Genomic DNA, 57,671 nt, shown 5'->3' on the forward strand with positions numbered 1-57,671 from the left:
CGTCGAGGACATCAACCGCAAATAATCAAATATCACATATATAGTGCGCAATCACGCCCGGAGAGGCAGTTCACCGCGCACAATATGTTCGACAACAGATAGAAGGTCAGGCTTATAACGAACGATAGAGACAACTCATGCGTGACAGTGACAAACGATGACCGGAACTAGGGAGTGGACGAATCCGAGACGTACCGAGAGCCCGGAACCGAGAAGCGATCCGCTCGGCTCCGGACTGGAGACGCCCACACGGGTGGCCGAACAGTGCCGACTGTCTGTAATGGGGTGATCGAGAATGGCACAATCAGATCAGAAGGGGCCGTTCGGACAGTTCGTTGACGAGCTTGATACGCCGGTGTTCGCGGTCGGCTTCGTCGCCGCGGTAGTCGCGGTGCTCGCGTTCCTCGTCAGTCCGGATACCACGACGGGGTACATGACCGGCGTGAACGACTTCCTGTGGACTGTGGCGGGCTGGTGGTACCTGGTCGCGATGTTCCTGCTCGTCGCTTTCGTTGGGTTCCTGATATTCGGTCCCTGGGGGAACATCAAGCTCGGCGCCCCGGACGAGAAGCCGGAGTTCTCGTTCCCCGCGTACTTCGCGATGCTGTATTCCGCCGGGATCGCCGCCGGGATCGTGTTCTGGGGACCGGCTGAGGCGATCTTCCATTACGACGCCGTCTCGCCGTTCGTCGGCGCGGAGGCCCAGTCGTCGGGAGCGGCCGTCAGCGCGATCCAGTACACGTTCTTCCACTGGGGACTCTCCGCATGGACCGCCTACGTCGTTATGGCGCTGCCGATCGCGTACTTCGCGTACAGATACGATGCACCGATGCGTATTTCGACAGTGATCGCTCCGTGGGTCGGGTTCGACAACCTTGATAGTCCGATCGCGAAAGTCATCGACATTCTCGCGGTGTTCGCGACGATTGGCGGCGTCGCAACGACGCTGGGGCTGGTCGGGAGCCAGTTCCTCGTCGGCGTCGAGTGGATGACCGGCGTGAACGTCGGCGACTTCGGAACGGTGATCGTGATCACCGGCCTAACCGTCGCGTTCACGATTTCGGTCGCACTCGGCATCAAGAAGGGCATCCGTCGGCTTTCGTACTTCAACATGGTCCTATTCGGCGTGGTGACCGTCGCGACGTTCGTCCTCGGCCCGACGGCGTACATCATGTCGGTCGGGACCGAAGCGCTCGGCGCGTACGCGAACCAGTTCGTCACGATGAGCTTCTACACCGGCGCCGAGACTACCATGGGCGGCGGCGTCGCCGAGTGGGTCGGCAGCTGGACCGTCTTCTACTGGGCATGGTGGTTCTCCTGGACGCCGTTCGTCGGCCTGTTCATCGCCCGCATCTCCCGCGGCCGGACGGTTAGACAGGTCGCTGTCACGGGCGTGATCGCCTCGACCGGCATCACGATTCCCTGGTTCGCGACGATGGGCGGCACCGCCATCTTCCTTCAGGAGAACGGCCGAGCCGACATTCTCTCCGTCATCAATGAACTCGGCGAGGCCGGGTCCGGCTACCCGCTGTTCGAGGCGCTTCCGCTCGGGGGCCTGCTGACGGTGCTGTTCCTCGTCCTCGTGACGACGTTCCTCGTCACGTCAGCCGACTCCTCGACGCTGGCGCTGGGCATGTTGACAACCGGCGGCGCCGAGAGCCCGTCGACGATCAACCGCGTCATTTGGGGTTTCCTCATCGGCGCGCTCGCGTCGCTACTGATGGTCACCGGCGGCGTCGACGCGCTCCAGCAGGCCGCGATCATCACCGGCGGTCCGTTCTCGATCATCGCCATCCTGGCCGTCGTCGCGATGATCGTCTCCTTCGGCGATCGCCGGCCGCTGTTCCTCCGCGAGGAGGACGATGTCTCTCTCCCGAACCCCGAACTCAAGCCGACCGAGCAGGAGGGCGCTGATCCATCCGACGACTGACCGTTTCCGCGGTCTCGGTCACTGTCGCCCGCGTAGTCGGCTCCGGATGCGGTTCGGAGCACCCGCCTCGAGACGTCAGTAGCCGTCCGAGCCGAACCGGCGGAACGGTCGAACCGTAGATTGGAAACTTCTGGCAGGGTCGTCAACACACGATGAGACGCCCTCGGCGACCACGCCGGACGACGGCGCGTCGAGCACGTCGACGATGCGCTCGGTGACGGTTTCCATTTCGGCCTCCCTGAGGTCGCGAGTCGCGGGCACGGGGGTGCCCACGCGGATCTTCACAAAATATAATTCTGCTAACTAGACGTGGAACGGAACCGACATTTAAGAGACCCGAACTGGTACCCTATTGTGATGCGAACCGTTAGCACCGACGACGCACCGGCAGCCGTTGGCGCGTACAGTCAGGCGACCAGAACCGACGACGTCCTCATCACCGCTGGCCAGCTCCCGCTGACCGCGGACGGCGACCTGCTGGACGACGAATCGGTCGGCGACCAGACGAGACAGTGCCTGGAAAACGTCGCGGCGATCCTCGAGGCGGAAGGCCTGTCGATGGACGACGTCCTCAAGACGACGGTCTTCCTCGACGACATCGACGACTTCGAGGAGTTCAACGAGGTCTACAGCGAGTTCTTCAGCGAGGAGCCGCCCGCTCGGAGCGCGGTCGAAGTCGGCCGCGTCCCGAAGGGTGCGGCGATCGAGATCGAAGCGACCGCGGCTGTCGAATAGGCGACCGCGGCGAGCACCGGTCCGAAATCGATCCGTCTGTCCCTCCGTTTCGTTCCGTCGATCACGATCAGCGAAGCGAGAACGAAGAATACGACCGCTCGAGATGTCAGTTGCCGGTGGGATCGTTCGCCGGGGCTTCCCCGTCTGCCGACTGTCGAGTCCTCACGGACGCCAGTACGATTCCTCGATAGAACGAACCGCTACGCGAAGCACACGCCGCATCATGTTCGAGACTTCATAACGTTGTCAGTGGTATCGGTTGTCCGTCGAGCGCGTCTCGAGGCCCGAGGTCAGTTGCCGTCGAGACAGTATCCGACGGCGGTTCGTCTCGGTTACACCGATCGGGTCGCGCCGCTCACTCGAGTTCGAGGGAATCGAAGAGAACGCTATCGCGGGAGGAAACCCATCAGTCGTCGGCGACGGCCGTTGTGTCACCGTCTTCAGCGGAGAGTTCCTCGCGGCTGTCGACCGGCTCGCTGGGATTCACCCGATCCAGTTCCGTCGGGGCACCGAGCTGGGCGTCGGTCGCGTTCGGATCGACGACTCTCGTCTGTCCGCCCTCGACCGCGATCTCGTCCTCGAGGTGCAACTGAATCGCCTCCACGAGAGCGTCCGCCTCGAGCGGCTGGCCGCGGTCCTTGAGGTCCGCTTCGGTCGCGTCAGCGGGGACGTTGAACGCCCGTTGGGCGATGATCGGTCCCTGATCGAGGTCCGTGGTCACGTAGTGAGCAGTGACGCCGGCAATCCGGACGCCCTCTTCGAGGGCCTGCCGGTAGGCGGCTGCCCCGGGGAACGCCGGCAGCAGCGAGGGGTGGACGTTGATGATGCGGTCTTCGTACCGGAAGACGACCTCCGGTGAGAGGATCCGAATGTAGCGGGCCAGCGCGATGAGATCGGTCTCGTACTCCGCGAGGAGGTCGACGAGCTCGTTCTCGTCCGGCGTTCCGTTCTCGTCACCGACGTCGTGGAAGGGGACGTCGTACTCCTCCGCGAGTGGGCGGAGCGTGCCGTGATTTCCGATGACGACCCCGATGTCGGCGCCGAGTTCGTCGTTCGCCCAGCGCTCGAGGAGGGCCTCCAGGCAGTGGCTCTCCTTGGTGACGAGCACGGCGATGGACTGATCCTCGCAACTGGACGGGAATCGAACTTGGACATCGACGCCGAACTCGTCGCCGAGCGCGTCGAGGTCCGTCCGGAGTCGTTCCTGCGAGACTGGCATCTCGGACGCGTCGACTTGCATGGTCATCCGAAACGTGCCGTCCCGAACGGCCTGATCCAGGTCGACGATGTCCACGTCGCGTTCGAACAGCAGCGACGTCACGTCGGCGATTATCTCCGAGTTGTCGTCGCCGACGATCGTGATCTCGGTCCGCTCACGAGTCATCGCTCCCACCTCCGGGACCCGTCCTCGGTCGCGGCGGTCGGCTTCGCTCGGCCGATCCGGTGGCGCGTGCTGATCGGTCTACTCGGTCTGTCGCCGCGGCGAACGGCGCATTCTGTGCTAGTGGCATTCATTCTCCTGTTCCAGATCGCCGTTAAAGAAGCTTGGCTCTCCTGATATCGGGAGGATAGGACGTGTTTGCCGACCGGCTCTTCCATTCGAAATACCGACACTATGAAAAGCAGCGTTCGGGTCGGTCGGCGATCGTCTCCGATCGGGCCGAGAGAACTCAGGCCTCCGTTCGGAGGTAATCGACGACGGCGGTCGGCTCGTCTTCGAGACCGCCGCCCTGTGCGAACGTCGGTCCGCCACCGCCACCGCCGCCGAACGTCGCCGTGACGTCGTCGACGAGTTCGCTGGCATCCGTCTCACCGGTCGTGCCGACGACCACGAACGCGCTTCCGTTCACGCCAGTCAGCGCGATCACGTCGCCGATATCGCCCGCGAGCGAGCGCACGCGCTCCGACACGTCGTTGGGGCCGATACCGTCGATATCGAGTTCGCCGACCACCCACTCCTCGCCGCCCTTCGAGACGGTGTCGTCGCCCAGCGACTCGAGGCGGTTCTCGAGAAGGCGATCGCGCAGGGCGTCGACCTCCGCCTCGAGGGCTGTGTCCTCTTCGACGATGCTGGCCGCTCGCTCCGGGAGTCCCTCGACGCTCGTCTCCAGCGTTCGGGCGGCTCGGGTCGCGGCCCGCATCTCCTCGAGCCGTGCGCGAACGGCGGCCGGGCCGACCGCGTACTCGACGCGCACGAGACCCGATCCCGGATTCGACACCTCGAGGATCTCTACGGCCCCAATCTCGACGGTGTTTTCGACGTGTGTTCCGCCGCAGGCAGCAACGTCCCAGCCGTCGATCTCGACGACGCGGACGGTCTCGGTCGTCTCGGCCGCGCCGGTCTCGTTGAAGACGATTTTGTCGCGATCTCGGGCCTGAGCCGCGTCCATCTCCCGCCAAGAGACGTCTCTCGACTCCCAGACGACCTCGTTGACCATCCGCTGGAGGGTGAGCGCGTTCACCTCGTCCGGGTCGCGGTCGATCTCGAAGTCGATACGGCCCTTCTCCGCGTCGATGTCGAACCCGCCGTAGCCGTGGTCGTCGAACAGTTCGCGAGCGGCGCCATACAGCACGTGACTGGCGGTGTGCGCCCGCATACAGTAGGTCCGGAACTCGTTGTCGATCGAGCCGATCACGTCGTCGCCCGCCTCGAAGTCGGGCATCGTCGCCAGTGTGTGAACGGTCTCGCCGTCGCGCGTCTGTACGTCGACGACGTCGATCTCGTCCAACGTCCCGCGATCGGCCGGTTGGCCACCACCTTCGGCGTAGAAGTACGTCTCCTCAAGCCGAACATCGGTCTCGTCGACGGACCGCACCGTCGCCTCGAACTCCGTCACGTACGGCTCGCCCGGTGCGCGATTGTCTCTCGATTCGGAAGCCATCGTGCTGACTGACAGCACACACCGTTATAAACCATGTGGAGGTCCCGGTTCGGCGACACATTAATGAAGTCGCCGGTGGCACCTGTGGTATGGAGTATCACGAGTCGGTCGACTACCTCGAGTCGCTACAGCGGCGTCGACCCAAGCTCGGAACGGAAACGACCGCCGCGTTGCTCACGCATCTCGACCGGCCCCAAGCAGACCTCGACTGCGTCCAGATCGCCGGGTCGAACGGGAAGGGGAGCACCGCATGTATGCTCGAACGGATTCTTCGCGACGCCGGACTCGACGTCGGCCTCTATACGTCGCCTGATCTAAACGATCTGCGCGAACGAGTCCAGATCAACGGCCGGAAAATTCCGAAACAGCGGGTCCGCGAGTTTGTCGCCGAAATCGACGACCGTGTCGAACGGCTCCGCGAGGCAGACGATACGCCGACCTACTTCGAGGTTCTCACGGCGCTTGCGCTCCACCACTTCGCAACTGAGAACGTTGACGTCGCCGTCCTTGAGGTCGGCATCGGCGGCCGATACGACGCGACGAGCGCCGTCGATCCCGTCGCGAGCGCCGTGACCAGCGTCTCGCTGGAGCACACTGACATCCTCGGCGACACGATCGAGGAAATCGCCCGCGACAAGGCACAGGTCGCGCCAGCCGATGCGCCGCTGGTGACCGGCGCGTCGGGAGCGGCCCTCGAGGCGATTCGTTCGGAGACGGACGCGATTACCGTCGGAAGCGACGTCGCTGACGTGGTCGCCCGCGAGCACGGGCTGGCATCGCCGATCGAGAGCGAGATTTCGATCGCGGGACCGAAGTGGTCGCTCGAGACGAGGCTGCCGCTCGTTGGCCCCCATCAGGCGACCAACGCCGGCGTCGCGGCGACGCTGGCCGATCAGGTCGCCGGCGTCGATCCGGGGTCGATCGAACGCGGTCTTCGCGACGCCCACTGGCCGGGTCGGTTCGAAGTCATGTCGACTGCGCCGCTCGCGATCCTCGACGGCGCGCACAATCCGGGTGCCTGCGAGACGCTCGCCTCGCTCGTCGACCGATACTCGTTCGACGATCTTCACCTCGTCTTCGGTGCGATGCGGGAGAAGGATCACCGAGGAATGGCGACGGCGTTGCCGTCCCCCGACGGGCTCTATCTTTGTGAGCCGGACGTGCCCCGAGCCGAGAACGCGGCCGCCCTGGCGGCCGCGTTCGACGATCGCACGGCGACGATCGACTGCGCCGAGTCCGTTCTCGAGGCGACCGAGCGGGCGCTATCGGCGGCCGACGAAGACGATTGCGTCCTCGTCACCGGCTCGCTGTACGCGGTCGCCGAAGCGCGCGACCGGTGGACGCGGCTCCAGATCCCGAAGCGGACGGACACCGCGGAGCAGGCGCGGGACGTGCTCACGAGCGCGGCCGTCAGCGCGGAGACCGCCGAGTCCGTCGCGGACGAGACCGTCCACCGAACGATAAAGACCTATCTGCGCGGTCCGCAGGCCGAGCGAGTCGAACGGGTATTCGAGGCGATCGGCGGAACGTGCGTCCGTTCGGACGCCGAGACAGCCGATCGCCGCGTCGCGACGGTCCTCTCCGGGACGTCGTCGCAGTTCCGAGAGCTGCTCACGAAACTGTCAGACTCCGACCACGGTCTCGCACACGTCGCCGCCCAACTCCGGCGAGTGATAGACGACGACCGCGTCGACGACCGAGCTGATCGCGATCGGTATCCGTGGGATCGAACCCCTGCGGTCATGGGCATCCTGAACGTGACGCCAGACAGTTTTCACGACGGGGGCGAGTACGATCGCGTGCCGGAGGCGGTCCGCCGAGCCCGCGAGATGGCCGGCAACGGCGCGGATATCATCGACGTTGGCGGCGAGAGCACACGTCCCGGCGCCGAGCCGGTTTCGATTGCCGAGGAGATCGACCGCGTCATCCCGGTCATCGAACGCGTCGCGGATCTGGGCCTAGACGTCCCGATCTCGGTCGACACGCGGAAAGCGGCGGTCGCCGACGCCGCCCTCGAGGCGGGCGCCGACATCGTCAACGACGTCTCCGGACTCGAGGACCCGGAGATGCGCTTCGTCGCGGCCGACCACGACGCGTCGCTCGTCGTCATGCACAGCCTCGAGACGCCCGTCGATCCCGATCGGACCGCCACCTACGATGACGTCGTCGAAGACGTCCTTCACGAACTCACGGAGACGGTGTTGCTCGCGGAACGCGCGGGACTCGATCGGGAGCAGATCGTCGTCGACCCCGGGCTCGGCTTTGGAAAGGACCCTGCCGAAAGCCTGGAACTGGCTGCCAGGATCGACGAGTTGCGCGCGTTGGGGTGTCCCGTCATGATTGGCCATTCTCAGAAGTCGATGTTCAATCGCGTCGGCTGTGAACCCGAGAAGCGATTACCGCCGACGCTCGCTGTGACGACTATGGCGGCCGAACGCGGCGCCGACGTCATCAGAGTTCACGACGTCCCGGAAAACGCCGCTGCGGTTCGGACGGTCCGCACGGCGGACAGACGATACTGACCCCCTACGTCGGGAACCAGAACGAAGCGACCACGGTCACGAACGGGCGGCGAACGAAGCGGTCGATACCGTTGGATACGTCTCCTCGAGTTCCCTCGACTCCTCGGGGAGGACGGCGACGACGTACTCGGTGTGATCCTCGAAGTAGTCCAGCAGACCGCGAATCCGGTCCGCCTCGAGCATTTCGACTGCATCAATGACGAGACCGTTCACCTCCCGCTCGCTCTCGCTCAGGCTGTCGACCGTGTCCTCGGACGCGGACGCCGCTCTCGCTCGAGCGAACGACGTGTAGCTCGAAGCCGGTCGTCGACAGTGTGTCGCCGACTCCGATGAACCTTTCGACCCAGACGCGTTCGACGTTCTCATAGTCCAACACGTCGAGAACGCTGCATCGATTCGTTGAACTTCGAGGAGTCGCTGATCGAAGTCGTCGAGTTCTCGCTCTCGGACGATCCGATCGATCTTACAGCCCCCGGATCTGTTCGCCATCGTATACATAGTGTGTGGTCCACCATTTATTTTTCCCGCTGTGTCGCCGCCGCTAACCGTGACCCGACTGACTCGAGCATACTCTTATGATGTTCCCAAAGCAACGAGAGAGTACAGTGAAGACGAACGATACACGATCGACGAGCCGATATCGAACCGACGATCGAGGCCGCTCAGTAACCAAGACGAAGCCACTGTCGAAGAGATGCCTATCACCGTAAAAGCCTACGCCGAACACGATAAACTCGCTCTGGTCCCGACGTTACAGAGCGTAGATGGTATCGAGATCGAAGTGATAACGCAGGCGAACACCGATCCGGATTCGGACGTTTTTCCGTTTCTCATCAAGTACGATGATCGCGACAAGTTAGAGCGTCACCTCAATTCCGATCCGACAGTTGATAGTTACGAACTCGTCGACGCGAACGACGATATGTTCATCTACTATATCGAACATCCGGACGAGACCATATTACTGAGTCGGATCCTCACGGAAGTGAACGGATTCATGTTACGTACGGAAACCAGGCGTCGCGGATGGTTCGTCCAGTTACAGCTCCCGGACCGAGAGGCGCTCAATACGATCTGGGAGTACGCCGAGGGGTGCGAGATGAAATTCGAACTCATCGAAGTACACGGGAGTACGGGAGCCAAAGAGGACATCTCGTTCGGACTGACGGACGAACAGATCGAAGCACTGCAAGCAGCATACAGGTGCGGGTACTTCAACGAACCTCGAGACACAGCTCTCAGCGGAGTTGCCGACGAGGTCGGCGTCTCCTCGACCGCGATGAGCGGTCGGCTTCGACGCGGGATGAGAAACTTGATCTCTGCGGCGTTGATGGACATAGATTCCGACTGACGGCCCGCTACCATTCATGTGTTATCAACTCACTATAGACGGGTTTTGATATATAATAAATATAATGGGATTTATTTAGTGAAAGGAAGAGGAAGGAGCTCAGAAATGGGCCAAATAGACTGGACTACTATCTTATAAAACACATATATGATTTCTGGCTCCCGTGTCGACTAACACGATGATCAGCGGACAGCATATGATATTAAGTATATTTGACTGATTCGGGCACTGTCTAGTTTAGTACCTCGGCTGGCGTTTGTCTGTTGAGTGATTGATGCGGTCGTTGTGTGTTATAATAGTGTACGAACTGTTCAAGCTAGTCTCTGACGCTCGCCCGACTGCCCACCCACGAGTTATGGAAGCGGTCAACTCGCGTCTTAAACGTCTGAAACCATTTTCCGAGCAGGTTTCGATTAACGTAGTCGAGCTGATCGCTCCATACTAACCGAGAGAGGGCAGTCAGATAGCCGTAGCCATCGACGAGAAACACAGTGTTATCGAGATCGTGGTTTTCGGCCAATCGATGCAGGAATACAGCGGTAGGATCGGTGCCTCGTCGTCCGTACACTGCGACATCGAGAATCAGTCGTGAGTCTAGGTATATTGTATTGTATAACCAAGGCCAACTGCCGTTGATCTTGACAGCTGTTAAATCAATGGCGACCCGCGACGGCGAAGCCGTCCTCAGAACCCATCGCGTTCTGATGGGCCGCACGAGAGCTTTACTCTCGTGGACGTCGGCGGGTCTGGCACGCTGTCAGCCAGTCGATGTACCCCGTACCAGATCGCATGATGAGAGCGTTCTACGCCGATCAAGTGAAGAATCGCTTGTGTCTCTCGAAGCGAACACCCGGTCGCGTGGAGCCGGACGGCGAACACCCTGACGCAATCGCTGTCTGCTCACGCTCCCAAGCTTCATCAAATTCCGCCGCGTAGCACTCGCTGAACAGGTCTACGTGTGTCATTCTAAACTAACTCTCCGACCTGCTCGCTTCTCAAACCGCACTAACTAGACAGTGCCTGTTTCTCGCAGAGTCTAACCAGGAACGCAGTCGCCGGATCGGTGCCATGCGATCCAAACAATGCAACGTCGAGGATCAGCTTCGTATCGATATCTATTGTAGCATATAACCAAGACCAGTCGCCGTTTTAATCTCTTCCCGATATCGAGCCGTGAGTTCTATAGGCTGAATAGGCGAGTGCATCAGGACTTCCCCGCGGGTATCTAAAACCGCATTCTGAGACCTCAATAAATACCGCCAGCGTCCGAAGTCAAGAACTAACTGCGACGACTCCTGGGCGAGTGTTATTATGCAACTACGCGGAGAAGGCTGAATGGTGAACCAGACCATGAACGATCGCTGGGAGTATGAGACACTTCGAGTACCCCGCGGAGAAACCAAAAAGGAGGCGACGGATCCAAAGGCAGAGTTGAATGAGCTCGCTGCTCAGGGATGGCGACTCGTCGAGACAATCGACTACACTGGCGGTGGGACCAAGTACCTCGTATTCGAGCGGTCAGCTCAGTCTTCTGTCGACAATACGGAGAACTCGTCATGAGTTCTGGCTCTATCGATGGCGATTCAAATCCGAATGTTGACACAGATATTGATGTCAGCACCGCTAATACGATGCGAGAGCGCGCCGGAGAGAGCCACATCAAGATCTGGTTGCTGCTCGCTGCGAACCGCTGGTACGTTACTGTTGTGTTAGCATTCGGCGTATTTGTTCTCTTTGTGGCACTCGTGACGGTTCTTCCACCAGCACTGGTTCCACAGCTTGAGACGGGTGACACCATCGAGACAATGTTCTCGACCATGATCGGCGCTATCATTACCGGCGTCACACTCGTTGTAACAATCGGTCAGCTGGTTCTCTCACAAGAGAACGGTCCGCTTGGCGAGCAACGCGAGCGAATGGAGAACTCGATGGACTTCCGTGACTACACCGAAGAACTCATCGGGGCGCCGAGTCCAGCCGACCCATCAGCGTTTCTCCGTGATCTTGTCGACGTGGCAGAGCAGCGCGCGGAGGCAGTGCGGGACGGTCTGAGCGATATCGATAGCGACCAACTGCAGTGGGAAGTCGACGAGTTCACCGAGAGCCTTATCGGTAACTCCGAGAAGGTCCGCGAACAACTTGACAGCGCAAACTTCGGTAGCTTTGATGTACTCTTTGCAGCACTCAACTACAACTACGGCTGGAAAATTTACCAAGTCGAGCGTATCGCACACGACCACGCGGAGGACCTTGGGGAACCGGAGAATACCCTCCTCAACGAATTGAAGACGGCACTCTCCCTGTTCGGTCCGGCCAGAGAGCATGTGAAGACGCTGTACTTCGAGTGGGCACTGGTTACCCTCTCGCAGATGATTCTGTACGCAGCGATTCCGGCACTGGTTGTTGCCGGTGTTATGCTCACCGTCGTCGAGGGGGCGACGCTCCCTGGGAGTACGTTCGGGATCGCACACATAACAGTGCTAATTGGGGCCACATTCACGATAACGCTCGTTCCGTTCCTGCTGTTTACCTCATACGTACTACGAATCGTCACGATCGCGAAGCGAACCTTGGCAATCGAGCCACTGATCCTCCGCGATTCGCAGCGATAGCAGGTGGTGTCTGACTGAGTAGTAGTATATAACCTCGAGAACTGTAGCTTTCTATTGGTCTTTTCAGCCACCAATGAGATTAATCATGACGGAGTAGCCGTATTTACCGTAGTTTCAGCCTCATTCGAGATGGTGGCTGTCTCATTACGATTGAAAAGATCATATAAAACACAGACTCCTGAACGAATCCAGAGATTGCCGGATACGTGTGGCCAACTCTTGACTGGGGAACCTACGTTGAGTGGTGGCACTCGCACCACTGTTAGAACACATACTCTAGAAGACTAGTTCTAGTTCAACAATTTTTGAACGGCTCTTGAGTTATCTTTTGGACCAATATTTCACAGCAAAAGTGATAACCCCGAGAATACCAGTGAGGGTGCAGCCGGCGTAGACGGGAATGAATTTCACCCCATCTACGAAAAACGGATTCCAGGCAAGTGGAAAGAGTGGACGGGTGTCAGTATACAGTATCGAATCAAGAATCACGTGTGAGTAAATCCCAAGTACACTTCCAGCGAAAATCGCACGACGGGAAACACTATCAGTCAGTCGTCCAAATCCAAGCCAGTGATTGATAGAGTCGGGTAGTGAAGAGACAACAGTTGTGAGTAGAATAGCGATTAAGGTTCCGCCAACAAATGTGGTTAGGATTCCGTGGGCTGGTGGTCCGAGCGGCCCATATACAACGAGCGCGGCGCGTATGTCGATGATGATACTGCTTACGAGAAGTGTTGGGAGATCCACCCATCGGTAGAGGAGGACTCCAAGCAGAAGTACGGGACCAAGGTGGAACGGGGTGAAGGGCATATTAGTATATTCATTTTGCCATATATAAATGATTGAGATATATGGCGACCGTTTCGCCGATCCCCCGTCCAGCCTACTGTGTCGGCTACGGCGGCGCGCCGTACGAAGCGATGATTCGAGTCCTGCTGTGCGTCGATGGGACGTCGCTGGCCCCTCACGCCGTCTTCTATATTGAACAGTAACTCTGTGAGTACACCGACCGAATCAGAAATCAAGAATCGCCAGCACTTCTATACATTTGATTGATATTGTTTGGTTCATCCACGATGACTGATCAGCGTTGTACAGAGGAAGTGACTATCCAATGCACGCAGTGTGGGGAAGTCTATCCTGCGCTCCGACTTGCTGGTGGCAAGCTAACGCGAGATTGTAATCAGTCAGTTTGTTGATGCAGGAATGAGTCATTTGCTGAGTTAAATAGGGACGACTGAGAAGTATGTTCTTCAAAATTACTAAGCGCCCCCGCTGTGATTTTCTGGACATAATGCCTTCCAGATTAGGTTCTCTTGCCCGAGAGTTGTCGCTCCCGTACTATGAGGACGCCTTCCCCGCACACGATATTTTCCATGCGAAACGAGTACGTGATGTCTCACTCAGGCTTGCGGACGAGCACCCTGACAGTGTTGACCGAGAAGTGCTGGCTTCAGCAGCGTGGTTTCACGATATCGGGCGGCCACTCGAACGCGTCGGGGACATTGACGATCACGACAAATGGGCGGCCAACGAAGTCACAACCCTTCTTGAGAATGAAGACGTGACGGATGACCGGATCACAGCTATCGAGCACTGTCTGCGGGCACACAGTATCCGAGCGAGCTCTCCGGACCCAGAGACGATCGAGGCTAAATTGCTCTTCGACGCTGATAAGTTGGATGCGACTGGCGCTGTCGGAATCGTTCGACTCGCCTGTATCATCGGTGAGCGCTCAGGGCGTACTGGTAATCAGTATGCAGTTATAGATGACAAAACGACACTTAGTGGAGATCGTGCCGAAGTACCGGATATCGATCTCGTATGCGAGTGGGCACGTGAGCGCCTTGATGCGTTGCAGACTGACCCAGGCCGACGCCTTGGAGAGTCTCGATGGGACTTTATGGAGAACTTCTTTACTCAGTTCACTCACGAAATTGATGCAGGCCCAAAAAAGTAAGACAGCTGTGCGTTCCGCAGCGGCGTCAAACCGCTCTTTCTCTGAGATTTTCAATAAGGCCGTTAGAGAGGTACTTCGGTCATAGGATGGATAAAGACCGGATATCGACAGTCAATAGTCCCAGCTAATTCGCTCCGAACGGAGATGTTTGTCATCTCCTGAGGGGTGAGGGACGTTCACAGAATGTAGCGTCCCTCAACGAATCAATGACTTCGAGCGACAGCTCAGTGGTATCCTTCGCTGAGTCGGATACCAGACGAGACGAGATGCATCGCATGATGGACATTGGCTGAAGACATTGTCGCAGAAATCGACGAAGCGGCCTCGAGCGATCAGTTTCAGGAGTGGTTCGACATCCAGAGTCATTTCCTCGACTACTTCTATCACAACGCGCTCCTCATTACTCGCCAGTGTCCCGAGGCAACTCGAGTCGCGGGCTACCGAATGTGGCAGACGGAGTTCGACCGGTATGTGAAAGAGGGCGAGACAGCGGTCGGGATCTGGGCGCTGATCATCGCCAAGCAGTGTCCCAGGTGTGAGAATTCGCCGTCGTACCACGAGCGGAGTGACTGTGAGTACGACGAGACGCCACCTGAAGCGTGGTCGAAAGGCTTAGTGGGCTTTCGGCCTACATCGGTACTCGATATTTCTCAGACCGAAGGAGGGCCACTCCCCGAACTCGAGATCGACGCAACTGGGGATGCCGACGAGCTGGTACCAGTGCTGCTTGAGGGATCGAAAACGCTTGATGTCGATGTCGAGGTGATTTCCAAACCAGCGTAAACACACGGCGACGCTGAGGGTATCTGTCAGTATCGATCTCCTACAGAACAGCCACTCGTCGAAGTACAAGATCGGGAGAATAGCGCAGCTTTAGCTGTACCGCTCGTCCACGAGTACGCCCACGCACTCTTACACGGTGGCGTCGACGAGATTGAGCGGTAGAAACGCGAACTCGAGGCGGAAGCTGTGGGCTATATCGTTGGGCGGTACTTCGGGCTGGATACGAGCGGCTCAGCCTTCTACCTAGCCGCGTGGGAAGGCGACGAGCCAGAAGCAATTCTCGACCGCCTCGAGCGGATCAGTTCGACAGCGGGGGAAATTATTGATGCCGCTGAAAGGGAGATGGCCAAAACAAACTGAAGAGAACTCGGCTATTGAAATTGTATATCTGTTCTCCAAGAAAGATATATGTGGTCTGGCCTCGAAGAAGGTTGTATGACAAAACGGTCAACCTCTGCAGACGATCCGTCAAAACAGTGGGATACGGATCGGACGACGTTCCAGCGTGTCTACGACATTCTCGTTGGCACTACGGATCCCGTTTCTGCACAACGGTTCGCAGAGTGGGCTCGCTGTTCTGAGACCGGTGCTCGCCAGGCACTTGAGCAACTTGTCGAGATGGGAATTGCAGAACGAACAGGAACCCGACCAGCTCAGTATCAGCGGAATCCATCGTACTTCCAGTGGAAGCGTGTTGAAACGCTTGCGCGCGAACACAGTCCCAGTGAGCTTCGTTCGCGTTTGGCAGAACTCGTTGAAAGAGACCAGGACCTGCAGGAAACGTATGGGGTCCCAGATCCGGATGCTGTCGTTGTCTCTGATGATCCTGTCGAAGACCACGAAGCGCTTCACGACCGGTGGGACGACCTTACAGAATGGCGGACAATCCGACAGGATATAACAATCTTGAAACGGGCTGTTCAACGGGCCGAGTCATCAAACGATGGTCGAATCCAGTCAAAGACGTGACGGGACGAGACGAAACGCCAAGCGGTCCTCTTGATGTTCCGACGCTCGAGGTACTGGCACAGCGTGCAGCGACCCATCCACTTGTTTCCACCGGGGAGTTTCGGCCTGATGCAATTTCTCCGCGTGTCCTCGAGATCCAGTTAGACAGCACACAGTATCCTTCTGCAGTACGCGAAGCTCGAGTGGATATTCGATGGTTTGTCGGAGGCGACTACACAGTTCACTATATCGAGATTCGTGAGGAGAAGACCTGGCAATGCCGATGGGATCGCCACCCGAAACCAGAGACGCCTCGGAACCACTATCATCCACCACCAGATGCGTCCGCAGATGTAGAGCAGTCCACACTCGAGTCTGCCCATCATTTGGATGTCCTCTTTGCCGTGTTGGAGTGGGTCGAAGATCGAGTCCAAGCGTTGCATTGCTAATCCGGTCGCTATCTTTAAGCAGCGAGGGAGTCCCCGCTCTTTCCAGTAGTTGCCGATCCAAATTTCAGGGGGATCGTTGGAACCGGAGGAGATCAGTAAACGGCGCGGAGGATGTCACCTGCGCAAGCATACTTCTCCGACGACGATCTCTGGCGGGACTTGCTCTACGACTGCACGAGCAGCTGATAGAGAAGTGCTCGTTGCCGCAAAGCTCCATAGTGGCCGGAAAACAGATCTCGCTGATGTTCTTACCGCAATTCCATCAATCGACATAGACATGATCGAGTCACATCTGCATCGTGGAGATGCTGATGCTCTCCGAGAACAGCTCAGTGATGCACAGCCGTTCATCGATGATGGTGAACTGAAGTACTGTTTTAAGAGTGTGTTTGGCCAATCGGCGACATTGGCCGAAGACATCCCTTGAGTTCCTCAAGCGACAACAACAGTGAGGTACCGCTCATTGACTCGGCGAAAGTCACCTGCTCGTTAGTTTTCAGGCTCCGTGATACGGAGTTCGTCGTTAACCTCGTAGAGATACCCGCGATCAATCAGCCGGGACAGCGCATGGGTCGCATCCCCGGCTTCGAGATCCACCTGTTCGGAATCACGAAGGACCTCGAGTGCGTGTTCTCGCGGAATCGACTGCCCGCTTTGCTCCGCCGCTGCGTTGGAACTGTAGGTAGACAAAATCTCGTACACGTCCGTAATCCACTCTGGAAGTGGTGGGCGTGGATCAGTGAGGTCGGTCATCTCAACGCTGTACTAGCAACTTCACGATCAACCCGCATAAGAATATTCCCCGATGGAGACTCAAACTGACGTGGAGAGATCCATCTCGAGGGGATCATCTGAACACCCAAAGTCCTGAATTACTGAGTGAGAGATATCTCCTCCCACGGTTCCCTCGTCTATAGGTCCATGAAACTTTAGCCGCCAGTGTCAAACGAAGCCGGCCACTTCAGAACGGATATTTCGATACCGCCGCTTCCGCTGCTACCAACGGCTATTCAACCGTTACGACGACTTTCCCCTGATGGTCGCCCGCCTCAAGGTATCGGTACGCCTCGCGGACCTCGTCAAAGTCGAACGTGCGGTCGATTACTGGTTCCATCTCCGTCGCAGCCATGGCTCGGTTCATCCGGTCGAACATCGCGCGGCTGCCGACGCCGATTACGCCCTCGACCGTGAGCGCCTTCTGGAGGATCGGACCCGGGTGGACCTGCCCGTCCTGCCCGGAGAGCACGCCGATGAGGTGAACGTGCCCGTCGACGGCGGCCGCTTCGAGCGACCGCTCGAGCGTTCCTGGCCCGCCGACCTCGACGACGTGATCGACCCCGCCCATCCGTTCCTGTATGGCCTCGCCCCAGTCGGGAGTCTCCTCGTAGTTTAGTGTCCACGCGGCACCGAGGTCGCGGGCGCGTTCGAGTTTGTCGTCACTCGAGGAGGTGACGAACACCTCCGCTCCGTGCATCGTGGCGAACTGGAGCGCGAACGTCGAGACGCCGCCCGTTCCAAGTGCCAAGACGCGTTCGTCCGCACCGATGGTTCCGTCTTCGACGAGCGCCCGCCACGCGGTCAGACCGGCACACGAAAGCGTTGCGCCCTGTTCATAGGAGAGGTGCTCGGGGAGTGTCGCGAGGCTCTCGGCGGGGAACGTGGTGTACTCGGCGAGTGCTCCGTCGACGTTCCCTCCGGTCATCCGTCCCATCTTCGCCCGCGTTCCGGGGCCGTCGATCCAGTCGGGCGCGAACGGCGTCGCGACTCGATCGCCTTCCGAAAGCCGCTCGACATTCTCACCGACTGCGACGACCTCCCCGGCCCCGTCGGAGAGGGGGACGACCGGTAGCGCCGCGCCGGGATAGACGAGATCGTCGTTTGCGATCGCCAGATCGCGATAGTTGAGCGATGCCGCATGGATGCGGACGAGCGCCTCGTCGGCGCTTGGTGTGGGCCGTTCGCGATCGATCTGGACGACCCCGTCGTAGTCGGTCGTGGCTTCTTGCACTTCGTACGCTTTCATCGGATGAGAATAGGGAGGCTCGAAACTTTGGTGCTTGGACTAACAACTGTTTTGCTGGTACTTCCGATAATCTGTTCGATCGCAACGGATTCTTCGGAGAAAAGAACGTCCGCGCGTTCAGCACCGATTGAGTGGACTGAGGCTGTTTGATATTTGTATGGAGCCATACAAGCGTTTATACGCTGGAAGAGTCAAGACTAGGTTGACCAATGAGCCTTGACCAGACGGTTGACGAAGCGCTCGCGACGTACAATATGTCGCGCAGCGAAGAGGCCGAGGAAACGGGCCGAACAGTCGCCACGCTCCAAGACTAACGGCACTCCTTAGTCGAGGCTACGAACCTTTTCAGCGAACTCTGCTTTCGATAGCCCCGGAATTTCTTTCAGCTCTGGATATCCTGCGCGTTCGACGCCCTCCTCAACGAACTCGATCCAAAGCTTTTCGTGCTTCTCTGCGTAGACGATCTTTGCCTCGCTTGGGTACATATCCAGCTCGTATGCAGTCAAGTCAATTTCTACTGCGTGTTTTCGCTCAAGCGTTCTCGCACCGAAACTGTACAGGTGTTGCACAGAATGTTCTTCCGTCGAACGGTCAACAGCCGCTTTGATTCGTTGATGTACTCATTAACCCGCTCCTGTCAGTCGGACGTCTCTGGTTCGACTTCTATAGGCGTTTTCAGCATGGAGAAGGCGAATCAGACTCCGGGGGTAGAACTGGATCAGTGCGACAGCGGTCCGATGGTTGGCGTTCGGAAGTGCGTGTTTCAAATCAGGTTCAAGGGGAGTCGACCCGCAATATCCGTTGTTGAATCCCTGATAGACGAAGCAGGCAATGAGAATCCACTTCAGCGCTCCCGACCGCCCTTCGAGTTCTGGTAATTGGACTTCGTCAGGTCGTCTAGCTTCTTTTAGCGGCGGATGACTGCCTTGATTTCTCACCAGCGTCGATGACCGGATAGACATCGCTAGAAGAGAGAAAACCAACTGCAGGATTGAAACTTGTGCCCTGAGCCGGAGCTGGCAAATCATTGAACTTCGATAGGAACGGTACGCTCGAGACGAGCAACGACTTCCTCCCCATCTGAAAGATATGGTAACTTTGCAGGCATATCGTCGCTCGTTTCGATAGACACAGTACTGTAACCGAGCCGGTGACCGATGCGACTCCGCGTGATCGAAACCTGCTCGATCTCCGCATAGGGGAGTTTCCACTGCGGTTCTTGGAGCCAGCGGTCGTAGCAAACCAACTGACCATCGTAGAACTCATACTCAAGTGTCGCGTTTCGCGGGTACGAGATCGCAAGACCGCACACTATGAGACCACCCAACGCGATGCTTCCGAGGATTAGTGCGAATGACCACGACCCGCCTAGTATCACTGTAGCGGTAGCACAGACGAAAAGAAATCCAAACCAGGTTCCAAAGGCATGCTGTCTAAGTCCAACGAACGTGCTTGCGACGATACTCCCCAAGCGTCTGGGACAGACGGTCAGTTGTGGCCACGTCTTTGGTCGCGAAACCGACGGAAGCTCCGCGGTCAATTGTTTCGGTGACATCTGCTGACGAAAGCTACGCTCGAAAGAGAATGTGTCGGAATGTGCACCAATCTTCTCGAACCGGGCACGATTTCGACAACGGGTGAGTAATTCTAGAATCGTCTTTCCGATGCCGATCGCGACGGGGAAAGATGTGAGCCAACTCAGGTTCAGGGGATGATCAGTAAGATCTGCCATCATTATAACGAGCGAGGCGATACCAAACACATACGCGAGTGGTGGACCGACAGTTGCCGTCGGTGTCGTCCATCTATATCGCCGTTCATCGAAGTACGGTCGAGCCGTTATCAGATGGAGAAGACAAAGGAAACTTGCGACAGTCACTACGGACAGAAGCGTTGTCGGTGAATATGAAAATGGAGATGCAGAGCGATAGAACGCGAGTAAGCCTGTCACGAGCCATACTCCAAGACCGACCAGCAGAAACCCGAGTAGCGGACCATTTCGAGCGTAGAAGGGAAACCCACAGACAGTGATTGAGCCGCGCTTTACCTGCATCGTGAGTTCACGTCGACTGTCTGGCAACGGCAGAGTGACGAGCCTCGCCGGGCCAGTTTTCACGAATCCGACACCGACGGCTACACCTCCTTCGAGCCAGTAAACCATCAATAGATCGGTCATATCCCAATTGAAGGCAAACAATACCAATAGCGGGAGTAAATTTACAATAGCAATGAGGAACACAATAGAGCGGCTAAATGCCCAGAAGCCATCAGTCCTATCTACCATCAGGAGTTAAGTGTTTAATTTAGATTCTATTAAACATTTATATATTAGAATATAAATAAGGGAGAGGATAATTTATGCAATCTAACAGGGACTGATCAACAATATGTAGCTTCTTTGTACGTAACGCTGTCTTAGCAGTCGCACCTGGGTCAATACACGTGAACGAACAGGCAGCGATATCTGCCAGATTGAGGCGAGCGTGGCGGCGACGAAGCAGCGAGGCGTAGAATTCTCGAACTATCTCGAGGATGCGGTGCTTCGTACGCGCCGTCAAGTTCCTCGTTCAAGCGGTCGAATGCCACGAGACATTCATCAATCGCCTCGTGTCTGGACGGCGCTCTCTCGCTCGACAGATGAAAGTATGTCACAGTGCTCGTTCGCCTTCACGTAGGCGTGGACGTATCGGTTGAGGCGGTAGCGGTAGATCTGGATGGTCGTTTCGGACTGGATCGACTCCTTGCGCTCGGCGTGCTTCTTAAGGAACGGTTCCAGGGCCTCGACGGTATCGAAGTTGTCGCTCGCCCCGTCCTAGCTGTCGTCTTTGTCCTCAATGAACTCAAGTTCTCCTTTCCAGAACTCGGTAAACGTCTGGTCGTAGTGTTCTCGGAGTGTGTAAATTAGCGTCCGGAATCCATTGTCGCGGAGCCACTGATGGAAGAGTTGCTCGGCCTCGGGTATGCGGCGTTGTCACGTAGTGTCGGCACTGCAATGGTGAAGGGGTTGTGACTGGTGACCACCCGCAGATGGGGTAATAAGAGCGTTCAGTCCTAACCAACACTCGAATAGCGCTGGTTATGTTGGTGAATATTCCACTCGAATTCGCCGACGAACTAGTACAGAAAATCGTTCAGTTGTCTTCCTCGGCCGGCCGATCCTCGAGCGGATCTGGCATATCGTATTCACGAACGGCTTTCTCAATATCTGCAGGGGTGTGATCAGACTTGGCAAGGAACTCACTCACGCGGTCGCCAAGCTCACCAACGCTGTCCTCGAACGCCTCGAGTTCAGCATTGGTTATTTGTTCCTCGTTCCAGTCGGATCCTGATTCAGATCGTGCCATTGTTCGAACCTTCGGAGCAGTTGATCGGCATGGTGCTCATATACAAGATACAATAGCGGGGCGCATGGTTAAAGATACATTGTCATCGTCCGTTAAGGCAATGGGTATTTATATAGTAATTTATATACGTATGAGCGCAGAAGTGCTGCGTGGGGCCTGTATGACCATAGCTCGCAAGCCCGATGCAAACCAAGGGGCGTTGAATACGGACGTGGGTACAGGAACTGTACCTAATCATTTTTGAGAGAGCCATGCTACTAGCTCCTTCTGGCCGTTGTTCTGTCGGTACTGCACTACTTGGCACCGTTCGTGGACCTAGGTGCCACGATATCATCTATTGAGATGGCTCTGTTGAAATCCTTAGTGAGTTATGAATTCAGTCGATAGTTTGAGTAGATGCAGACCCTCCCAGAGTCTCGGTTGTTCCGATTTGTCGAGGAAACATTTCAGTTAGCGCAACGTGCCATAGCTCGCTACTCATCGAAGTTCTCGAAACAACGCTATTGAGATGAATATATTCAATACCCGCCAGTCTCTCGAGGCTTGCATCACAGTCTGTTACTGCTCTGTTTAAATTATTAGAATATTCTAGATTTGCTATCCTGTGCGGTAAGTACAGGGCAACTACACACCATTTAGGATGAATAGATACTTGCCAATTGAATGGATATGCGCTGTCGACAGCTGATAGGCACTCTAGGAGTTACTGCTGACCTCTCTGTCTGTCTCTGTTGGCTAGACGAGTCAGAAGCGTTTGTGGATCCACCTCTCTTAAAAATAAAACCAGTGAACCCGTTGATGTGGATTTCTCCATTATCTAAGCGGGATTTGACGTATATACCGAAACCGTTCCTCTCTCTGGGAGTGGAAACACGTATATTGGGGCTGGAAAAATGATCCTGCTCAACCACTTCCTCATCGTCGGTGGCGAACAGTACGATATCGTTGTCCTTCTCAACAATGTCATACTCATCAAGAATAGCTTCGACCTGTCGGTGAACGACGGTGGGGTCACAGAACTGTCGACTGACTGTATCTGCTGTGGGCCTGAGAATAAACCTGATCAAGAACTGAAACGCCTCGCATTCGAAACAGAGTTAATTACTTAGTCATTGAAATTTCAGGTATCAGAGATTCTGTTCCGATAGCACAGCGGTTCGTCTCATCCGCGAGCGTCTCTGCGCTGTACGAACTCGACACGACGGTTATACCATTGTCGACACTCCCCCGTTCGACCAAGCGTTCGTCCTCGGCGACCACTCTGCGTAGAAGCCGTCCAGGGTTTGTGCATAGAAACCCTTGGCGCGTATCGATCACCGTGAGTCCCGCGTTCCAATCATTGAGCCTGCCTTAAATTCGTTGACGTACTCGGAAAGCCGGCGTTGTCACCGCTAATTTGGATACTGGAAGGTAAGATACCTTAGCTTTATTGCTATTGACAATAAGTTATAGATCAGTGGATATGATTACAAGACGGAGTATGATAGAAAAGGGAGAAAGTGTTGGTTTGCTATTCCTCTCTGGTTGTATAAATTTCACAGAACCAATGGCAGGATTCATGATTATCAATACAGAGTCAGAAGATCATAGAGTAGAAGTAGAGATAACATCGGAGAACGGTAATAGTATATACTCTGATGAATATATGGTTGACATGGGTTCAAGAAGAGAAGAGAGAGAATTATTTGAATCCCAAGTCTGTGTCTACAATATCTCTGTTGACGATGGTAGAAACGAAGAATATCAATTCTATCCTAGTTGTACTAATTCCGATGACGTACATGACAATCTAAACATCGCACTAAATGATGGTAATATCGAATTCTATCCGAGACAATGTGGTGATTAGTATATACTGGTTTATAATTCCTTCGTAGAAAGGTATTTGTACTAATTGTTAGCAATAGATATTTCCATGTCAAAAAGACATCGGAGAAGCCTGATTAAAAAACAGGCTATGTAGTTAGCATTGGTGCTACTGGTCTTAGTACGACAGGTCCAGTTTTAGCAAAAAGTGATCGAGCCTTTGCTGGAGTAGCTTATGATATGGACTATTCGTCGCATGGATCCTCGCCGAAACCATTGGGGTAACCCACTTCATTAAGGGCGCCTAATCGTCTAGTTCACCAGCGACTGAGTCCGGATAAGAAGCGGTGATTCACCAGAGGTAATTGAAAGAGAGTTTAGAAGGGTTGTTACTTACTCAGAAACCGCTCACGCCAGTAGTCTACTTTCGCTCAGCGTTGGTCACAGTATTTGCGATGGGGAATCTCGTCTATGTTCATCGCTGGCCGGCCGCACGAGCAAAATCGAATCTCGCCGGTCAACTCTCTCTTACGAAAGCCGTCGATGTCGATGGACGTCTCGCTGCGAACGACATTATGCTCCGTGTCCGGCGCCAGGGCGTCGCGGCTCATTTGACCTCCACAACGAGATGGTCGCCTTGGGGCTGGGTGAACATAATCCCGTAGTCGTGGTCTCCAAGCGCACGAAGGACCGCCGGCGGGACGCGGTCGACGCGCTCGAGCAGCGCGAGGGAGTGATGTATCCCGCAGTGAAGAAACGGTTGTCTCACCCTTTGCCCCCGACACCAGGCCCTCAAACTCGAGCACACAGTTCAACTCCCGTGCGAGGCGAACGAGTGGGGTGTCAGCCGTCATGGTCTGAAGAGTGAGTTCGACGACGCTGTCGGCCTCTTTCATCACCCTGATTTCGACCGTTGTGGATTGCGTGTGCGATGTTCTCGCGAGTTCCTCGAATCCAGAAAGTAGAATCAAGAACAAATTACCCCGCTTTCGTGGGGCATTCGCGCGTTCTATTCAGTACGCTTCTGGAATATCACTTATGCCTGATTGAATCCTCGTTGCTCGGTTAGCATCTGTTACCAACTACTAGAATTCAAGCACATTTTGAATCCCTTCCTTGATACGCTTGTCATCGGGTAGGTAGTCATCTTCACGGGCGAACAAAGGCACAGGAACGTCGTAGCCAGTTACACGCTCGATCGGTACCTTGAGGTACAGGAATGCATCCTCATTGATACGAGCAATGATCTCTCCTGCAATTCCACCAGTTTTCGGTGCCTCGTGGACGATAACGCAACGTCCGGTCTTCTTTACGGAACTGACAATCGTCTCCGTATCAAGGGGGTAGAGTGTCCGTGGATCGATCACTTCGATACTTGCGCCGACATCGTCAACTGCGTTGAGCGTCTCACGGAGCATTGACCCCCAAGCGACGGCGGTAACCTCCTCGCCGGTTTTGACTATGCGAGCCTCACCGAGTGGGAGCTCGTGTTCGTTAGGTACGTCCTCTCGAAACGCACGATACAGTCGTGTTGGTTCCATGAATACGACGGGATCCGGGTCTCGAATCGCAGACGTGAGTAATCCTTTCGTCTCTGCAGGTGATGAAGGGATAATAATCTTTAGACCCGGAACATGAGCGAACCCTGCCTCAAAGCTCTCGGAATGAAGCTCTAAGGCATGGATACCACCACCGTAGGGGGTTCTGATCGTCATTGGACAGGTAATTGTCCCCCTGGTTCGGCTCCGAACCCGTGCAACGTGTTGGGCCAACTGGTGGAATCCTTGATAGAGAAAACTCTGAAACTGAATCTCCGGAATTGGACGCATGCCAGTTGCTGCAAGTCCGACGCCCATGCCGACAATCCCTGCTTCTGCGACCGGCGCATCGAACACCCGATCAGGATGATCATCTATCAGGCCCTGAGTTGCTCGAAACACGCCGCCAGCACGGCCAATATCCTCGCCGTAGACAACAATGTCGTCATTATGCGTCAACTCTGCATCGAGTGTGTCTCGAATGGCCTCAACCATCCGAAGTCGCTCAGCCATCGATATCACCCCCGTCGGCGGCCTCGAATGCCATGAGCTGGTGCTCAAGTTCCGGCGGCAGCTCTTCGTATACATACCGAAACATATCTGCTGGATCGAGTTCTTCGCGGGCTTCATTCGCTTCGTCGATCGCCGATGTGAGTTCGTCTTCGATTCGATCGTCGATCGCGTCCTCGGTCTCATTGTCAAGAAGCCCTCGATTCTCGAGGAATACTTGGAATCGAAGGATTGGGTCGCGCGCTCTCCACTCCGATTCCTCTTCGACTTCGCGGTACGCCGAAGGGTCATCGGAAGTCGTATGCATTGATCGGCGGTAGGTCAACGCCTCGATAAAGACCGGTTCTCCCCTCCGAGCCTTGTCGACGGCTTCTTTCGCAACACAGTAAACGCCGAGAACGTCGTTACCGTCGACCTGAATTCCCTCGATTCCTGCCGCAACGGCCTTCTGGGCGAACGTCTCCGCTGCGGTTTGTTTTTCAGTTCCTGTCGAGATGGCGTACCTGTTGTTCTGACAGACGAAAACGGTCTGGGCGTCGTAGACGCCAGCGAGATTCATCGCCTCATATACATCTCCCTCGCTGGTTGCACCGTCACCGAAGTATGTAATTGCGATGTTCTCCCGTCCCTGTAACGCCTCTCCCCAACCGATGCCAACGGCGTGCAATGGTTGTGTGCCAACGGGAATTGCTGGTGGAAGAGTGCCATTCTCCCGTGGAATCTCCGCGCCCTCTTCCATTCCCTTTGCGTATTTGAGGATCTTGTGGGGCGGTGTACCGTGAACTAGGAGGGCGGACTGCTCTCGAAACGATGGGACGAGCCAGTCGTTCTCACCAAGGGCGAACGCGGTGCCCACCTGTGCAGCCTCTTGGCCGATCGCGGGAGCGTACGTTCCGAGTTCGCCCCGGCGTTGTAGTGCAATAGCGCGTTCATCAAGGCGCCGAGATCGTTTCATCTGTTCATATATCGACAGTAGTTCGTTGTCGGTCAATTCTGGAAGTAATTCATTGTCAACTGTTTCGTCCTCTGAGAGTACCTGAACCGACCGGATGGAAAATTGAGCCACGTTCTCTTTTGGCATGTGAACGATAGGGTTTCGAGGGAGTTAATGCAAGGGCCAGTATGCGACGGCCCTGCCGTAGGAGCAACGAGACGCTTGCTCGTCGTGGGGAGGGTCATTCTTTTCTCTACACGCTCTTGCGGCGCAGATTGTTGGTCAGTTTTGAGTATTCACTTGAAGTAGCAGAGACCAAGCGCGACGCGACCGCCTCACCCGATGAACGATGTTCTCAATCAAGATGTTCGTCTCGGAGGGCCGCGCTGCGAACCTGCTGGCGCAGGTTCGCTGGCGTGATAGCGTCTATTGCCCACGCTGCCGTGGCGTGATTCAATAGGTAGATATCGAGTGTTTCAGCAGTATCTGGTAAAGCACGATCTGCTCATTGGACACCGCAACAACCTCTGCAAGCAGCTCTCCCGGATTTCTCGAGCAAAAAGTGTGCGATTGATGAAAGAACGGGTCGGGTGGTCGGTCAGGGTGTGAATACGGCCCGGACGCAGCCTTCCTCCTTGTGTTTGAACATTTCGTAGCCGCGCGGGGCGTCCTCGAGCGAGAACTCGTGAGTCGCGAGGTACGACGGGTCCATTTCGCCCTCTTCGACGTGCTCGAGGAGTTTCGGCACGTAGCGCTGGCCGTGTTGCTGAGCGGTACGGACGGTAAGCCCCTTGTTCATGATGACGCCGAGTGGGAACTTGTCCATCACGCCGTAGACCCCCAGAATCGACAGCGTGCCGCCCTTGCGGCAGGCGATAATCGCCTGCCGCAGCGCCTCGCCGCGGTCCGTGTGCAATTTCAGCCGCTGTTTCGCGCGGTCGTAGGCGTGCATGGGGCCGCTTCCGTGGGCCTCCATCCCGACGGCGTCGATGCAGGCGTCGGGGCCGCGCCCGCCGGTTCGGCGCTTCAACTCCTCGACGACGCTGTCCACGGCGGTGTAGTCGATCGTTTCGGCGCCGGCCTCGTCCCTGGCCAACTGCAGGCGCCCGGGAAACCGGTCGATTCCGATCACATGCTCGGCACCCATGAGGAGGGCGCTCTGCTGAGCCATCAATCCGACGCCACCGCAGCCCCAGACGGCGACCGTGTCGCCCGTCTCGATGTCACAGAAGTCCGCACCCATGTAGCCGGTCGCCCACGCGTCGGAGGCGAACAGTGCCTGCTCGTCATCTAGTTCGTCGGGCACCCGAAAGCAGTTCTCATCGGCGTGTGGTACCCGCACGTATTCGGCGTGAGAGCCGGCGTAGCCGCCGAAGGCGTGGGTGTAACCGTAGATTCCCGCAGTCGAATAGCCGAGCACCGGCTCCTGTAGTTCGGGATTCGGGTTCGTATTATCACAGAGCGACCACTGATCGGTCCCGCAGAACGCACAGTTCCCACAGCCAATAAAGGAGGGGACGACCACGCGATCACCCAGATCCACATCCTCGACCTTGTGGCCGGTTTCGACCACCTCGCCCATGAACTCGTGGCCGATCACGTCGCCTTCGCGCATCGTCGGGAGATAGCCGTCGATGAAGTGTAAGTCGGACCCGCAAGTCGTCGTCAGCGTCACCTCGAGCACGACATCGCGCGGATTGACGATCTCCGGGTCTGGAACCGATCGCACCTGAAGATCGTTAACCCCCTCCCAGCAGAGTGCCCTCACACCAGATCACCCGATCCGCGGGCGGAAGGGTTCGCCTCAAGCGTCGGAATCTCGCCCGTCTCAACGAGACTCTTGAATCGGTGAAGGGCGGTGTTCACGAAGCGCTCCGGAACCGCGGATGCTCGCTTTGCGACCGCTGCTCCGAGCGCGCCGCCGGGCGGTGAGAGAGCCAGTCGAAGAGTCACTTCGGTTCCCCGGTCGGCGGGCGCCTGTCGTAGCTGGACCGTTCCATCCGCGTGAATCAGTTCGTCCTCGAGGGACTCCCAGCGGACCTCCTCGCCGGGCTCGTCTTCCGTGATCTCCGTTTCCCAGATCGCGGTCCGGCCGAGTGGTGTTGGGATCGCCCACGACCATTGACCGGGTCGATGTTCGGTCACCCCCGTGGCCGGTCCGAGAACTCGCGACACCGTGTCGATGTCCGTTAGGGAGTCAGACAGCTCGTCCGCTGGCCTGTCGATCGTCACCGATCGCTCGACGACCAGCGCTCCAGCGCGTGTGTTCGACGGGGTAGCCGCGCCCGCGTACCGCCGTCGAATGCCGCCGTAGAGAATCCATCCGCCGACAGCCGCGAGAACCGTACCAACGATCGACCGCCGCTTGAGTCCGATTCCGACGAGAACAGCGCCGAGGAGCATCGATCCCGTTTCGCTACCGTGGAGGCGTTCCGTGCGGTCCGTCTCGAGGGCGTCAATCGCATGTGTCATTGTCTATCAACACGGTCTATACTCCGCGGTAACGCGCGGCTTGGTTGTTCGGGCTGCATGTGCCGTTCGTTTCAGCTTCCGCGGACGTTGCCGATCCGGTGACCGTCTGTGGACTAAGCCAAACGGTGTTTCGAAGGGACCTAGATCGCTTGCTGCTTGGGTCGTTGTGCGTTTTAGGATCCGGGCAGGGCGACCACTTTGCCGTCGCCGAGTTGCTCTGGAAGGTACGAGAACTCTCTTACTGTCCGGTGACGCACCTTTCGTCCGAGGGTACTTCGGATCCTCTTGGGGCTCTCTTCGCGTGGAGATGAACGCATAGATGACCTCCTGACTCTCCTGTGGGAAGTTCGCTGGGACAGGGACAAGCTCCTCGAGGGAGTCCAGAGCCTCGAGCCGCTGATCCTGGTGTGATGAAATTGACAAGGACAGTGAAGAGTTTCTCGAATACGCGATCAATGGATCAGAACCACACGAGTCGATGTCGACGAACAATTCGGTGTAGTCGGAGTTACCCTACGTTTTGCCGTCAATGGGGTTTCTGCTTCTTATCTGATGTCTCTACTGTAATCGGTATCGCCTCACCGCCTGGCGTTTTGTCCTTGAAATGTTTGACTTCGCCGCTCGCCGAGAGTTTGACTCCCGAAAGGCGAGAAGTCAGTAGCTACTGTGCTCTCAGATCACAGTGAACTCATTTCCGTCTCCTCGCTGTTCGTCGTGGTATGTCGGACGATAAGGCGCCACAACCGATCCGGAAGATAGACGATACGGCATATGGAACGCCGCCGAAGAACCCGCTTCAGCGGCGCCTGTTTCGGGTGAAGCGATGGTTACTGCTAGACGCCGACCGGAACATTGTGGCTGGCCTCTTACTCGGTGCGACGTTTAGTCTTATTGTCCTCGTAGGAGTCTGGGGGCCGGTTTCAGCCCAAGCGTTCTTGGCTGAGGGAATCTCGCCAGGGACAGCCTTGGTGGAACTCATGAAGGCGATCGTCTCAGTGGTCGTTATCGTTCTCTCGATCAACCAACTCGTCCTTTCACCCGGATTAGGATCGGTTGGGGATCAACAGGAACGCTACGAGCAGTCGTTGGACTTGCGAAAGCGGGTCAAAGACCATACTGGGATTCGGGTGAGCCCTACCTCGCCTGCAGCATTTCTCACGGCCCTCCTAGATGCGATGGTCGATCAAGCCACACGGCTCGACGAGGCAGTCTCCGATGTCGATGAGAAGGCGCTCCAGAAGAAATTCAACCGGTTTTCAACCTCGGTCAGCACGGAAGCGAGCAGCGTTAGGACGATACTATCGTCCGGTCGATTCGGACAGTTCGAGGTGATCTCGGCGGCATTGCGATTTGCGATTTCAGAAAAGGTACGGACGCTCGATGAGTTAAAGCAGATCGATGACGAGTCGCGCCCTGAATCTATTACGTCGTCGCTCGATGAACTGGATGAACTCCTCGAACTTTACGCAGTCTCTCGTGAGTATCTAAAGACGGTCTATATCCGGGACGAGTACATCAGGTTGTCAGAAGGGCTCCTGTACACAGGATTTCCGTCGGTCGTCGTGACGTATCTGACTGCCCAATTGTACTCCCCCACCGTATTCCCCGGCCAGTTTCTGGGTATTGAGTTGCGTCTTCTGTTTGTCAGCGGGGCGATAACGATAGCCCTCGTCCCTTTCGCATTACTCATCTCGTATGTATTCCGACTTGCAGCGATGTCGCGGTCGACTCTCTTCGTCGGACCGTTTGACGCACGCCAAACGAAAGATGACCTTGAAGAAACCCATGGTCACACTCGCTGAGCAGGTTTGCGAGTATCTTTGGACAAGAAACTCAACAACCTGCTCACTTCTCAAACTAACTCAACTAGACAGTGCCAACAGCGCCGATATCTCTCGATTTCGACAGGGATATTTGAATATCATACTCTATTTGTCAAACGACTCTCTATGGCCCTCCCAGGTGGACTCACAATAGCCGACCTCTTTGGCGGTGCGATGCTCCTCGTCGGCGGTCTCGTACTTGTCGCCAGTGCGCGGTAGTCTGGCGAGCGACCGCCGTGATCCGAGCGACTAATCGTGAGTATCTCGATACCAGCGACACTGGTACACTCACTCGAATCTCTGGGGACGTAACCCAGAACAACGGTAAGTCGCTCGTGGCACCATTCAGCGGCACCGACTGCGTCGCGCTCAGATATCAAATCGAGGAACGCCGGTTCAGCGCGCTCTACCTCTTCCCATGGTACGTTACCGTTCACGAAGCGACGGGCGCTGTAACGTTCGATGTCCAGACCGAGACTGGAACTATCCCGGTCGTCGAGCCAGCACGGACCGTCGCACTGTCAACCGAGGTCGTCCCAACGACCGGGTCTGCGACGGACCCCCCTGAGCGGATCCAGCAGTTCGAACAGGAAAGTGACAACGTGCCCCCGTCGACAGTCTGGCGTGACCCGCCATCGGTGGTTCGACCGCTGTTCAGCGTCCTCTCGATCGGGACGCGTCGCTACAGTGAACAGCGAGCCGCAGTCGGCGACAAACTGACTGTCGTCGGTCGAGTCACAGATGGCGGGTCGGGTATCGACCCGCTCGTCGTCTCTGACCGCTCACCGGCCGAGACAGTCTTCCGTATGGCAAAAACGTCACTCGGTGGGTTGCTCATTGGAGTGGTCGGACTGTTGCTCGGCATATTCCTCGTGCTCGGGTTGTAGCGGCCAACAGTACGGCGACATGGCTCACAGATAAGCGTTTGATAGAGGTCGTACGAGAAGAGGTCGCTGCATTCCCAGAGCGCGGCCGCCGGTGGGAATAGCCGGGACGACATCCTTTCTTTGCTGGTGTGTACGCGGTCACCGCCACCTCTCATCACCTCCACGATTCGGGCTGCTCCCGGCGCATAAAGCGCCGTTGCAGTGCCGGGCTTTCGCCACATTAGGAGACCGGCTCGTTGCCGGCCCGCTGGGTGTTTATTTGCCCCGTAGTGGGTGAGGGGCGTTCGAGAGACGCGATCCTCGTGATCCCCGTCGTGAGTATCATGGCAGCCAGAGACATCTACGAAACTGGCTTCGACGAAGACGTCCGAACGGAATCGAGTGCGAACCAGTGTCCCGAGTGTGACGGCCGGATCACCACGAACGCGGTCGAAACGGTCTGCGAGGACTGTGGGCTGGTCATCGACGAACAGCGCATCGATCACGGGCCGGAGTGGCGGGCGTACGACGAGGAGTGTGAACGACCGGGCGTCCCACTCACTGCGGCCTGCCACGATCGCGGCCTGTCGACGGAAATCGGTCGCGGCACCGACGCGAAGGGGAACGAGATATCTGGGCAGAAGCGGCGGCGACCCGCTCTGGGGGCAAAGTCACGGTCTGCCGTGGCCACTCTCGGCGCTCACCAGTGGAGCAGATGTGGAAGTCCGAATGACTTCTCTTGTCGACGATCGTCCCAAGGCGTGAGACAAATTGAGGAGCGACAGTCCCTCCTGAGCGAGCCGTGCTACTGCCAACAGGGCCAGCGACGACCTCCATTCGCCGAAAGCTTTCTGTCTCTGTCGAAACAACTCTTGGGGCATGGCCGAAACGTACGACGCCATCGTCGTCGGGGCGGGACACAACGGCCTCACAGCAGCGCTGTACCTCGCCGACGAGGGCTGGGACGTCTGCGTGCTCGAACGCAACGACAAGCCCGGCGGCTCGGTTCGCAGCGACGAACTCACTCGCGAGAGCTATATCCACGACACTCACTCGACGAACCAGAACCTCTTCCTCGGTTCGCAGGTCTTCGAGGAGTTCGGTGACGAACTCCGTGAGGCGGGGCTCGCGTTCTCACAGACCGACAAACCGTTCGCGAACGTCTACCCGGGCGGTGACGCTCTGCGGGTCTATCAGGACGCCGACCGAACCCGTGAGGAGTTCCAAGCGCACTCCCCAGCCGACGCCGAGGGCTGGGAGACGCTCCACGAAGAGTTCGGCCGGTTCGCCAAGAACCTCGCACCGTTGCTGGGACAGCCACTCCCCTCCGTCGCTGCCGGCCGGACGCTCATCGACGCCGCTCGCCGGGAAGGCCCCAGCGGACTCGTCGATCTCGCACAGATCCCCCTGAGTTCGACGCGCGAGCTCGGCGACGCCTACTTCGAGACGCCGGAGGCGAAAGCGCTGATGGCCTGTTGGGGACTCCACATCGACTTCGGCCCGGACGTCTCCGGCGGCGCGATGTTCCCGTTCCTCGAATCGTTCACTGCACTCTCGGAGGGCATCTCAGTCGCGACCGGCGGCGCGTCGGCGATCCCCGAGGCGTTGACGACACTCATCGAGGCCCGCGGCGGCGAGATTCGCACGAACGCCGAGGTTACCGCTGTCGACACCCAGAACGGCCGGGCGACCGGTGTCACGCTTGCCGACGGCACGACAGTCCGCGCTCGCGAAGCAGTCGTCGCGAATCTGACGCCGACGGTGCTGTACGACCGGCTCGTAGACGACAACGCCCTCCCTGGGTCGTTCCGCGAAAAAGTCGACCGCTACGAGTACGGACCGGGGACGATGATGATCCATCTCGCACTCGATGACCTGCCGAATTGGGAGGCCGGTGCGGAGCTGTCGGAGTTTGCGTACGTCCACATCGCCCCGAGCGTCGACGACTTGGCGGAGACGTACACCGCTGCCCAGAACGGCCAGCTCCCCGAATCGCCGCTGCTCGTCGTCGGCCAGACAACCGCCGTCGACGAGACCCGAACGCCCGACAACGGGCATATCCTCTGGGTCCAGGTGCGAGCGCTCCCCTCGGAGATCGAGGGCGATGCAGCCGACGAGATCGAGACGACCGACTGGGAGGTGGCGGCCGAGCCGATGGCCGAGCGCGTTCTCGACAAACTCGAGACGTATGCCCCCGGAATCCGGGACTCAATCCGGGATCGTGACGTGCACTCGCCTGCGGACCTCGAAGCGACGAACCCCAACCTCGTCGGCGGCGACAGCGTCGCCGGGAGTCACCACCTCCGCCAGAACTTTCTGTGGCGGCCGTTCCCGGGCTGGTCGCGGTACGGCACGCCCGTCGAGGACCTCTACGTCTGCGGGGCGTCGACGTGGCCGGGCGCCGGGAACAACGCGGCCTCTGGTCGTCTCTGTGCCCACCGCGTGCTGACGCCGCCGTTCGAGGAGCGCGCGATCGAGACGGCCGAAGAGTATGTCGGCGATGCGACGGCGGCCATCCGGCGGCGTCTGTCATAGTACTCGGTCCAGTTTCGCGTGGTCCGTCAGCGTTGGATGAACGATTTCAGTCATTCTTGCAGCTACCTCCTTTCGGACGGAGACAGTCAATCCACAGGACCAGATCTGGGTAAGCTAGCCCACGGCTTTAGCCGTGGGTTTCAGCGTGGACTCCCGCTCTGGCCGACACAGTCGGCCGGAAGCTCATACTCTCCGTTCGCGTTCAACGTCCCGCTGTTCAAGCGCACGCCTACGGGTACACCTCCACCGGAGCCAATGACCGACCGCGACCGTGCCGGCGAGTTCGGGTCGATCGATCTGCCGGCGGTCCAGCGGATTCGTGATCTCTGGCTCGAACTCGAGGCGTTAGTCGACGCCATGGCGTACGACGACATTGTCTCCCCCACGGAACTGCAGATCAGCCGCAGCGATGGGCTCGGCAACGCTGAGGGCGCTCGGCTCGATATTCAGTGGGGCGAACTGGGGATGTATTCGTTCCATGATGTCGATAGCGACGACGGCAACTGGCGATTCGATCGCCACCTGAACACACTCCCCCGAGATCTATTTCCACCCGCCGCCCGACGCCACGGCGACTGACGCCGAACTGTCCTGTATCGACATGACGGAGGTGTCGCTCGTGACCCGTGCAGTCCATACAATGTGGCGTACAGCCTACGGGGAGAATGACCTGAGTCGGCTGAATAGTGTCTCAAACCCACCGTAAGGATGGACGTAACCGAGGACTCAGTTCGGGACATCTGCACGGACGCGGTCTTCGAACGCGGCGAACGATACCTCGCTGATGGTCGTATCTACGAGATTCACCCCGTCGACAGCACCGTCACCGCCGTCGTGAGCGGCACCCGTCAGTACGATGTTCGTGTTGACCTCGCCACTGACGAGTTTGCCCCGTGGTGCGACTGTCCGTACGACGGGCCGGGAACGTGCAAGCACGTCGTCGCCGTGTTGCTTCGGTGTGTTGACGACCCACCTCCAGACGAAGACGATCGACTCGACACTGCACTCGACGGCGCCGACGCCGACGAACTCCGCGCGTTCCTGCATGAAGAACTCGCGACTGATGTGAATCTCCGCCATCGGTTTCTCGCTCGAGTCGGTGAGCCGACGAGACAGTCGGTAGACGAGCTTCGCACCTCGATCGATCGGCGGTTCGAAGAGACGAACCCTGAGTACCCCGTCGTCTTCGAGCCGATCGACTTCACACAGTGGTTCGATCTCGCGAACGAGTACCGCGAGCAGGGGTGCTACGCGTCGGCGGCGACCGTCTGCCGGGCACTCGTCGAGTCACTCGACGCGGCCTTGACCTCTAGTTTTTAGCGAGGTCCAAGCAAGCGGATGTCACCGAAGTGCGATATATGGTCCGACGACGAGCAAGAGGATCGCGAGTACCCGAGTAAGTGTTTCGGCATCGATGGATTGAGCAATCTTCCAGCCGGCGACGACGCCGACGAGTTCGGGAATACCGATCACGATGGCGAGTGGCCACGAGACCGCGTCCTGGGCGAGGTAGCCGACCGTCGCGAATGCGGCGACAAACACTGACTGGACTTGTGCGACGCCGACTGCGATTAGCATTGGGACGCCGATAGCCACCAACAGCGGAACGGCGAGGACCGGGCCACCGACGCCGAGGAGCCCGCCCGAGATGCCGACGAACGCCCCGATACCGGCGACGGCGAGTGTGCCGCGGGGCGTCATCACGTCAAAGTCGTTCCCGGACGTTCCGTAGCGGGTCCGGTAGAAAACGAGGATGCCGGTCAGGGAGACAAACCCACCGAGCAGGACGCTGAACGTCGATTCATCGATGAGCGCGTTCAGCCGGACTCCGACAAGTGCGCCTGCGAGCCCAGTGAGGCTCAACACGACCCCCATCCACTTGCCGCCCTGCGAGTCGAGCTCGCCGGAGCGCCGATAGCTCTCGGCGCCGACAAGGCCCGTCGCGACAAACGTGGCGCTGGCAGTGCCGACAACGACCGCCGGTGGGAGGTCTGTCAGCGCGACGAGCGCGATGGTGATGAAGATTCCACCCGGACCGACGGCGGTGATGCCGACGCCGGCGAACAGCGAGAGGACGACGAGGACGGCGAGCGTCGTCGTGGGAAGGCCAGCGATCATCGGCTTAGATCCCGCCCGTAAAGATGGCGTTGATGACGAACTGGCCGGCGCTCCACGCCGAATAGATGGCGAGGAGGATGAGCGTGCTGTTGATGACGTTCAGCTTCCAGCCGTTCGTGTACGCGCCCATCATGTCGCTGTCGTTGACCGCCCAGAACAGTAGGACGGCGGTGATGGGCAGGCCAACGACGCCGTTATAAGCCGGGAAGAGGATAATCATGTCGATGACGCTCAGCCCGAGGTACTGATGGACGAGTGGCGAGAGGCTGCCGAGTGCAACGCCACCAACGTAGATCGCCTTGAACACGCGGGTGCTGTCGGCAACCTCACCGCCGATGGCCTCGGGGATCATGTAGGCGGGCGCCCACATGATGGGGATGATGCTGTTGAACGCGGCTGCGAGCGTGCCTGCGAGGAAGACGACCATTGCCCACTCACCGAGGACGGACGCGAGTGCCTTTCCGGGCGTAAGGAACGTCTCAAGCTGTTCGTAGCCCGCCGGCCGAAGGACCGCGGCGGCGGCAATGACGATCGCGATGGTCGTGATACCACCGACGGTGTAGCCGATCGCGAGGTCCCGACGCATCGTGGGGATGTCCGAGCGGTCGGTCCAGCCCTTCTCCTCGACGAGTCGCGACTCGAGGAAGAAGTTCGGCCAGAGTGCGGTCGTTCCGAGGATGCTCACGGTGAGGGCCATCGAGCTCGGCGATAGCCCTGTCGGAGCGAAGCCGGTGACGACGGCGGTGAGGTCCGGACTACTCGCCCCAGCGACGACGACGTACGTGAGAAGGAGGGCGAACATCATCGCGACCATGATCTTCTCGACAGCGTCGTAACTGAGGACGCCGATCACAATGGCGAGGAGTCCCGTTAGATAGGCGAAGGGTATCCACCCAATTGCCTGTAGGTCGAGGAGGACGACGATTCCCTTCCCGACAGCGGCGGTGAGTTCGAGCGTCCAGGCGACACAGCCGACCGAGAGCAGGATCATCACGACGGTCGCAAGCGTTGATCCGAGCTTTTCTCGGGCGAATGCGCCCAATGAGTCACCGTGAATACCGAGTCGGGCGCTCATGTCCTGTGCCACGAAGCCGAGGAGCACCGCACCGACAACAGCCCACAGTAGTGTGTACCCGAACCTGACTCCGGCGGAACTTGCAATGAATACTGACCCCGACCCGAAATAGCTCGCGACCATCACGAGTGCGAGTCCATACCGTTCGAAGAACTCCGAGATCGAGGGAATCGATACACCATTTATAGCATGTCTGACACTCATAGCTGATCGAAAACGACAATCAAACAATTACCAAACCAATGCCCCACCTCACAGCAATCGACGCGTCAGTTGGATATGTAACTGGGAAGGGAAACACGTTGTGACTCATCGCCCGGACGTGTTTGGGTACTCGTTCTTCGATACTACCTCTCTACTTTCTCCCAGCACCTGTGGCGATAAAATAACCCAGAGTACAGTGCCCAGTGGGTCAGGTACAAATCCGCGAGAAGCCTCGGTTGTGACCCCAAGGCAGTTTACAAGGCCGATAGCTAACGCAATCCGAGGCTGTAGACGTGACGAACGGTTATGCCGGTTCCGGCTCACCAACCATTTCGCTAGTGACGCGACTAGCACGGACTTTGTCGACGCCGCTTCTCTTGGAACCATCTAAATATGATTCTTCAAGGAATATTCGGGCCCTTCATTTTCGGCGATTTAGACGGTGTAATCCGTCGAAATCTGGCTGATGAAGAATGGTGCATTACACGCGAGGGACCGAACCGAAATCGGTCGAGCTAGCCGCGGCGGGAGACCAGTTGTCTCTCGAGGAAGGGGACCGAATACAATCCGCCACTCGGTCGCAGACGTCGGATTCGATGAGCGCAACGAACTAGCAGGGGCGTACCAACCGGCAGAGAACGACTGATCTATGCGATAGATTGAAGTATTACTTATCAGAGTTGAGTGCGTAGATAGTGTGTATGCCTGAAGAAGTCCTGTTTGAATCCGAGAGTTCACAGAGCCGAGACGAAATCGCATCGTACCTCCGAAGCGTCGCTGAAAAGCTCGAGCGGGGAGAGAAGATAACTCTGAAAGCGGGGACAGAGTCCATTACCATGGAGCCGTCGCAACGGCCGACATTCGAAGTCAAAGCCGAACGCGAAGGTCCGACCGACGGCCCTGGTGAGTTGAGCATCGAGTTCGAACTCGAGTGGGACGAGAACGGCGAGACCGCCGATGAAGAAACGGGAACCCTGAAAATAGAGTGAGTAGACTGCGGCGGGGTTGATAGAACGCGTTAGTAGTGGGGTATCTCACTACGGGTCCTGCGTCGGACGCCGCGTTGGGCGCCGAACGATACTCAAGTGAGCTCTTACGTTCTCAACGCGTTCTCCTGGTATGGGAACACACGTACTCGTCCCACCCGTACTCGTCCCGCCCGACGGGTCCCCACAATCGTGGGCGGCGTTCGACCACGCAATCTCGGCGCATCACGGGGGACGATCACGACGCTCCACGTCGTCAATCCGATGGCCAGGCGTCTACGGCGACTCCGAGGGCGGCGGTTACTACGACGCACAGGTTGTACGGTAATCGGGCAGTCGAACGCGGCGAGAAGTTCCTCGAGCGATCGCGCACCCGAGCAGAGGAGGCCGACGTCCTCGGAACCACCGTTTTGGGGACGACGGTCGAAACGGGGCCGCCCGCTCGAACGATCGTCCGGTACGTTACGGAGAACCACATCGACCACGTCGTCATGGGTAGTCACGGTCGGTCCGGCGTGGTGCGGGTACTGATCGGCAGCGTCGCCGAGTTCGTAACGAGACAGGCGTCGGTGCCGGTAACGACCGTTCCCTAGGCGATCGGTGATCGGGTAGCGTTGGGACCCGCGACGCTCGCTTCCGGGACCGAGCTATTTGTCGTTGCTCGTCGACTGAAACCGTATGACGACCGCGATTCTGGTCGCGTTCGACGAATCGCCGCAGTCGGTCGCAGCGTTAGGCCACGCGCTCGAAACCTACGACGACGCGACGATTCGCGTGCTGTACGTGAACGATCCGTGGGAGTGGGCCGGCGCGGACGGGATTAACGATCTTTTCTTCGCGGAAGACGCGTTCGAGCGATCCCAGGATGTCGCATCGGACGTGATCGCCGCGGCGAACGAGATCGCCCGCGAGTACGACCGAGAGATAGTCGCGGAAACAGAAATCGGCGGGACCGCGGAAACGATCGTCTCCTACGCTGAGGATCACGATATCGACCACGTCGTTCTGGGCAGTCACGGCCGACGGGGCCTGACGCGATTCTTCCTCGGCAGCGTCGCTCAGTACGTCGCCAAGCGCTCGCCCACTTCCGTCACCCTCATTCGTGGCGACGACGCCGACGAAGACCCGTCGAGTTCCGACGACACCTAACCGTCTCGAGGCCACTTCGAATCAACTTCTCGAGCAAGCCCGCGCATTTTCGACCCGGATGGAACGGATAGGGGCCACAGAAAGTCGTCTCGCACGTGAACGCGCCGCGTCACGGCCGACTCGAACTCGACTCGTTGAGGAAGTATTACGGCGACGTTCGCGCCGTCAAGGCGCGTCTCGGCTCCCTCCCGAGCGACGTTACGTACTACAGCCGCGTGACGGGGTGAGAGTTGCTCGATCACTTCGATCGGCTACGCGGAGACGAGCGCGGAGAGGCACTCCTCGAGCGGTTGCCCGTTCCGCCCGACGTGTGGGGACCGGTTCGCGTCACGACGCTACGTGTCCGTCGCTCGTGGAGAACGGCCAGTATCCAGTGATAGCACGCGGATCGTATCTGACTGCGTGGGGCCAAAGCGTGGCGCTTATCCGCCGTTCGCTCCTATACGTGTTCGATGATCGACGGGGACGTCGCGGCGTTTACCCACCTCGGCGAGACGGTTCGTGACGCGCTCTCCGAACGCGGGTTTTCGACGCCGACGGCACCGCAACGACTCGCGATTCCGCCGCTTTCGTCCGGCGAGGACACGCTCGTCATCGCACCTACGGGGAGTGGCAAGACCGAGACCGCGATGTTGCCCGTCTTCGACGACCTCGTCGCGGACCCACCGGAGGGGTTCGGCGCTCTCTACGTCACGCCTCTCCGCGCGCTGAACCGCGATATGCGCGACCGACTCGAGTGGTGGGGCGACTACCTCGACCTCGAAGTCGACGTTCGCCACGGCGATACGACCCAGTACCAGCGTGGCAAGCAGGCCGAAAACCCGCCCGACGTTCTCGTCACGACGCCCGAAACGCTGCAGGCGATGTTGACCGGAGAGCGACTACGGGAGGCCCTCGAGGACGTTTCCCACGTCGTGATCGACGAGGTCCACGAACTGGCGGCGTCGAAACGAGGCGCACAGCTTTCGATCGGGTTGGAACGCCTTGAAGCGCTCGCCGGCGACATGCAGCGAATCGGCCTCTCGGCGACGGTGGGCGACCCGGGGGAAGTCGGCCAGTTTCTGACGGGCGGAAAGCCCTGTACGATACAGGAGATCGACGTCGGGAGCAACGTCGACGTCTCCGTCCGCGAACCGGAGGTAACCGACGAAGACGAACGACTCTCCGGAAAGCTCATGACAAGCGCTGAGACGGCGAGTCACGTCCGGTTGATTCGGGACATTGTTGCGGACCACGAATCGACGCTCATCTTCGTCAACACCCGACAGACGGCCGAAGCGCTCGGCTCGAGGTTCACCGAACTCGAGTTGCCGATCGGCGTCCACCACGGCTCGCTCTCGAAGGAAGCCAGGATCGACGTGGAGGATCGGTTCAAACGCGGGGAGCTCGACGCGCTGCTTTGTACCTCGTCGATGGAGCTCGGGATCGACGTGGGGCGGGTCGATCACGTCGTCCAGTACCAGAGCCCGCGCCAGGTCGCGCGGCTCCTCCAGCGGGTCGGTCGAGCCGGCCACCGGCGGGACGAGGTCTCGAGCGGAACCGTCGTCACGACTCGGCCCGACGATACGTTTGAAGCGCTCGCGATCGCCCGACGCGCCCGCGAGGGGGAGGTCGAACCGGCGGCGATCCACGAGGGGAGCCTCGACGTGGTCGCCAACCAGATCCCCGGCTTCGTCCAGAGTCGCGGCTCGACGTTCGTCGAGGACGTCTACGAGACGATCCGCGGAGCCTACCCGTTCCGGGACCTCACCGAGGAGACGTTCCGAGACGTGCTCTCGGAACTGCACCGCAATCGGATCGTCTGGTTCGACGAGAGCGAGGATCGCATCGAGACGACTGGCGGAACCTGGCAGTACGTCTACGCGAACCTCTCGATGATCCCCGACGAGGCGACCTACGAAGTCCACGACATCGCCTCGGGCAAACAGATCGGGACGCTCGACGAGCGGTTCGTCGTCAACTTCGCCGCGCCGGGCGAGATCTTCGTCCAACGCGGCGAGATGTGGCGGATCGCCGAGATCGACGAAGACGAAGACGAGGTGAAAGTCAGCCCGATCGAGGACCCGGCGGGCGAGATCCCCTCCTGGATCGGTCAGGAGATCCCAGTCCCCTACGACGTCGCCCAGGAGGTCGGCGAGCTCCGGGGCGTCGCGGGTCCGCAGCTCGAGGCGGGAGCCGACGCCGGGAACGTCGCGCGCGAACTGGGTGGTCGCTACCCCGCCGACCACCACACGCTGTCGGAAGCCCTCTCGCAGCTAGAGGATCACGTCGAAACCGAGTCGGTCATGCCGACGCGGGATCGGATCGTGCTCGAGCGACAGGGTCGAACGGTGGTGTTGAACGCCCCCTTCGGACACACGACCAACGAAACGCTCGGGCGGATGCTCTCCTCGCTGCTCGGCCAGCAGAGCGGCTCGAGCGTCGGCCTCGAAACCGACCCTTACCGAATCGAACTCGAACTCCCGGGCTCGGTCGCGACCAGCGACGTGATCGACGTTCTCGAGGAGACCGATCCTGACCACGTCGAGTCGATACTCGAACTGGGACTCAAGCGCTCGGACGCGCTCGCGTTCAGGCTCTCGCAGGTCTCGGCGAAGTTCGGCGCGCTCAAGCGCTGGCAGGGATCGGGCCGCATCTCGAACGACCGCCTGCTCTCCGCGCTCGAGGACACGCCGATGTACGAGGAGGCGATTCGGGAGGTGTTCCACGAGGACCTCGACGTGGGCCGGGCGAGCCGAGTGCTCGAGGCGATCCAGTCGGGCGCGCTCGAGGTGGTCACGACTCGCGGTCGAACGCCCGTCGGCCTCGGCGGTCGCTCCTCGGGCAAGGAACTGCTCGCCCCCGAAAACGCGGACGCGAGCGTCATCAACACGGTCCGCGAACGGATTCAGGACGATCGCATCATCTTGCTCTGTACCCACTGCACGGAGTGGAAGGTCAAAACGAAGGTCGGACGCGTGCGAGACCAACCGGAGTGTCCCGAGTGTGGCTCCACTCGCATCGCGGCGCTGAATCCGTGGGCCGAGGAGGTCGTCGACGCGGTTCGAGCAGCCGAGAAAGACGACGAACAGGAGTCGATGACCGAACGAGCCTACCGGAGTGCGAGCCTCGTCCAGAGCCACGGGAAGCAGGCCGTGATCGCGATGGCCGCTCGAGGCGTCGGGCCCCACAACGCGGCCCAGATCATCAACAAACTCCGGGAGAACGAAGACGAGTTCTATCGGGATATCCTCTCGAAGGAGCGCCAGTACGCTCGGACGCAGGCGTTCTGGGATTGAAATATTGTGCTCTGTTGAAATCCTCAGAGAGTTACAAGTTCGCCTAGTAGTCTGACCGGATGGAAGCTCCCGAAGCCACGGTTACTCCGGTTCGTTGAGCAAGCGATGCACTTGGCTCGGTGAGCTGTCGCTCCTTACTCCTCGAAGTTCTCGAAACGGCGGTACACACTTCATCAACACATCGTCCGTCGCTGTCTCAAAATTCGGAAGAATACGGCGTACCGGACGCTTCTCGACGAACGTATCGAGATGCCCCGGATTCGGAGAGCAATTGAAGTTGATATCCCCAGCCACCCGGGGCTTCATTGCCCCCGCAGCGGTCAGTAGCCCCAATGTCTCTCAGAAATATAGGAGTCGCAAGGTTGAAAACTCGCTAGGAGTAGGTACCGATGAAATGATCCCAGAGTCGCAACAGCACAGCACGGCGGACAGATTGTTCACTTGAACTCATGAGTCTAGTACACGAGGCTCTAGAGGGGACAGATTCAGCGATATTTTTCGGATCACTGTCTATCCTCCTTGTCATCGCAGCAGTCATTATCGCATGGCCAAAAGCGACGGCCTCGCACCTAGCGACCGTTAATACCGCCGTCGTATCGAATGTTAGTTGGCTCTTCCTCTGGCTCGTCTTCCTTTCGTTTTGTTTCTTGATGTATATCTTGCTTGGACCGTGGGGGAACATCAAGTTGGGCAGTCCAGATGAAGAGCCCGGTCTCTCATATACCGGATACCTCGTGATGATCTTCACTGCAGGCCTGTCCTCTGGCGGTCTTGAGTACTGGGGACCAGTGGAGCCACTGGTCCATTATCAATCTCCACCTCCATTATTCGGATCCAGTGTCGGTACATGGGCTGGAATGACGAATGCACTCCAATACGCGATCTTCCACTACGGGACCTCAGCATGGTCCGTGTATTTGGTGTTCGGCATTGCCGTCTCCTACTTTGCATATCGTAAAGACATGCCGTTTCGGCCCGCAGTCATCCTCGCCCCATTTGTCGGCACAGACAATGTCGATGGATGGCTCGGCAAAACAGTCGATACGCTTGCCGTGGTCGTTTCGGTGAGTGGAATCACGATCTCGTTCGGACTCGGCGTCAATCAGTTCTTGGCTGGCCTGTCGTACAACTGGGGAGTCCAAGTTGGGACACTCGGCGAAGTGCTGTTTATCCTCCTCATAACAGTGGTATTCCTGCTATCGGTTACCGCCGGAATACAGGAAGGAATCAAGCGGTTTGCAAATCTGAACGTGATCGTCCTCTTGGTGCTCATCACAGTAGCACTGGTGTTCGGTCCATTGTCATTTCTTCTCAACCTCGGAGCGCAGGCAATCAAAGGATACATGACTGATTTCGTCGGCATGAGTCTGTACTTCACACCGGCTGCCACCAGTTGGTATGGATCGTGGACAGTGTTCTTCTGGGCGTGGTGGCTCACGTTCGCGCCCATGGTCGGCGTGTTCATGGCGCGAATCTCCCGTGGGCGAACTCTTCGACAACTCGTGTTCGCCGGGATGCTTGGCTCGTTCGGGCTCACCGTACCGTGGTACGTCGCAACCGGCGGGTCGGCACTCTGGTTACAAACCACTGGCCAGGCTGATCTGCTAGGTGTATACTCCGAAGTTGGCCTAGCTGGTGTGAGCTTTGCCCTGTTCGAGCAGTTGCTTCCATTTGCTAACCTGTTTTCTGCGATCCTATTGCTCCTCGTGTTGAGCTTCCTCATAACTACCCTCGATTCGGCGACATTTAGCTTCTCTATGATCGCCAACAAAGGCGAGCCGTCGCCCTCAACTCTCAACCGGATCACATGGGGTATAGTGCTGGCAGCCCTGACGATCGCACTCAGTCTTGCTGGCGGCATTTCGGTGCTCCGCTCATTTACTGTCCTTGCCGGGATCCCCGCTGCCGGGTTATGTCTGATTGCTTTAGTTGGGATGATCATTCAACTCGAACGCCACGCCCCAGTTCTATTGGAAGGGACAGACGATATTAATGACAGAATAATGTCGAGTGTTCGGAGTAGATTGCCCAATCGGTTAACAGAGAGACGGCCAACGGATGATTAGAATAGTGGCAGATTAATTAAACTATAGGCGCTCACCCGTAGCACATTGTTGATTTCACAGTGTGGCTCGAACAGCGTGTCTGAGAGCGTCTCGTCCGGGTTTCCGAATCAACTCCCGACGTAGCTGGAACGCTCTGAGATACTGTGTCAACTTGTCTTTGGAGATTCCTCGGTGGGGCGAGAGCCACCGTCGCACCTGCGACGCGTGGCTCTCGCAAGTGTTGGCGTGCACTTCGTCATCGTCGATTCGTCCGCGGCTTTCGCCGGGATCACGTACCGCTGTCCGCTGCCACAGTCGGCGATGATGAAAACCGGTGGCTTATCGCCGCTATACGAACCACCCCTACGCGTTGACAAGCCACGCGAGCGCGACTCCTGGTCGCGCTCGCGGACCCTCTTCCCGGCAGAGACGTACACTTCGTCGATTTCGACCGGACCGACCAGATCGAGGGAAGGCGCATCGAGCGCTTCGCCAGGGCGCTCGATGCGCCGGTGCATGGTCTTGTGTGTTACCTCGATTTCGCACTGTAGTTGTCGGAGACTCGTGTTAAACCGGAGGAACGCGTAAATTACAACTACCGACGAAGAGCAATCTTCGAATGAGCAAAGATTGTGCCGGTCTTGTCGTTGAACGTTCGGTCGCAATTCTTACAGAGATCCGTTGAAGCTCTCTGTAGCTGTCGTTTCTGACCGTCCGGTCAGAAGGCAGCGAGGACAGGGAACACCGTCACGCCAGCGAACCTGCTCCAACAGGTCCGCTGCGACCGATTCCGACCCAAACACATCTAGTGGAATCATTCGTGTCGGGCACCGTTGACGCGGTGTCATTGTCCTCTTCGAATCCGCAGCTAGTGCTCTGCAGTATCAACAATCTCCTACGCGAGAGCGAAGCATCGAAGCAATAGGATTCCAACAGGGCCAAATATTGGTAAATACAGGGAGTAAACCTATCAATGAACGTTAGTTGAGGGTTCTTAGCCGTGTATCTCGAACTTCTGTATATGTCCCTAACCGCGACTGAGACGGTGTCAGTATCGGCAACACAGTGGTTACATGGGTTGTGGGAATATTATCGGGAATATACTCACACCGCAGTCCATGCGGCTTCAGCGGCGGCGCTCACCGCATTTGGACTACTCATATTCGTCAATCGACTCTTTGTGGTACTGGCGATTGCCGCGTACATCTGTCCGCCTGTCATCCTCTATAGCATCAGTTCTGACATTGGGAGGCCGTCAGACTCGTCGACAGCGCCACCTGTACAGGCAGACTCTGGGACAAACTCAGATACCGATTCCGACACTGACTCGGATGGCGACGATGGGGATACCGATTCCGATAGTGACGACGGAGACACTGATACGGATGGCTCTGACGCAGACGCTGACGGTGCCGATGCTGACGCCGATTCTGATGGATGACCGTCCTGTGCCCTCTCCGTGCCACTACTGACAACGCTCTTCATCGGCGCTCGAGGCGGGTACCCCGACCCTTGAGGCCGGGTTGTTGACTGGCAGATATGATCTATATTGTGCGTGTGTTCACGGTAAAACACATCTGAAGAATAGGGTCTCAACAGAGCCCAGACGTCCCTTTAACAACGTGAGTGGGTCCGACGACACGATCTCGCGATAACCCTATCCAGCACAAGTTCGGCATGTAGAAACCTACAAACCACTAGTTTGTATATACTAAACTAGAGTGACAATTCCTGTCAGGTGGAATCGATGCAGTATATATCATATGATTGACTGTAGGTGAATACACGAGCACGTGAGTCGTCGTGAACCCGTACTCGCACTCGATTAGCCCGGTTCGTGGGTCGTGTGAATGTGGCAAGTTGGCTCTGTTAAAACCCTCAGCAAGTGATATATTATGACCCAGTCGCGGTCAGTACAGGTGGTGTAGATAGCACGGGGAAACAATTGGAAGAAATGTCATGAGTCATATCTACCACCGAAACAGTCATTGGTGGATGTTTTCTATTTACGATATGGTTAGGCTGAAAATCGCGCTCGCCGCCGCCTTTTTTGCGGCTGTTAGTGTAGCAATCACTCAATTAATAGAACTAACTTTCATCGAATCTACTGTGGCGAACGCAGCGATAGAGGGTCTTTTCGTGGGTGTAGTCGTCTATTTTGCTCTCAAAATTCTCGAACGTTCTGTGGATTCACAGTAGTTCAACTTAGAATAGAGGGGCACGGGCTGCTCATACACCTACACAGTAGCTGTTTCACTCCAAATCAGCTGATGAGATGGCCTAAATGTAGAGAGTGCTTCTGGTAAGTCCGCACCTGTACTTACCGATTCAGCCGTTACAGTTTCAAAAAATTTCTGAATGAAAAACCGCGCTAACAACAAGTATTAGAACTCGTCACTGAGTCGGCGTTAATACTCCTCGTTGAGTTCCGTTGTCTTCTGTTCGAGCGAAGTCCCGAATTCACCCATATGGTCGTCGAACTCGGATTCCAGTTTCCGAATCTCCTTCCGAATACGAGCTAAGTCAGTACGCTCCAACTCATCTGTGACGATCTGACCCTTTGAGTCAGCGGATGGCGCTTATGCCCGCCACCGCTCGTATAATCCGGATCTTCTGAAATCAATCCTAATCCCTGAGCGTCTTCAATCCGGTCTTGGATCGTCGCAGAACTAACTGCCAGTGTTTCTCGAACACAACAAACCGCTTTGAACCGTCCTGTAACTCCTCTAAAAGCCTAACTCCCCCCTTTTTCGACAAGAAGTCCACAATCCGTTCTACTTCCGCGTCATCAAACCCATCCGGTGATCCAGTGCGTGACTCCGGAATACGTCCGGTAAGGACGCTCGCTCGCTGGTTCAAGTCATCGGCTATCTTCGGGTCGTGGAACGAGGTTGCTGTTCGTCCGGAACACGTTCTCGGGATCGTACTTCGTCTTCAGGTCGACCAGTCGCTCGTAGTTGTCTCCGTAGAGCGATTTCGCGGGGTTCTCGTTCAGACCCGGGAAGTTCCCGTAGTTGCCCGTCCCGACCGACAGTTCCCTCGCTTCGGCGATTCCGTTCCGACCCCAGGCGACGTTCGCGTCGTCGTCTTCGGGCTCGTCCCAGTTCGCCTCGAAGGTGAGCATGTAGGGCTTGTCCCGATGCCAGAACGCGGTCGCAGCTTGGGGCACGTCTTCGACCGCCCCGCCGAGGTGCCAGAGGTCGACCGTCGAGAGGTCCGAGGGTGCCGACTCGAGGTAGCGATCCATGATATCGACCACCTCGTCGGTGACGTCGGTGAGGAAGATCGACTTCCAGTAGTACCTGAGCCCGTCTGGGTAGTCCTCGTCGAGCATCGACTGTAAGTCGACGTACTCCGTCGGCCCGCTGAAGTCCGCGATCGGCGTCGCGCTCGTCCGGAGCGGATCGAAGACCTCCTCGGCGTCCTCGAGGTCGCCGCGGTACGACCCAAGCATCGCCACGGCGGCGGCTCCTCGAGCGTCCGCGGGGAACTCCTCGATATCGGGCACGTGAGCGGTGAAGACGAGAACCCCCGCGTCTTCGGGGGCGGTTGCGGTCCACTCGAGGTATCGCTCCGTCACCGCCTCGATATCGCCCTCGTCGAACCACACGAAAAACGCGTACACCTCGGGACCGACGTCGTGGAGGTCGTATTCGAACGACGTGACGATACCGAAGTTCCCGCCGCCGCCGCGGACCACCCAGAAGAGATCCGCGTTTTCGTCGGCGCTCGCGGTGTGAACGCGCCCGTCGGCCGTCACGATTTCGACGCTTCGCAGGTTGTCTACCGAGAGTCCGTACTGCCGGGTCAGGTGACCGTACCCGCCGTTGAGCGTCAGCCCCGCGATCCCCGTCTCGGAGACGGCCCCGAGAGCGGTGGCGAGACCAAACAGCTGGGTTTCGCGATCCACGTCGCCCAGCGTCGCCCCGCCTTCGGCGCGGACCGTCCGCGCCGCGCGGTCGACGTACACGCCGTTCATTTCGGAGAGATCCGCGACGATCCCACCGTCGCAGACGGCCGTCCCGGCGACGTTGTGACCGCCCCCGCGGACGGCGAGCTCGAGGTCGTGCTCCCGGGCGAACCGCACGGACGCGACCACGTCTGCGGTGCCCGAACAGCGAGCGACGAGGGCCGGATACCTGTCGATCATCCCGTTCCAGACCGCTCGAGCCCGATCGTATTCCGAGTCGTCCGGGCGGACGATATCGCCGCCGAACGCGGCGTCGAACGATCGAACGGCGTCGGCCGGGAGGGTGGCCAGCGCCACTTCTCCGGGTGAGTCTGTTTTCGTGGCCATGAACTAGCTACGACGTCAGCGACGATAACGCATTCACGCGATTCGCGTGACGGTCCGGCCGGCAGTCAGAAGCGTGATGGTAGCCGGTCGAACCACCGCTATCCGACACTCGATTCGGGGCTACTCGAGCGCCAAGAGCGCATACGTATCGGCTTCAATTTCGGCGACCGCGTAAAGTACGCCGTCGTCGAGGACCGGGCCGGGACCGACGCGGCCGGCGAACTCCCGGTCGAATCGCAGCGCCGGGCCTGACTGCAGACCGCTGCTGGGATCGGGATCGAACGCGTACAAGCGGTCCCCGCCCACGAAGACTGTATCACGGCCGTAGGCCGGTGCCGTGTGTCGCCAGTCGCCGATGTCGTGTTCCCAGCGGCGCTCGCCGGAGTCGGCATCGACTGCCGTGAGCGCCCGACTGTTTGCCACGAACACGAGGCCTCCAGCGGTCGCGATTCCGCGCTCAGCCCACCCAGTGTCGGCAGTCCAGAGAACGTCCGAGGATCGATCGCTATTGACCTGCAGTGCGTTTGTCTCCCCGTTCTGGCAGGACACGTAAATCGAGTCCGTATCGATTGTCGGCGGACACGTCGGCGGAGACGGAAGGTCCCACTGCCACAGGCCTGTCCCGGAAGCCTGGAGCAGATACACGATCCCCGCCTCGGTCGTAACCGCGACGTTGTACCCCGAGAAATACGGTGGATGATTCATCACTCGTCCGAACAGTTTTCGCTCCCACTGAATCGAGCCGTCCTCGGGATCGAGCGAGACGATGTGTTCGCCGACTCCACACAAGAGCCGATCACCGCCTGCCATAGATGGACCCGCGACGCCGCCGGGTCGTTCGAACGCTCGCTCCCACAACTGATCGCCCGTTTCGGCATTGAGTGCGTACATCGTTTTCTTGACCGGAACGTAGGCGACGCCATTGCGGACTACCGGAACCGCGTTAACGCCCTCGAGCGTCCACAACTCCGACCCGTCTCCCGCATCGAAGACGCGAAGTGTCCGCAGTGACTCGAGCAGAAAGACGAGCCCGTTCGCGACGACGGGGGCGTGGTACGTCGTCTGGGTGACTTCGACTCGCCAGCGCTCGGAGACGCCGTCGACGGGAGCTTTGCCGTCGCCGACAGCGCGCGTATTCGACGCGTTGCAACCGAAACTCGACCAGTCCCCGTTCGCACCGAAAGCGTGCGTTTCCGGATCCGGGAGTTCGTCGACGCCGGCCTCGGGGGGTTGATCGGGCGAAGGCGATCCGAGTACGCTCGAGCACCCGGCGAGCGAGGCGCTCCCGCCAGCGGCCAACAGGAGAAACGTTCGTCGATCGGAGGGCATTGTGCGTCGATATCAGCCAGCCAACTAATTATTTTCGGCATTTGAATCGGTGTGTCCGATGGGCCTCGAAAGATTCGTCCCACGCGCGGTAGAGAACGAGTACCAATCGGTAACTGGAGTTCGTTTCGCAGCCCACGTAATGATGGACAAGAATATATGACCGTGCTTACAACATTGATCGCAAGGCGATGAAACTATCAACGGCCGTCTCGTCGGTGGGTCGATCGCTTCGCAAGCCGGGGGATCTGCTGCAGTTTTACATTCTCGGCGGTGCGATTCCGGCAATCACTCGCGTCGTTCTGTTTTCGGCGGTTCTCGCAGTTGGTGTCTTTTTCTGGGCGACGGGAACGATCGCGTCGATCCGAACCGAACTCGAGGGAATCGAGAGAGCGGCACCGAATCCCCAGCAAAACCCCGACGCGTTCTTCGAGTGGATGGAGGAGGTCTGGATGGGGATCGAATCCGCCATCTCGCCGCTGGTCGGGACGGTCTCAGTATTGGTCATCGTCGCTGCGATACTGATCGCAATCGGGCTGACGATCGTCCTCTCCGCGCTCACGTCGGCGGGTCAACTATCGACGTGTTACGCCCGACTGCGCGACGAGCGAGGAATGGTCGCCGGGATCGCCGGCACGCGTCGGTTCTGGCTCTCGATGCTCGGGTTGTACGTTCTCGAGGTCGTGTTCTGGATCCTCGTGACCGTCTTCCTCGCGGTCGGAATCGGGCTGATGACGCTGCTCTCGAGCGCCGTTCTTGATACGGCAGTACTGGCGGTTCCGCTCTGGTTGCTCGGCGGATTCCTGTGGGTCTGTTCGGTCCTCGCGATTCGCGCGGTGTTCGCGTTCGCACCGGTCGCCGTCGTCGTCGACGATACGACCGCGTTCGGGTCACTCACGAACGCGCTCGGATTCATCCGATCTGCGCCGGTCGAAGCGATCTTTTACTACGTCGTCTCGCTCATCGCGCTGATCGGATTCGCATCGGTACTTTCGATGATTTCGACCATCGGCGCGGCGACTATCGTCCCCCTCATCACGCTCATGGTCGTTTACCCGGTACTCGATCTCCTGAAGACCGCCCTCTACGGCGGCTACCGAGACCGGATCGCGCCGCCGGTCTCGATCGACTCGTCGCTTCGTGCCCAATTTACGGGCGGCATTCGCCGGGGCATGGCCGGACTCGGCGGGTTCATCCGGTCGACTCCTGGGATCCACGCGCTGGTCGTGGTCCTCGGCGTCGGAACGTTCGTCGGCGGCTGGCTGCTCGCCGCGCCGCTCGAGGGGATCACCAGCGCGTCGATTTCCGCTCGCACACAGGACATTTTCCCGCCGACGACCGCCCTCGAGTTCTTCGGCAACAACTGGATGGTCGCGCTGATGACCGCGTTCTCCGGCGTCGCACTCGTGATCCCGGCGCTCTTTTCGATCGCGTTCAACGGCGTCTTCCTCGGTATCACTGCCCGACTCGAGGTCGCGCCCCTCGAGTTACTCGCGTTCGTCGTCCCCCACGGTATCTTCGAGATCCCGGCGATCATCTTCGCCGGCGCACTGGGCGTTCACCTCGGCATCGCGTTTTGGAAGGCTGCGACCGGCTCGATCGACCGATCGGCGTTCGCCGACGAACTCGAGCGGGCGTTCTGGGTCATGATCGGTATCGGCGTCCTGCTTGCCATCGCCGGGTTTATCGAGGGATTCATCAGCCCGTTCTACTACAAACCGTTCTTCTAGTCGCGTTCGGCCGATTCGCCTGTCTCTAGTCGCCAAGCAAACCCAAGTTGCGATCGTGTACCACTGGAACGACACGCGCTCGAATTCCATTGTCACTAAAACCGTCACAATCAGAAATGTCGTTAGGGGTAAGTTTTTAATGTATCTATGAGAGATAGTTCAGCATGGATAGTGTTAGATGGAAAAATGGATCTCGTCTAATCTCACTTGGAGGAGTGGCGCTGGTTGCGCAACTGGTCATCTTCCAGAATAGTCTGGGGATTGTGGGAGATCCGGGCGTCTCTGGCGTTACTGAAGACGTTGTGAGTGGCGGTCTATTACTCGTGGCCACAGTCTGTCTCGCCGTTGGAGTGTTTCTCAGCCTACGGGATTGACAGGTAATCAAAGCAAAAATGGAAAATCACTCGGAGATCAACCGAAGCGCGGTAACGCGACAAACTCCTCAAGAAGGGGTTGAGGGGCTCGAAATGATGGACGAACTCACCAGCGAGAGTGAACTCACCGAATGCGATGTTCGGGAAATCGTCACTAGCATAAACGAACGAGGTCTCGAGCGTTTCGAGGAAAAGTCCGAATAACCGAGACAGCGCGTATTTCCCACGTTATAGAAACAGCGCCGGCACGGTGTTCCGGAAGATGTTGAGCGAGATTACGAAGAGGAGACAGACGACGAACCAGTTGAACGTTCGCTCGTCGAACTCGAGTCGCCGGAGATACGTGCCGCCGAGGAGTCCGACGATGGTGACGACGGCGATCACCGAGCCGAGCCAGAATCGGTAGGTCGTCAGCAGGTCGGTAAAGAACGCCATCTGAACGATTCGAACCGTGAATATCGTTCCCAGCACCATCGACAGGCCGCCGATATACCGCTCGGCGTCCCGCTCGAAGGTGTGGAAGTACGCCGGCAGCAGCGGGCCGAGGTTCGCGAACGCGAGCAGGAACCCTTGCGAGAGGCCCGCGGTTCCGAGCGCCAACGGGTGGTGGGCTTCCTCGACCGTGACGAAGTTCTGGACCAGCTGGAAGGCGACGTAGCCGAGCAGCACGAGCCCGATGACGAACGGGACGAGCGGCCCCGCGCTGAACGTCGCCAGCGCCATCACGCCGATCACGGTCCCGACGATAGCGAGTACCAGCAGCGACCACTCTTCGCGAACGAACGACCACCCGGTTCCCGTCTCGGCGATCTGGAACGCGTTGAGCATCCACGGCGGGATCGCCAGCACGACGACCGTGACGGTCGGATCGATCACCGTCGCGAAAATCGGCGTCATGATCAGCGAGTAGCCGAACCCGGTCATCCCCTTGACGACGCCGCCGACGACGGCGACCAGCATTAACCCGGCGAGCAATCCGACCGAGAGATCGGACTGAATCCCCTGATCGACGTTCTCGAGTCCCGGAAAGAGGACGACCGAAGCCACTATAGCGAGCAGCGTGGCCCCAACCATGGTGATCTCGCGATAGCGGAACGCCCGCAGGTTCGTGAGGAACTGTTCGATGTCGACCGTTGGTTCAGAAGCACTCATATTCGTTCGAAAGCGAATGGAGACGCCGATGGTTCGCCGATACACTGGTTCACCGCCCGATCCGTATTTGAGTGTCCGCTTCGGCGAGATTTAGCGCGGCTCGAGTTGCTGCTGAGACGACTGTCCGCCGAATCGAGGCCGCTCAGGCGCACCGACTGGCAATTTCGTGAACTCGCTCCGTCACCGATCGCGGATAAAACGGCCGCTACTACCGAAAATAGTTCGGATCACTGCCGGAGACTGGTCCGTCAGAGTCCGATCGTCCTCTCAATTACGCGTCCTTGTGGTCGTCGTGATCGTGGCTCGCGTGGCTGTCCTGCCCGTTATCAGCGCTCTCGTGGTCGTGATGGCGATCGTGATTATGGTCGTGGTGGTGATGGGCATGCGCTGTGCCCGAATCGGGTCCATGACGAGTGAACTGTCCGGAAAACGCTCGGTCGATCACCTCGGAAAGCGCGGGGTGGATGTGAACCGATTCGCGAACGTCCCAGACGGTTCCCGTGCCGGCTTTCATCGCGACGACCACCTCCTCGATCAGATTCGACGCGTCGGGACCGAGGACGTGACAGCCGAGGATTTCGCCGTCCGGTTCGATGATGACCTTCACGAACCCGCTCGCTTTCATCGCCTGCCCTCGAGCCGTATCTTCGTATCGGTAGGTCCCGGTCGCGTACGTTCGGTCCGCTTCGCGAAGGTCCTGTTCGCGCGTCCCGACACCGGCCACCTCCGGCGATCCGAAGACCGCGAACGGCATCGCGGTGTAGTCGACCGGTTCTAACTTCTCGCCGAGGAGGTTGCGCACGACGGCTCCGGCCTCGTGATTCGCGTTGTGTTTCAGGAGGTACTCCCCGACGATGTCCCCGAGGGCCCAGATCCCGTCGGCAGTCGTGCGGAGGTACTCGTCGGTCTCGAGGTAGCCGAACTCGTCAGTTTCGACGCCAGTGGCCTCGAGGTTCAGCAGATCCGAGTTCGGCTGCCTGCCGGCCGCGACGAGCAGGGTATCGCCGGTGACGGTCGCGTCGTCGCGCTCCGTCGCGTCGTCCCACGCCGGCGGGTACGGTCGGGCCTCGACGGTTACCTCCCCGTCGGCCTCGCTCGCTGCGACGGCTTCGTAGCCCGTGTAGACGCCGAAACGATCTGCGTAGCGTTCGGTGAACGCGGCGGCGATCGCTTCGTCCGCGGCCGGGAGGAGGTGGCGACGCCGACCCACGATCGAGACGTCACTCCCGAACGTGCCGAAGAAGTGGGCGAGCTCGGCCGCGATGTAGCCCCCGCCGACGATCACGAGTTCGTCGGGCGGCGTTTCCAACTTGAGCGCTTCGCGACTGGTGACGTATTCGACGCCCTCGATGCCTTCGATCGGCGGAATCCACGGCCGCGTTCCCGCCGCGACGAGAACCGTCTCGGCGCGAGCGCGCTCGCCGACGTCGGGTCCCTCGATAATCTCGAGCGTTCGGTCGTCGACGAACCGGGCCTCGCCCTCGAGCAGCGTGTGCTGACTCGAGGCGCTGATTCCGTGGTGGATCGAGTCGGCGCTGCTCGAGACGTCTTCGTTCACTTCGCGCACGATGTCGGCGAAGTCGACGCCCGCCACGTCGGCGTGGATCCCGAACTCGTCGGCGCGTTCGACGGTCTGCATCACCTCCGCGTGGTACAGTAGCTGTTTCGAGGGGATGCATCCGCGATTGAGACAGGTGCCGCCGAGCGGTCCCTTTTCGATGACGGCGACCGACTCGCCGCGGTCCGCCAGCGCGCTCGCCACGTCGAGGCCGGAACCGGACCCGACGACCATGAAGTCGTACGTCGGGGTGTCGTCCATAGACGGACGACCACGAGCGGTTCCTTTAATCAATGCGCCGCATCACTGACCGTTCGCCCACGCGTACTGACCCCCGACGAGGTACAGAGAGAGGATGCTCGCGCTTACCAGAATTCCCGCCGCCATAGTTATTATCGAATACTCGTACGGAGAACCAATCATCGGCCGCGGTTTGAGTACCCCGAGATAGAGGTGCTCGAGTTGATGAACGACGAACGGGAGTTTAAACGGCAACGACCGGTAACATCGCAACGACGCCCGCCGCGAAGCCGACGAGGAGTTCGTTGCGACCGCCGTGGGGCAACGCGGCACCCGTCTCGAGCGCCTCGGGAATGAACTCGGTCGCGACCAGATAGACCATCGCACCGGCGGCGAACCCGAAGCCGAACGGCAGGAACGCCTCGGCCCACGAGACGAAGACGAACGCGATGACCGCCCCGATCGGCTGGGGGAGACTCGAGAAGATTGCCGCGCCGACCATGCGCCAGTTCGACAGCCCCATCGCCCGCATCGGGATGGCGATGGCGGTTCCCTCGGGAACGTTGTGTATCGAGATGGCGACTGTCATGAACAGCGCGAGGAGGGGAATCGACACGCCGAGGATCGAAAGCCCTCCCTCGAGGCCGAGTTCGGCGAACGAGACGCCAACGGCGACGCCCTCGGGGAAGCTGTGGACGGTGAGGATCCCCAGGATGAGGACGAGCGTTTTCGGGTCGCCGTCGGCGAACGCCGCGGCCTCGAGCGGCGGGTCGTCGGGGCCGGGGTTTGACTCTTCCGCTCTTCCGGCGTCGAGTTGCCCGTCACCGCCGTCGACTTCGTGCTGGAGATCATCGTGGCGGTCTACACTCCCGATATCGACTCCCTCGAGGATCCGGTCGGACACTTCGACGAGCGCGACGCCCGCCAGCAATCCGGCGACCATGAGCGTGGGAAACCCGCTTGAGGCGTACGCCAGGCCCTCGTCGACCAGTCCGAGCACGGACACGGTCACCATGATTCCCGACGCGACGCCCCACAGTCCCACGTTCCAGCGGTCGCTGAAATCGTCGATAAAGAAGAAGGGCACTGCGCCGAGCCCCGTCGCGAGCGCGGTAGCGAGCCCGGCCACGAATACGACGATGAGGTTCTCCACGAGGGCCATATGCACACTATGGAGAAGGCAACAAAGAGCCTTTCTAGAATACGAAATTTATTTGGTTAACCTAAAACTATCGATGCCCGTTTGATCGATCTCCCGCGATGCAGCCGTCGAGATCAGTTCGCAGCGCAGTTGTTCGGACCGAGTTCGAGCGCCTCGACGTCGCTACCCGGTTGCTCTCTCCCCCAGTTGATCTGTTTGATCTCGTTGTAGTTCGCCGGTTCGTCCGCGAGGCTCTCGACGATCGTTTCGACGAACGCGGTTTCGTCGCCGTCCTCGGCGTACCCGAGGAGTTCGTTCGTCGTCTCCGCTCGGAGGTCGCCCAGTTCGGTCGCGACCGGACGGACTGATTCGTCGCTGAAGTGTCCGGGGAGCACCACCGTGTCGTCCGCAAAATCGGTCAGCCGATCGAGGCTGTCGAACAGTTGGCTCGAGGCCTCGCGGACGGCGTCCTCGGACCCGTCCTCGAGATCGGGTCGACCGACGCTTCGGAGGAACAGCGTATCGCCAGCGAAGATGCCGTCCTCGAACGCGAACGAGACGCTGCCGGGAGTGTGCCCCGGAGTGTGCAGGACCTCGAGTTCGCGCTGGCCGACCGGGATCGTCTCGCCGTCCTCGAGGGTGGTGACGTTCTCGAGGTCGCCGGCGTCGTCCCCGTGGAGGTAGTAGGGAACGTCGAGTTCGCCCGCGAGTCGGCGCGCGCCGGAGACGTGGTCGGCGTGTGCGTGGGTATCCGCGACGCCGACGATCTCGAGGTCGCGCTCGTCGGCCGCGTTCAGGTACCGATCGATGTACTGGCTCGGATCGACGACGACGGCCTCGTCGCCGTCGTGGGCGAGATACGAGACACAACCCGTACCCGGTCGAACGATCTGGACGACCCCATCGAGCCCGGTGGCGTCCCCGAGATCGTACTGGCGGTGGACGCGGCCCCAGCCGTTCATTCCGCCGTCGATC

The 57,671-nt window shown here is 58.7% G+C and carries 45 protein-coding genes and 12 pseudogenes (2 of these 57 running past the window's edge); 30 read left to right on the forward strand and 27 right to left on the reverse strand.

What is annotated here, in order from left to right:
• Together ilvA and BM348_RS17250 are read left to right on the forward strand one after the other, a co-directional pair.
• Nucleotides 1-25 carry the 3' end of a threonine ammonia-lyase gene (gene ilvA / locus BM348_RS17245; RefSeq protein WP_092906813.1) on the forward strand. The gene continues 1,220 nt to the left of window position 1, outside the view, so the window shows 25 of its 1,245 coding nt (coding positions 1,221-1,245); its start codon lies off the left edge, out of view; the stop codon is at nucleotides 23-25.
• 270 nt (nucleotides 26-295) lie between these two features.
• Entirely contained in the window at nucleotides 296-1,930 is a 1,635-nt protein-coding gene (locus tag BM348_RS17250) for a BCCT family transporter (protein WP_092906815.1), read from the forward strand.
• A gap of 75 nt (nucleotides 1,931-2,005) precedes the next feature.
• Here BM348_RS17250 and BM348_RS20770 read toward each other — a convergent pair whose 3' ends face one another.
• The gene (locus tag BM348_RS20770; RefSeq protein WP_139231226.1) at nucleotides 2,006-2,191 is read right to left on the reverse strand and encodes a hypothetical protein; all 186 of its coding nucleotides are present in this window, start codon (nucleotides 2,189-2,191) and stop codon (nucleotides 2,006-2,008) included.
• A 93-nt stretch (nucleotides 2,192-2,284) separates the two neighbouring features.
• On the opposite strand from BM348_RS20770, the gene BM348_RS17255 reads away from it, so the two are divergent.
• Nucleotides 2,285-2,665: a Rid family detoxifying hydrolase gene (locus BM348_RS17255; RefSeq protein WP_092906817.1), complete on the forward strand. Its 381-nt coding sequence runs from the start codon at nucleotides 2,285-2,287 to the stop codon at nucleotides 2,663-2,665.
• Nucleotides 2,666-3,071: 406 nt separating this feature from the next.
• Here BM348_RS17255 and BM348_RS17260 read toward each other — a convergent pair whose 3' ends face one another.
• Nucleotides 3,072-4,049 (reverse strand): formyltetrahydrofolate deformylase, encoded by a 978-nt coding sequence (locus tag BM348_RS17260; protein ID WP_092906819.1) that lies wholly within the window; start codon nucleotides 4,047-4,049, stop codon nucleotides 3,072-3,074.
• Nucleotides 4,050-4,335: 286 nt separating this feature from the next.
• A complete protein-coding gene (locus BM348_RS17265; RefSeq protein ID WP_092906821.1) occupies nucleotides 4,336-5,547 on the reverse strand; it encodes an alanyl-tRNA editing protein in 1,212 nt (403 codons plus the stop codon).
• Between the two features lie 89 nt (nucleotides 5,548-5,636).
• Here BM348_RS17265 and folP point away from each other — a divergent pair, with 89 nt between their 5' ends.
• Nucleotides 5,637-8,069, forward strand: coding sequence for a dihydropteroate synthase (gene folP, locus BM348_RS17270; RefSeq protein ID WP_092906823.1), 2,433 nt, complete (start codon nucleotides 5,637-5,639; stop codon nucleotides 8,067-8,069).
• A gap of 36 nt (nucleotides 8,070-8,105) precedes the next feature.
• Here folP and BM348_RS17275 read toward each other — a convergent pair whose 3' ends face one another.
• Nucleotides 8,106-8,435, reverse strand: a complete 330-nt coding sequence (locus tag BM348_RS17275) for a hypothetical protein (protein ID WP_175507236.1) — start codon at nucleotides 8,433-8,435, stop codon at nucleotides 8,106-8,108.
• A gap of 328 nt (nucleotides 8,436-8,763) precedes the next feature.
• On the opposite strand from BM348_RS17275, the gene BM348_RS17280 reads away from it, so the two are divergent.
• Entirely contained in the window at nucleotides 8,764-9,420 is a 657-nt protein-coding gene (locus tag BM348_RS17280; protein WP_092906825.1) for a helix-turn-helix domain-containing protein, read from the forward strand.
• Nucleotides 9,421-9,652: 232 nt separating this feature from the next.
• On the opposite strand, the pseudogene BM348_RS17285 reads toward BM348_RS17280, so the two are convergent.
• Together BM348_RS17285 and BM348_RS17290 are read right to left on the reverse strand one after the other, a co-directional pair.
• Nucleotides 9,653-10,385 (reverse strand): annotated as a pseudogene (locus BM348_RS17285) (IS6 family transposase).
• A 46-nt stretch (nucleotides 10,386-10,431) separates the two neighbouring features.
• Nucleotides 10,432-10,569 (reverse strand): annotated as a pseudogene (locus BM348_RS17290) (IS6 family transposase); the annotation flags it as partial.
• 186 nt (nucleotides 10,570-10,755) lie between these two features.
• On the opposite strand from BM348_RS17290, the gene BM348_RS17295 reads away from it, so the two are divergent.
• Together BM348_RS17295 and BM348_RS17300 are read left to right on the forward strand one after the other, a co-directional pair.
• Complete coding sequence (locus tag BM348_RS17295; RefSeq protein ID WP_394328110.1) at nucleotides 10,756-10,980, forward strand: DUF4177 domain-containing protein; 225 nt, start codon at nucleotides 10,756-10,758, stop codon at nucleotides 10,978-10,980.
• Nucleotides 10,977-12,032 (forward strand): hypothetical protein, encoded by a 1,056-nt coding sequence (locus BM348_RS17300; protein WP_092906827.1) that lies wholly within the window; start codon nucleotides 10,977-10,979, stop codon nucleotides 12,030-12,032. Before BM348_RS17295 ends, BM348_RS17300 begins: the two co-directional genes overlap by 4 nt.
• A gap of 321 nt (nucleotides 12,033-12,353) precedes the next feature.
• On the opposite strand, the gene BM348_RS20775 is transcribed toward BM348_RS17300, so the two are convergent.
• A complete protein-coding gene (locus BM348_RS20775) occupies nucleotides 12,354-12,842 on the reverse strand; it encodes a hypothetical protein (protein WP_139231227.1) in 489 nt (162 codons plus the stop codon).
• 41 nt (nucleotides 12,843-12,883) lie between these two features.
• Here BM348_RS20775 and BM348_RS21490 point away from each other — a divergent pair, with 41 nt between their 5' ends.
• From BM348_RS21490 to BM348_RS21495, 4 genes and pseudogenes are all read left to right on the forward strand, one after another.
• A complete protein-coding gene (locus tag BM348_RS21490; RefSeq protein ID WP_175507237.1) occupies nucleotides 12,884-13,024 on the forward strand; it encodes a hypothetical protein in 141 nt (46 codons plus the stop codon).
• Nucleotides 13,025-13,326: 302 nt separating this feature from the next.
• On the forward strand, nucleotides 13,327-13,992 hold the full coding sequence (locus BM348_RS17310) for an HD domain-containing protein (protein WP_092907232.1): 666 nt from the start codon (nucleotides 13,327-13,329) through the stop codon (nucleotides 13,990-13,992).
• 206 nt (nucleotides 13,993-14,198) lie between these two features.
• A pseudogene (locus BM348_RS17315) lies at nucleotides 14,199-15,135 on the forward strand (DUF955 domain-containing protein).
• 75 nt (nucleotides 15,136-15,210) lie between these two features.
• Nucleotides 15,211-15,744, forward strand: a complete 534-nt coding sequence (locus tag BM348_RS21495) for a DUF7342 family protein (protein ID WP_175507238.1) — start codon at nucleotides 15,211-15,213, stop codon at nucleotides 15,742-15,744.
• Nucleotides 15,745-16,661: 917 nt separating this feature from the next.
• On the opposite strand, the gene BM348_RS17335 is transcribed toward BM348_RS21495, so the two are convergent.
• The 4 genes from BM348_RS17335 to BM348_RS17350 form a co-directional block, all read right to left on the reverse strand.
• Nucleotides 16,662-16,925, reverse strand: coding sequence for a hypothetical protein (locus BM348_RS17335; RefSeq protein ID WP_092906835.1), 264 nt, complete (start codon nucleotides 16,923-16,925; stop codon nucleotides 16,662-16,664).
• Between the two features lie 253 nt (nucleotides 16,926-17,178).
• Nucleotides 17,179-18,195, reverse strand: a complete 1,017-nt coding sequence (locus BM348_RS17340) for a zinc-dependent alcohol dehydrogenase family protein (RefSeq protein WP_092906837.1) — start codon at nucleotides 18,193-18,195, stop codon at nucleotides 17,179-17,181.
• A gap of 323 nt (nucleotides 18,196-18,518) precedes the next feature.
• Nucleotides 18,519-18,701, reverse strand: coding sequence for a hypothetical protein (locus BM348_RS21990; RefSeq protein ID WP_245779523.1), 183 nt, complete (start codon nucleotides 18,699-18,701; stop codon nucleotides 18,519-18,521).
• A 518-nt stretch (nucleotides 18,702-19,219) separates the two neighbouring features.
• Nucleotides 19,220-20,479, reverse strand: a complete 1,260-nt coding sequence (locus BM348_RS17350) for a PH domain-containing protein (RefSeq protein WP_092906839.1) — start codon at nucleotides 20,477-20,479, stop codon at nucleotides 19,220-19,222.
• Nucleotides 20,480-20,848: 369 nt separating this feature from the next.
• On the opposite strand from BM348_RS17350, the gene BM348_RS17355 reads away from it, so the two are divergent.
• Nucleotides 20,849-21,100 (forward strand): hypothetical protein, encoded by a 252-nt coding sequence (locus BM348_RS17355; protein WP_092906841.1) that lies wholly within the window; start codon nucleotides 20,849-20,851, stop codon nucleotides 21,098-21,100.
• A 226-nt stretch (nucleotides 21,101-21,326) separates the two neighbouring features.
• On the opposite strand, the gene BM348_RS17360 is transcribed toward BM348_RS17355, so the two are convergent.
• Complete coding sequence (locus tag BM348_RS17360) at nucleotides 21,327-21,539, reverse strand: hypothetical protein (protein WP_092906843.1); 213 nt, start codon at nucleotides 21,537-21,539, stop codon at nucleotides 21,327-21,329.
• A 396-nt stretch (nucleotides 21,540-21,935) separates the two neighbouring features.
• Between BM348_RS17360 and BM348_RS20780 the strand changes: the two are divergent.
• From BM348_RS20780 to BM348_RS20785, 3 genes and pseudogenes are all read left to right on the forward strand, one after another.
• Nucleotides 21,936-22,043: pseudogene (locus tag BM348_RS20780) on the forward strand (IS5/IS1182 family transposase); the annotation flags it as partial.
• 389 nt (nucleotides 22,044-22,432) lie between these two features.
• The gene (locus BM348_RS21700; RefSeq protein ID WP_217642039.1) at nucleotides 22,433-22,648 is read left to right on the forward strand and encodes a hypothetical protein; all 216 of its coding nucleotides are present in this window, start codon (nucleotides 22,433-22,435) and stop codon (nucleotides 22,646-22,648) included.
• 371 nt (nucleotides 22,649-23,019) lie between these two features.
• Complete coding sequence (locus BM348_RS20785; protein ID WP_139231229.1) at nucleotides 23,020-23,388, forward strand: hypothetical protein; 369 nt, start codon at nucleotides 23,020-23,022, stop codon at nucleotides 23,386-23,388.
• Nucleotides 23,389-23,952: 564 nt separating this feature from the next.
• Here the strand turns inward: BM348_RS20785 and BM348_RS21500 are convergent.
• The 4 genes and pseudogenes from BM348_RS21500 to pdhA form a co-directional block, all read right to left on the reverse strand.
• Nucleotides 23,953-24,114 carry a hypothetical protein gene (locus BM348_RS21500; protein WP_175507224.1) on the reverse strand — a complete coding sequence of 54 codons (162 nt, stop codon included), beginning with the start codon at nucleotides 24,112-24,114 and terminating at the stop codon, nucleotides 23,953-23,955.
• Nucleotides 24,115-24,160: 46 nt separating this feature from the next.
• Nucleotides 24,161-24,241: pseudogene (locus tag BM348_RS22315) on the reverse strand (hypothetical protein); the annotation flags it as partial.
• Nucleotides 24,242-24,430: 189 nt separating this feature from the next.
• Nucleotides 24,431-25,396 (reverse strand): alpha-ketoacid dehydrogenase subunit beta, encoded by a 966-nt coding sequence (locus BM348_RS17380; protein ID WP_092906845.1) that lies wholly within the window; start codon nucleotides 25,394-25,396, stop codon nucleotides 24,431-24,433.
• Complete coding sequence (gene pdhA / locus BM348_RS17385; protein ID WP_092906847.1) at nucleotides 25,389-26,474, reverse strand: pyruvate dehydrogenase (acetyl-transferring) E1 component subunit alpha; 1,086 nt, start codon at nucleotides 26,472-26,474, stop codon at nucleotides 25,389-25,391. The genes BM348_RS17380 and pdhA overlap by 8 nt, the downstream gene beginning before the upstream one ends.
• 202 nt (nucleotides 26,475-26,676) lie before the next feature.
• On the opposite strand from pdhA, the pseudogene BM348_RS20790 reads away from it, so the two are divergent.
• A pseudogene (locus BM348_RS20790) lies at nucleotides 26,677-26,822 on the forward strand (IS1595 family transposase); the annotation flags it as partial.
• Between the two features lie 103 nt (nucleotides 26,823-26,925).
• Here BM348_RS20790 and BM348_RS17390 read toward each other — a convergent pair.
• The gene (locus tag BM348_RS17390; RefSeq protein WP_092906849.1) at nucleotides 26,926-28,095 is read right to left on the reverse strand and encodes a zinc-dependent alcohol dehydrogenase; all 1,170 of its coding nucleotides are present in this window, start codon (nucleotides 28,093-28,095) and stop codon (nucleotides 26,926-26,928) included.
• Nucleotides 28,092-28,799, reverse strand: coding sequence for an SRPBCC family protein (locus tag BM348_RS17395; RefSeq protein WP_092906851.1), 708 nt, complete (start codon nucleotides 28,797-28,799; stop codon nucleotides 28,092-28,094). Before BM348_RS17395 ends, BM348_RS17390 begins: the two co-directional genes overlap by 4 nt.
• Nucleotides 28,800-29,518: 719 nt before the next feature.
• On the opposite strand from BM348_RS17395, the gene BM348_RS17400 reads away from it, so the two are divergent.
• The 6 genes and pseudogenes from BM348_RS17400 to BM348_RS17430 all read left to right on the forward strand — a co-directional run.
• Nucleotides 29,519-30,601, forward strand: coding sequence for a hypothetical protein (locus BM348_RS17400; protein WP_092906853.1), 1,083 nt, complete (start codon nucleotides 29,519-29,521; stop codon nucleotides 30,599-30,601).
• A 356-nt stretch (nucleotides 30,602-30,957) separates the two neighbouring features.
• A complete protein-coding gene (locus tag BM348_RS17405; RefSeq protein ID WP_245779524.1) occupies nucleotides 30,958-31,509 on the forward strand; it encodes a hypothetical protein in 552 nt (183 codons plus the stop codon).
• A 323-nt stretch (nucleotides 31,510-31,832) separates the two neighbouring features.
• A pseudogene (locus BM348_RS17410) lies at nucleotides 31,833-32,147 on the forward strand (TFIIB-type zinc ribbon-containing protein); the annotation flags it as partial.
• A 220-nt stretch (nucleotides 32,148-32,367) separates the two neighbouring features.
• Complete coding sequence (locus tag BM348_RS17415) at nucleotides 32,368-34,023, forward strand: phytoene desaturase family protein (protein ID WP_092906855.1); 1,656 nt, start codon at nucleotides 32,368-32,370, stop codon at nucleotides 34,021-34,023.
• 255 nt (nucleotides 34,024-34,278) lie between these two features.
• A pseudogene (locus BM348_RS17425) lies at nucleotides 34,279-34,729 on the forward strand (hypothetical protein).
• Between the two features lie 2 nt (nucleotides 34,730-34,731).
• A pseudogene (locus tag BM348_RS17430) lies at nucleotides 34,732-35,319 on the forward strand (SWIM zinc finger family protein); the annotation flags it as partial.
• A 45-nt stretch (nucleotides 35,320-35,364) separates the two neighbouring features.
• Here the strand turns inward: BM348_RS17430 and BM348_RS17435 are convergent.
• Together BM348_RS17435 and BM348_RS17440 are read right to left on the reverse strand one after the other, a co-directional pair.
• The gene (locus tag BM348_RS17435) at nucleotides 35,365-36,141 is read right to left on the reverse strand and encodes a sulfite exporter TauE/SafE family protein (RefSeq protein WP_175507239.1); all 777 of its coding nucleotides are present in this window, start codon (nucleotides 36,139-36,141) and stop codon (nucleotides 35,365-35,367) included.
• Nucleotides 36,142-36,145: 4 nt separating this feature from the next.
• Nucleotides 36,146-37,420: an NRAMP family divalent metal transporter gene (locus BM348_RS17440; RefSeq protein WP_092906857.1), complete on the reverse strand. Its 1,275-nt coding sequence runs from the start codon at nucleotides 37,418-37,420 to the stop codon at nucleotides 36,146-36,148.
• Nucleotides 37,421-38,121: 701 nt separating this feature from the next.
• On the opposite strand from BM348_RS17440, the gene BM348_RS17445 reads away from it, so the two are divergent.
• From BM348_RS17445 to BM348_RS17475, 6 genes and pseudogenes are all read left to right on the forward strand, one after another.
• Nucleotides 38,122-38,409, forward strand: a complete 288-nt coding sequence (locus tag BM348_RS17445; protein WP_092906859.1) for an amphi-Trp domain-containing protein — start codon at nucleotides 38,122-38,124, stop codon at nucleotides 38,407-38,409.
• Nucleotides 38,410-38,539: 130 nt separating this feature from the next.
• Nucleotides 38,540-38,999: pseudogene (locus BM348_RS17450) on the forward strand (universal stress protein).
• Nucleotides 39,000-39,084: 85 nt separating this feature from the next.
• The gene (locus BM348_RS17455; protein ID WP_092906861.1) at nucleotides 39,085-39,555 is read left to right on the forward strand and encodes a universal stress protein; all 471 of its coding nucleotides are present in this window, start codon (nucleotides 39,085-39,087) and stop codon (nucleotides 39,553-39,555) included.
• A 452-nt stretch (nucleotides 39,556-40,007) separates the two neighbouring features.
• Entirely contained in the window at nucleotides 40,008-42,833 is a 2,826-nt protein-coding gene (locus BM348_RS17465) for a DEAD/DEAH box helicase (protein ID WP_092906863.1), read from the forward strand.
• A gap of 105 nt (nucleotides 42,834-42,938) precedes the next feature.
• Nucleotides 42,939-43,142, forward strand: a pseudogene (locus BM348_RS17470) (IS5/IS1182 family transposase); the annotation flags it as partial.
• 140 nt (nucleotides 43,143-43,282) lie between these two features.
• The gene (locus BM348_RS17475) at nucleotides 43,283-44,899 is read left to right on the forward strand and encodes a BCCT family transporter (RefSeq protein ID WP_092906865.1); all 1,617 of its coding nucleotides are present in this window, start codon (nucleotides 43,283-43,285) and stop codon (nucleotides 44,897-44,899) included.
• 54 nt (nucleotides 44,900-44,953) lie between these two features.
• Here the strand turns inward: BM348_RS17475 and BM348_RS17480 are convergent.
• The 3 genes and pseudogenes from BM348_RS17480 to BM348_RS17500 all read right to left on the reverse strand — a co-directional run bounded on the left by BM348_RS17480 (nucleotide 44,954) and on the right by BM348_RS17500 (nucleotide 50,504).
• A pseudogene (locus BM348_RS17480) lies at nucleotides 44,954-45,696 on the reverse strand (transposase-like zinc-binding domain-containing protein).
• Between the two features lie 2,042 nt (nucleotides 45,697-47,738).
• Nucleotides 47,739-49,175, reverse strand: a complete 1,437-nt coding sequence (locus tag BM348_RS17495; protein WP_092906871.1) for an FAD-binding oxidoreductase — start codon at nucleotides 49,173-49,175, stop codon at nucleotides 47,739-47,741.
• 120 nt (nucleotides 49,176-49,295) lie between these two features.
• Complete coding sequence (locus BM348_RS17500; RefSeq protein WP_092906873.1) at nucleotides 49,296-50,504, reverse strand: PQQ-like beta-propeller repeat protein; 1,209 nt, start codon at nucleotides 50,502-50,504, stop codon at nucleotides 49,296-49,298.
• 188 nt (nucleotides 50,505-50,692) lie between these two features.
• Between BM348_RS17500 and BM348_RS17505 the strand changes: the two genes are divergently transcribed.
• Together BM348_RS17505 and BM348_RS22470 are read left to right on the forward strand one after the other, a co-directional pair.
• Nucleotides 50,693-52,231, forward strand: coding sequence for a stage II sporulation protein M (locus BM348_RS17505; protein ID WP_092906875.1), 1,539 nt, complete (start codon nucleotides 50,693-50,695; stop codon nucleotides 52,229-52,231).
• 392 nt (nucleotides 52,232-52,623) lie between these two features.
• Entirely contained in the window at nucleotides 52,624-52,809 is a 186-nt protein-coding gene (locus BM348_RS22470) for a hypothetical protein (protein WP_092906880.1), read from the forward strand.
• Nucleotides 52,810-52,833: 24 nt separating this feature from the next.
• On the opposite strand, the gene BM348_RS17520 is transcribed toward BM348_RS22470, so the two are convergent.
• The 4 genes from BM348_RS17520 to BM348_RS17535 form a co-directional block, all read right to left on the reverse strand.
• Complete coding sequence (locus tag BM348_RS17520; RefSeq protein ID WP_092907238.1) at nucleotides 52,834-53,757, reverse strand: TSUP family transporter; 924 nt, start codon at nucleotides 53,755-53,757, stop codon at nucleotides 52,834-52,836.
• A 271-nt stretch (nucleotides 53,758-54,028) separates the two neighbouring features.
• Nucleotides 54,029-55,576 (reverse strand): dihydrolipoyl dehydrogenase, encoded by a 1,548-nt coding sequence (locus tag BM348_RS17525; protein ID WP_092906882.1) that lies wholly within the window; start codon nucleotides 55,574-55,576, stop codon nucleotides 54,029-54,031.
• A gap of 223 nt (nucleotides 55,577-55,799) precedes the next feature.
• A complete protein-coding gene (locus tag BM348_RS17530; protein WP_092906884.1) occupies nucleotides 55,800-56,717 on the reverse strand; it encodes a ZIP family metal transporter in 918 nt (305 codons plus the stop codon).
• Nucleotides 56,718-56,830: 113 nt separating this feature from the next.
• Nucleotides 56,831-57,671: the 3' portion of an MBL fold metallo-hydrolase gene (locus BM348_RS17535; RefSeq protein WP_092906886.1), read on the reverse strand. 293 nt of this gene lie beyond the right edge of the window; only the last 841 of its 1,134 coding nucleotides appear in the window; its start codon lies beyond the right edge, outside the window — the gene reads right to left on this strand; the stop codon is at nucleotides 56,831-56,833.

The organism is Halostagnicola kamekurae, assembly GCF_900116205.1.
GTDB classification, from domain to species: Archaea; Halobacteriota; Halobacteria; order Halobacteriales; family Natrialbaceae; genus Halostagnicola; species Halostagnicola kamekurae.

Coding starts and splice junctions, on each gene's coding strand:
- BM348_RS17360 (WP_092906843.1), bottom strand. CDS start 21,539: ATGGCACGATCTGAATCAGGATCCGACTGGAACGAGGAACAAATAACC.
- BM348_RS17250 (WP_092906815.1), top strand. CDS start 296: ATGGCACAATCAGATCAGAAGGGGCCGTTCGGACAGTTCGTTGACGAG.
- BM348_RS17525 (WP_092906882.1), bottom strand. CDS start 55,576: ATGGACGACACCCCGACGTACGACTTCATGGTCGTCGGGTCCGGTTCC.
- BM348_RS17530 (WP_092906884.1), bottom strand. CDS start 56,717: ATGGCCCTCGTGGAGAACCTCATCGTCGTATTCGTGGCCGGGCTCGCT.
- BM348_RS21490 (WP_175507237.1), top strand. CDS start 12,884: ATGGCGACCGTTTCGCCGATCCCCCGTCCAGCCTACTGTGTCGGCTAC.
- BM348_RS20775 (WP_139231227.1), bottom strand. CDS start 12,842: ATGCCCTTCACCCCGTTCCACCTTGGTCCCGTACTTCTGCTTGGAGTC.
- BM348_RS21495 (WP_175507238.1), top strand. CDS start 15,211: ATGACAAAACGGTCAACCTCTGCAGACGATCCGTCAAAACAGTGGGAT.
- BM348_RS17475 (WP_092906865.1), top strand. CDS start 43,283: ATGAGTCTAGTACACGAGGCTCTAGAGGGGACAGATTCAGCGATATTT.
- BM348_RS17495 (WP_092906871.1), bottom strand. CDS start 49,175: ATGGCCACGAAAACAGACTCACCCGGAGAAGTGGCGCTGGCCACCCTC.
- BM348_RS17455 (WP_092906861.1), top strand. CDS start 39,085: ATGACGACCGCGATTCTGGTCGCGTTCGACGAATCGCCGCAGTCGGTC.
- BM348_RS17275 (WP_175507236.1), bottom strand. CDS start 8,435: ATGAGAACGTCGAACGCGTCTGGGTCGAAAGGTTCATCGGAGTCGGCG.
- BM348_RS17500 (WP_092906873.1), bottom strand. CDS start 50,504: ATGCCCTCCGATCGACGAACGTTTCTCCTGTTGGCCGCTGGCGGGAGC.
- BM348_RS17415 (WP_092906855.1), top strand. CDS start 32,368: ATGGCCGAAACGTACGACGCCATCGTCGTCGGGGCGGGACACAACGGC.
- BM348_RS17350 (WP_092906839.1), bottom strand. CDS start 20,479: ATGGTAGATAGGACTGATGGCTTCTGGGCATTTAGCCGCTCTATTGTG.
- BM348_RS20785 (WP_139231229.1), top strand. CDS start 23,020: ATGATAGAAAAGGGAGAAAGTGTTGGTTTGCTATTCCTCTCTGGTTGT.
- folP (WP_092906823.1), top strand. CDS start 5,637: ATGGAGTATCACGAGTCGGTCGACTACCTCGAGTCGCTACAGCGGCGT.
- BM348_RS17260 (WP_092906819.1), bottom strand. CDS start 4,049: ATGACTCGTGAGCGGACCGAGATCACGATCGTCGGCGACGACAACTCG.
- BM348_RS17295 (WP_394328110.1), top strand. CDS start 10,756: ATGGTGAACCAGACCATGAACGATCGCTGGGAGTATGAGACACTTCGA.
- BM348_RS17400 (WP_092906853.1), top strand. CDS start 29,519: ATGTCGGACGATAAGGCGCCACAACCGATCCGGAAGATAGACGATACG.
- BM348_RS17380 (WP_092906845.1), bottom strand. CDS start 25,396: ATGGCTGAGCGACTTCGGATGGTTGAGGCCATTCGAGACACACTCGAT.
- BM348_RS17520 (WP_092907238.1), bottom strand. CDS start 53,757: ATGAGTGCTTCTGAACCAACGGTCGACATCGAACAGTTCCTCACGAAC.
- BM348_RS17440 (WP_092906857.1), bottom strand. CDS start 37,420: ATGAGTGTCAGACATGCTATAAATGGTGTATCGATTCCCTCGATCTCG.
- BM348_RS17505 (WP_092906875.1), top strand. CDS start 50,693: ATGAAACTATCAACGGCCGTCTCGTCGGTGGGTCGATCGCTTCGCAAG.
- BM348_RS17310 (WP_092907232.1), top strand. CDS start 13,327: ATGCCTTCCAGATTAGGTTCTCTTGCCCGAGAGTTGTCGCTCCCGTAC.
- BM348_RS17300 (WP_092906827.1), top strand. CDS start 10,977: ATGAGTTCTGGCTCTATCGATGGCGATTCAAATCCGAATGTTGACACA.
- BM348_RS17395 (WP_092906851.1), bottom strand. CDS start 28,799: ATGACACATGCGATTGACGCCCTCGAGACGGACCGCACGGAACGCCTC.
- BM348_RS17340 (WP_092906837.1), bottom strand. CDS start 18,195: ATGAAAGCGTACGAAGTGCAAGAAGCCACGACCGACTACGACGGGGTC.
- BM348_RS17335 (WP_092906835.1), bottom strand. CDS start 16,925: ATGACCGACCTCACTGATCCACGCCCACCACTTCCAGAGTGGATTACG.
- pdhA (WP_092906847.1), bottom strand. CDS start 26,474: ATGCCAAAAGAGAACGTGGCTCAATTTTCCATCCGGTCGGTTCAGGTA.
- BM348_RS17280 (WP_092906825.1), top strand. CDS start 8,764: ATGCCTATCACCGTAAAAGCCTACGCCGAACACGATAAACTCGCTCTG.
- BM348_RS17265 (WP_092906821.1), bottom strand. CDS start 5,547: ATGGCTTCCGAATCGAGAGACAATCGCGCACCGGGCGAGCCGTACGTG.
- BM348_RS17445 (WP_092906859.1), top strand. CDS start 38,122: ATGCCTGAAGAAGTCCTGTTTGAATCCGAGAGTTCACAGAGCCGAGAC.
- BM348_RS17435 (WP_175507239.1), bottom strand. CDS start 36,141: ATGATCGCTGGCCTTCCCACGACGACGCTCGCCGTCCTCGTCGTCCTC.
- BM348_RS22470 (WP_092906880.1), top strand. CDS start 52,624: ATGGAAAATCACTCGGAGATCAACCGAAGCGCGGTAACGCGACAAACT.
- BM348_RS21700 (WP_217642039.1), top strand. CDS start 22,433: ATGATCCTGCTCAACCACTTCCTCATCGTCGGTGGCGAACAGTACGAT.
- BM348_RS17465 (WP_092906863.1), top strand. CDS start 40,008: ATGATCGACGGGGACGTCGCGGCGTTTACCCACCTCGGCGAGACGGTT.